Raw genomic sequence first — 53,218 nt, 5'->3', positions numbered from 1 at the left:
GGCGGGCTCCTGCGCTTCTGAACCAATCAGTGCCGGCGCGGCTGCTCGCCGTCGTGCTTGCGGCGTTCCTCCGAGCTCTGCTGGGTGTCGCGCTTGCCCTCCGCGTCGTGGGCGTGGTGGCGGTCGCGTTCGCCGCCGCCGCCGGAGACGCCGCTGAACGGCGTGTTGGTGGGTTCGCCCGGGGCTCGCGGGTCACGCTTGGCGGGCTGGGTCTCGGTGCGGTCCTCGTGGCTCGCGCCCGGGCCGCCCCAGCGTTCGGTGTTATCGTGCTTGTCGGGCATGGCTCAGCGGTCCTGGACGCGGCGCTGGACGTCGTCGACGTTCTGCTTGCGGTTGCCGAACCGGCCCTGCTCGTCGAGGTTCACGTCGCCGTCGCCGGGCTCGTTGGACTGCAGGCCGGTCTTGGAGTCGCGGCGGCCGATGCCGTCGTCATGGCCGGGACGCTGTTCCGGCGGGATGGGGGGCTGACCTGAGGCCATCTGGGTCTCCTTCTCCGTAGGGAAGGTGAACCCGGCCCGCCGAGCCCGGTTCCTACGGCTCAGATCGCGTCCAGGCCGATGTCCAGGACCCCGACCGAGTGGGTCAGGGCCCACGCTGATCACGTCGACGCCGGTTTCGGCGATGGCGCGCACGGTCTGCAGGTTCACCCCGCCCGAGGCTTCCACCGGGATCCGGCCGCCCACTCGGCGCACGGCCTCGGCCAAGTCGTCCAGGCTGAAGTTGTCCAGCATGATCACGTCGGGACCGGCCGGCAGGGCCTCGTCGAGCTGGGCGAGCGTGTCGACCTCCACCTCGACCTTCATCAGGTGGCCGGCGAAGGCCTTGGCCCGACGGACCGCCTCGCCCACCGAGCCGCAGGCGGCCACGTGGTTGTCCTTGATGAGGATGGCGTCATCGAGCCCGAAGCGGTGGTTCACCCCGCCGCCGCAGCGCACGGCGTACTTCTCCAGCGCGCGGAGGCCCGGCGTGGTCTTCCGCGTGTCGACGATGCGGGCCTTCGTCCCCGCCACCGCGTCCACATAGGCACGCGTCAGGGTGGCGACGCCCGACAGGCGGCCCAGCAGGTTCAGCCCCGTCCGTTCCGCCGAGAGCAGCGCCCGCGCATTGGCCTCGACGCGGGCCAGCACCGCGCCGGCGGCGACGCTGTCGCCGTCCGCCACCACCGCCTCGAAGCGGGCGTCCGGGTCGAGCTCGGCGATCGCGATGCGGGCGCAGGCGAGGCCCGCGATCACCCCGGGCTTCCGCGCCGCGAAGACCGCGGTCAGCCGCGCGTCCGCCGGGATGCAGGCCTGGGCGGTGACGTCGCCGGCGCGGCCGAGATCCTCCGCCAGCGCGCCCTTCACGACGGGGGCGATCAGCAGGTCGGGCAGGGGCGGGATCATTCGGCGGCGTACCTCAGGTTCGGCCGCACGTCGGCCAGGGTGACGAAGGTCCGCTCGGCCGTCTCGGCCGGGACGGCGTCGGCGCGGAAGTGGCCGCCGCGGCTCTCGGTGCGGGCCAGCGCCGCGTGGGCGGTCAGGCGCGCGGCGATCAGCGCGGCGCTGGCGCCATGCTCGGCCTCCAGGGCGTCGATCAGGGCCAGCAGCCGGCCAAGCCCGTCGGCGTCGCGGACCACGCCCGCGTCGCGGCTCATCGCCTGGCGCAGCGTCTGCAGCGCGGCGTGCGGCAGGATCGGCGGGACCTCGCCCCGGAGCGGCGCGGGCGGCAGGACCGCCTCGTACCGGGCGGCGCGGCCCGCGCGGGCGCCGAACACCGCGGCTTCCAGCAGCGAGTTGGACGCCAGCCGGTTCGCTCCGTGGACGCCCGTCGAGGCGCACTCGCCGGCGGCGTAGAGGCCGGCCAGGGGACGTGCGGCCCTGGGCGTCCGTGGCGATGCCGCCCATGTGGTAGTGGCAGGCCGGCGCCACCGGGATCAGCGCCCGGCGCGGATCGACCCCGCCGCCCAGGCAGGCGGCGAACACCGCCGGGAACTCGTCCGGGAAGTGTGCGCCCACCGCCTCGCGGGCGTCGAGGAAGGCGCCGCGGCCGGCCTCGCGCTCGGCGTGGATGGCGCGGGCCACCACGTCGCGCGGCGCGAGCTCGGCGTCGGGGTGGTAGCGGGCCATGAACCGCTCGCCGTCACGGTTGACCAGCACCGCGCCCTCGCCGCGCAGGGCCTCGGTGGCCAGCGGCGCGGGATCGCGGCCGATGTCGATGGCGGTCGGGTGGAACTGCACGAACTCCGGGTCGGCGATGGTCGCGCCGGCCAGCGCCGCCAGCCCCAGGCCGTCGCCCACCAGCTCCGCCGGCGTCGTGGTGACGGCGTAGAGCCCGCCGATGCCGCCGGTGGCCAGGATCACCGCGCGCGCCGTGATCTCCACGAGCGCGCCGTCCTGTTCCACCACGACGCCGCGCACCCGGCGTTCGGCGTCCTGCAGCAGGCCGCGCAGCGTCGCACCGGTGCGGACCTCGACGTGGCGCGCGGCGAGCACCGCCACGGTCACCGCCTCCATGATCGCCCGGCCGGCCTGATCGCCCTTCACGCGGGCGACGCGGGCCTTCGAGTGGGCGGCCTCCAGGCTCTGGGCGAAGGCGCCGTCGGCCTTGCGATCGAACGGCGCGCCGAGCGCCGCCAGCGTGCGGACGGCGGCCGGGCCCTCCTCGGCCAGCAGCCGGGCCATGTCCGGATCGACCAGGCCCGCGCCCGCCATCACCGTGTCGGCGGCGTGCAGCTCGGGGGTGTCGTCGGCGGCCAGCGCCGCGGCCATGCCGCCCTGCGCCCAGGCCGACGAGCAGCCGTGGTTCAGGGGCGCGCCGGTGATGAGCAGGACCTTGGCCGGCGCCGCGCTCAAGGCCGCGGTCAGGCCCGCCAGGCCCGCGCCCACCACGACGACGCCGTCGTGGACGAGGCGCTTCATCAGATCAGCTCCACGTCGACGTGGTGGCGGGCCTTCACGAGGTCGTAGCGGGCCGGGACCGCCGGGGGCGGCAGGTCGACCATCCGCTGCACCGCGAGCCGCGCGCGCTCGGCGATGGCGGGATCCACCGTCACCTCGTAGCGGTCGTGCAGCAGCGCCTCGTGGATGTTCTCCAGGCTGATCCGCTTCATGTGAGGGCACAGGTTGCAGGGCCGCACGAACTCCGTGCCGACCGCGTCCGCGGCGACATTGTCGGCCATGGAGCACTCGGTGATCAGCACCACCCGCTTCGGGCGCCTCTGGATCACATAGTCGTTCATGGCCGCCGTCGAGCCAGCGAAGTCCGAGACCTCCAGCACCTCGGCCGGGCATTCCGGGTGCGCCAGCACCTCGGCGCCGGGGTAGGCGGCCTTGATCTCCAGGATGTCCTCGGCCGTGAAGCGCTCGTGCACCTCGCAGCGGCCCTTCCAGGCGATGATCCCGATGTGGGTCTGGCGGGCGACGTTGCGGGCCAGGAATTCGTCCGGGATCAGGATCACCCGGTCGACGCCCCACAGGCGCGCGGCCTCCTCGACCACCTGCACGGCGTTGGCGCTGGTGCAGCAGATGTCGGTCTCCGCCTTCACGTCGGCGGTGGTGTTCACATAGGTGACCACCGGCAGGCCCGGGTAGCGCTGCTTGATCAGGCGCACGTCGGCGCCGGTGATCGAGCTCGCCAGCGAGCAGCCGGCCCGCAGGTCGGGGATCAGCACCCGCTTCTCCGGCGAGAGAATCTTCGAGGTCTCGGCCATGAAGTGCACGCCGGCCTGGACGATGACCTTGGCGTCCGAGCGCGCGGCCTCCTTCGCCAGGGCCAGGCTGTCGCCCACGAAGTCGCCCACGCCGTGGAAGATCTCCGGCGTCATGTAGTTGTGGGCCAGGATGACGGCGTCCTTCTCCCGCTTCAGCCGGTTGATCTCGGCGATCAGCGGGGCGTGCAGGCGCCACTCCATGGGCGTGACGTGCCCTTTCACCTTCTCCCATGCGGGCTGGGTGAGGGCCTCCACTTCAGGCGTGAAGTCGAGGGTGAAGCCGTCGGCCGCCATCAGAACCTCCCTTATGCTCCAATTGAGCATATGTAGGGTCCAAAAACACGCCTCGGGCTTCGGGCCTCCGGCGTCACTTTTGCTCAGATCGAGCAAAACTGGTCCAAATATAACCCGCGGAAGCGGCTGCGCAAGGCCGTTTCCCTGAACGCGGTTCGATTTTCCCTGAGGGCGGGTGGCGCCGCGGACCGCGCCCCCTAAGTACCCGGGCCGCCCGGGTGGCCCACCTTTCGCCGAATTAAGGACCCATCCGCCTGATTTCCTGCGACAACCCCGCCGCAGAACGAGAGCCCAGACCCCTGACCTCCGCCTCCGCCTTCCTTCGCTGCGCCGTCCCGCCGGCGGCCGCCGCGCTCCTGGCGCTCGGCGCCTGCGCGCCTGAGCCGAAGGTGACGCACGAGCAGAAGGCCTGGGCGGCGGCCGGCATGTCGCCCGAGGCGCTGAAGCTGCTGACCAACAGCATGGCGCCGTCGAGCCGGACGCTGGCGCTCCGCCACGATCCCTTCCTGCGCCAGGCCGACGGCTGGAACCGCCCCGAGGGGTGGGAGAGCCTCGACCTCCGCAAGGTCCCCGACCTCGGCCTGCCGCCGACCGGCCGGACGGCGCAGGAGATCAACGACCTGCAGCCCTTCGCCGACCTGCCGATCCGGCCGATGAAGGCCTTCGTCCTGAAGGCCGGCGGCCAGGACCGCGCCCGGGCGGTCGAGTGCCTGGCCCAGGCGGTCTACTACGAGGCCGCGCGTGAGCCCGGGCCCGGCCAGGGAGGCGGTGGCCCAGGTGGTGCTCAACCGCGTCCGCCACCCGGCCTATCCGAAGTCGGTCTGCGCCGTGGTCTACCAGGGCGCCGCCCGCGCCACCGGCTGCCAGTTCACCTTTACCTGCGACGGCTCGCTCCGCTGGAAGCCGGAGCCGGCGCTCTGGAGCCGCGCCCGCAAGGTCGCCGAGGCCGCGCTGGCCGGCCATGTGGCCAAACAGGTGGGATCCGCCACCCACTACCACGCCGACTACGTCGCCCCGTACTGGGCCCCGACGCTGGTCAAGATGACCAAGGTCGGCCAGCACATCTTCTACCGCTGGACCGGGCCCTGGGGCGAACCCGCCGCCTTCACCGGCCGCTACGCCGGCCGCGAGGCGGACCTGACGCCGGCCATCCTCACCGGCCTCGACGCCCGCACCCAGGGCGGCCTGCTGGCCCCCGAGGCCCAGGACATCCCGCCCGCCCGCACGGTGAACCTCGCCGTGGCCGGTGAGGTCAGGACCTACACCGTCGCCGATCCGGCGACCGCGGACGGCCTGCGGACCCGGGTGAAGGGCACGATCTACGCCGCCCGCCGCCAGCCGACGCCGGAAGAGGTGAAGCAGATCAACGCGCGCCTGGCGGCGGTGGAGCGCGACCTCGATGCGCCCAAGGCCCAGGACGTGGGGCAGGCGGCGCAGCCCGCCGCCGCCCAGTAGCTCAGCCGCCGAACGCGTCCGGGTAGGCCACCGTCATCGGCGCGTCGAACACGCCGGGCTCCAGCGCCAGCGCCATGAAGGCCGGCGAGCCGGCGTAGGGCGCCTTCACGGTCCTGGCGGTCTCCGCCGAAAATCCGAACCTGGGGTAATAGGCCGGATGGCCCAGCACGATGACGCCGTGCGCCCCGAATTCCCTGGCGCTCTCCAGCCCCGCGCGCACCAGGGCCGAGCCGAGCCCGTCGTTCTGCCGTCCGGGCTCCACCGCCACCGGCGCCAGGGCCGCGATCAGCTCGTAGCGGTCGGCCCACAGCCGGCTGAACAGGATGTGGCCGACGATCCGCTCGGCCTCTTCGGCCACCAGTTCGAACAGCACGTCCCCGTCGGCCCGCAGCCGGTCCACCAGACGGGCCTCGTCCGGCTGCCCGAACGCGGCCGCCACCACCTCGGTGATGGCGGCGTGGTCGGCGGGCTTGGCGTAGCGGATCATCCGCCGACCTTAGCCCGGAACCGGATCAGTCCCAGGCGCCGATCTTCTGGGCTTCCTTGTGGGAGATCGGATGGTGGGCGCGGGCGTGGTCTTCCTCGGCCAGGAACCGCACCGCCTCCAGCGCCGCCATGCAGCCCATGCCCGCCGCCGTCACCGCCTGGCGATAAACGTCGTCGGTGACGTCGCCGGCCGCATAGACGCCGGGGATCGCGGTGGAGGCGGTGCCGGCCTTCACCTTCAGATAGCCCGAGCTGTCCATCTCGAGCTGGCCCTGGAAGAGCTGGCTGGCCGGCGCGTGGCCGATGGCGATGAAGACGCCGTCCGCCGGGACGGTGGTGAGCTGGCCGGTCTTCACGTTCTTCAGCCGGACGCCGGTGACGCCCATGGGATCGGTCTCGCCGATGACCTCGTCGATGGCGTTGTCCCAGATCACCTCGATCTTCGGGTGGGCGAACAGCCGCTCCTGCAGGATCCGCTCGGCGCGGAACTCGTCGCGGCGGTGCACGACCGTGACCTTGGCCGCGAAGTTGGTGAGGAACAGGGCCTCCTCCACGGCGGTGTTGCCGCCGCCCACCACGACCACGTTCTTGCCGCGGTAGAAGAAGCCGTCGCAGGTGGCGCAGGCCGAGACGCCGAAGCCTTGGAATTGCTGCTCGCTCTCGAGGCCCAGCCACTTGGCCTGGGCGCCGGTGGCGATGATCAGGGTCTCGGCGAGCCAGACCTGGCCGCTATCGGTCTCCAGCCGGAACGGGCGCTTGGAGAGGTCGGCCTTCAGGACGATGTCGTTGACGATCTCCGTGCCCACGTGCTCGGCCTGGGCCTGCATCTGCTCCATCAGCCACGGGCCCTGGATGACGTCGGCGAAGCCCGGATAGTTCTCCACGTCCGTGGTGATGGTGAGCTGGCCGCCGGGCTGGATGCCCTGGATCAGCACGGGCTTCAGCAGCGCGCGGGCGGCGTAGATGGCGGCGGTGTAGCCGGCGGGGCCGGAGCCCACGATGAGGCAGCGGACGGAGCGAGGATCGGACATGGCGGCAATGTAGTGACGATTCCGGGCCGGTGCGACCTGTGACCTTCGGTCAGGGCAGGCTCAGGCCTCCGCGGCGATGGTGCGGAGCGCGCGCTCGAAGGCGTCGGCGGGTTGGCCGCCGGAGATCAGGTATTTCCCGTCGATGATGATGGCCGGCACCGAGCTGATGCCCGCCTCGTACCATTGGCGCTCCAGCGAACGGACGTGGTCGGCGAAGCGGCCCGACGCCAGCACCTCGCGGGCCTCCACGGGGTCGAGTCCGACGCGCTCGGCGGCGGCGACCAGCACCTCGTGGTCGCCGGGGTTCTCGCCGCGGGTGAAATAGGCCTCGAACAGCGCCCGCTTGAGGGGCAGCTGGCGGCCCTCCAGGCCTGCCCAATGCAGCAGGCGGTGAGCGTCGAAGGTGTTGTAGATGCGGCTGTCAGCCGTGGTCGCGATGGTGAAGCCCACCTCGGCGGCGCGGGCGCGGATGTGCTCGCGGTTGGCGGCCGACTGCTCCGGGGTCGCGCCGTACTTCTGGAAGACGTGCTCGCCCAGGTTCTGCCCTTCGGGCGGCATGTCCGGATTGAGTTCGAACGGCTGCAGAGTGATCGTCGCGTCGACCAGGTCGCCGACCCGCGACAGGGCTTCTTCCAGCCCGCCGAGGCCGATGATGCACCAGGGGCAGGAGACGTCGGAGACGAAGTCGATCTTCATGGGCTTGGTCACGCGGTCGTCTCCGTGGAGGGCTGGTGGGGTCTCGGCGTAGAGATAGCGCTCCCGAGGCGAATTCCAATTCGCCGTCTCCCGTGGACGTTCGGTGGGTTGGCGCCCCGTGGTTCGAGTGGCTAGGCTCCCGCCAATCGGGGAGGCATCCATGAACCGGCTTTGGGGCGCGGCGCTCGCCGTGGGGTGGGCGCTCGGCGCCGGGGCCGCCCTGGCGCAGGGGCCGGCTCAGCCCGTCGATCCGGGCCCGCCGCTGAGCGGCTACCCCCGCAATGCGCTCAGACTTCCGACGCCCGCCGAACTGGAGACGGCCACCTACGTGCGCGACGTCGTCTACGGCCACCGCGACGGCATGGCGCTCACCTACGATGTCTTCAAGCCCGTGAAACGCGCCAACGGCGCGCTGGTGGTCAACATGGTGTCGGCCGGCTGGCGGTCGTCCTGGGGGCCGCCGGAGGAACGCCAGGCCCGCTACCAGGCGCTGCTCGACAAGGGCTTCACCGTGGTGGCGCTCTACCATTCCTCGGCGCCGCGCTTCCAGGTTCCGGACGCGGTGGCCGATGTCCGGCTGGGGATGCGCCACATCAAGCTGCATGCCCTCGACTACGGCGCCGACCCCGCGCGGATTGGCGTTTGGGGCGCCAGCGCCGGGGGTCACCTCGCGCTCGTCGCCGGCATGATGGCCGATGACGGAGACGCGGGCGCCGCCAACCCGCTGGAGCGGTACGGCAATCGCGTGGCGGCTGTCGTCGCCTACTTCCCGCCCACCGACCTGGCCGTCCTCCTGCAGGGCCGTCCGAAAGGCGGCGCCATCGCGTTTGACGACAAGCTCTATCCGTCGGTCTCGCCGATCCTGAGCGTCGATGGGCGTGACCCGCCGACGCTGATGCTGCACGGCGATGCCGATCGCGGCGTGCCGCCCGCTCAGTCGGAAGTCATGAAGGCGGCCCTGGACAGGGCCGGGGTCAGGAACGAGCTCAGGATGTTCGCCGGCGCCGACCACGACTTCTACGTCAAGGGCGACCCGGCCAGGACCGACGCCTACGCCACCGCGGCCATGAACGCGATGGTCGCCTGGTTCGAAGAGCATCTCAGAAAATAGTCACCGCCGGGCGCCCGCATGAGCCGCCCCGGCCGCCGCATGGCGCCGCCAACGGCGACCGGTCAGGGCCCCCGTGCGGCGATCAGCTTGAGGAAGGCCTCGGCCGTGCGGGCCGCACCCTGGCCGTCGCAGATCTCGGCGCTGGCCTCGGCGAGCCGGCGGCGCAGGTCGGCGTCCTTCTGCAGGCGCATCAGCGCCCGGTCGAACTGGGCGTCGAAGTCGGCGGCCCCGGGGTCGAGCACCAGGGCGGCGCCGCGCGCGGCCATGGCCTCGGCCGCCGCTCGCTGGTTCTCCGCCAGCACCAGCACGACCGACGGCAGGCCGAGCGTGCAGCGCTCCCAGGTGGCCGAGCCGGCCGCGCCCACGCCCACGTCCGCCTCGGCGGTCAGCCTGGCCATGTGCGGCGTGTCCACGTGCAGGGCGAGGCGATGGTCGCGCTTGGCGACCTTCTGCAGGCCGGGCAGGCTGGGGGCGCTGCTCCCCAGCACCACGTCGATACCGGCTTCGCCGACCCGCAACCGCAGGCGCTCGACGATCCGGGCGGTGATCCCGCCCACGTCCGTCAGGCCCAGCGAGACCAGGTAGCGCTGCACCGGCTCGCCGCGCCAGGCGAGCGCGGTCTGGCGGAGCGCCGCGAATTCCGGCCGCACCGGCGCGTAGTTGGGCCCGAGCAGCAGGCGGGCATGTTCCGGCGCCAGGCCTTCGTAGTCCTGGGCGCGGCGCTCGGGGCCGGAATCCAGCACCAGGTCGCCGCCCAGAGGGCGGTCGGCCAGGTCGTCGACCACCAGGACGGGGCGGCCCTGGCCCATAGCGCGGTGCTCGCGCTCGGTGAGCCCGTAGTGGTCGAAGACGATGGCGTCGAAGGCCTCGGCGCCGATCGCCGCGGCGAGGTCCCGCGGCGCGGTGGAGGCGGCGGCCAGTTGCCGGGCGTCCGGCGCGAAGGCCTCCAGCACCGCCGAAACCGCGGGCGGTCCCATGAAGGTGCAGCTCGCGCCCTGGGCCTCGAGCGCGCGCGCCAGCGTCAGGCAGCGCATCACATGCCCGCCGCCGACCTTCTGGCCGGCGTCGACGACGAACAGGATCCGGGGGCCGCTCATGCCTGCCGATCACCCGGGATTGGGGCGCGAACGGGGCAGGGGGCGGGGGTATGGGTCATGGCGGCGCAAGAAACCCCGGCGCGGTCGAAAAGCAAAGGGGCCCTGAAACGCAAAGGGCCGCTCCGAAGAGCGGCCCCCGCAGGTCTGGGTTGGCGGCTTCGGCTATTCGATGTTGCCGAAGTCGATGTCCGTGAGCGCCCGGCCGGTGAGGATCACCGCCGAGTCCGCGGTGCCGTCGCCGTTGGTGTCGGCGAACACCGCGACGTCGGCGCCGATGTCGACGGCCACGTAGAGGGTCGTGCCATCCATCTCGGTCGTCGCGCGCGCCAGGCCCGCGGCGAAGTCCGCCTCGGTGAACTCCTCGTAGTTGCCCGCCGTGCCGGCCGTCATGCCGAACTCCAGGGAGTCGTCGGCGCTGGTCCAGTCGGAGATCGTGTCGGCGCCCGACGAGGTCGCCGGGGAGTCCACGGCGCTGAACACGAAGGTATCCGCGCCCGAGCCGCCGTTCAGTATGTCGGCCCCCGCGCCGCCGGTGAGGGTGTCCGCCCCGGTGCCGCTGTCGGTCAGGGTGTCGTTGCCCGCGCCGCCGAACAGCGAGTCCGCGCCGAGACCGCCGATGATGCTGTCGGTCCCGTCGCCGCCGGTCAGGACGTCCGCGCCGGTGCCGCCGGTGATCGTGTCGGTCCCGGCGCCCGTGGTCAGGGTGTCGGCGCCATCGCCGCCGTCGACGACGTTGTTGCCATCGCCGCCGTCGACGCTGTCCGCGCCGTCGCCGGCCTGGATGGTGTCGTTGCCCAGGCCGCCGAACAGGGTGTCGGCCCCCAAACCGCCGAGCACGCTGTCGGCGCCTTCGCCGGCGGTGACATAGTCCGCGCCGGAGCCGCCGCTGATCGTGTCGGTGCCGGAGCTGGCGGTGATGGTGTCCGTGCCGGACCCGCCGTCGATGTTGTTGTTGCCCGCGCCGCCGTCGAGGCTGTCGGCGCCGCCGCCGGCCACGATGGTGTCGTTGCCCTCGCCGCCCCAGATGGAGTCGTCGCCGACGCCCATGGTGATCGAGTCGGCCCCGGAGTTGCCTTCCACCGCCGAGGCGATGGCGCCGCCGGTGATGGTGTCGCCGTCATCGCCGCCCTGGACGATGGCCCGGCCGGCGAAGGTGATCGAGTCCGTCCCGGCGCCGCCGACGATGATGTCGCCGCTCGACGAGCTGCTGTCGTGGTTGGCGCTGTTGATGACGTCGGCGCCGGAGCCGCCGTTCATGCTGTCGTTGCCGGAGCCCGACGAGGTCAGGGTGTCGTTGCCGTCGCCGCCGAACACGGTGTTGTTGCCCGTGCCCACGTCGACCGTGTCGGCGCCCGCGCCGACCGTCACATAGTCCGCGCCGGTGCCGGCGGTGACCGTGTTCGCGCCGCCGGTGTCGGTCAGGCTGTCGGCGCCTTCGCCCAGCGTGATCAGGTCAGCGCCGGAGCCCGAGGACACCGTGTCGGCGCCGGAGCCGCTGACGATGGTGTTCGCGCCGCCGCCGGCCGTGATCGAGCTGCCGCCCGAGCCGCCGGTGATGTTGTCGCTGCCGTCGCCCGCGGTGATGGTCGCCGCGCCGCCGCCCGTCAGGCTGATGGAGTTGTTGCCCGCGCCGGCGTCGATGGTGGCCAGCGCCGAGGTCCCGGTGATGGTGTCGTCGCCGGCCCCGCCGAAGGCGTTGTCGTCGCCGGCCCCGAGCGCGATGGAGTCGGCGCCGTCGCCGCCCGTGACGATGTCGTTGCCGTCGCCGGCCGTCAGGATGTCCGCGCCGTCGCCGCCGTTCAGGGTGTCGGCGCCCGAGCCGGTGGTCAGGGTGTCGTCGCCGGTCCCGCCGAACACCGAGTTCGAGCCGTGGCCGGCGTCCACCGAGTCGTTGTCGGCCCCCGCGTCGATGCTGTCGTTGCCGGCGCCGCTGGTGATGACGTCCGCGCCCGCGCCGGAGGAGACCGTGTTCGCGCCGATCCCGGCGTCGATGACGTCCGCGCCGCCGTCGGTGACGATCTGGTCGTTGCCCGTGCCGCCGTTGACGGTGTTCGCCCCGTCGCCGCCGGTGATCGAGTCGTTGCCGTCGCCGCCGGTCAGGCTGTCGGCGCCTTCCTGGCCGCCGATGGTGTCATTGCCCGTGCCGCCGGAGACCGTGTCGTCGCCGAGGTTGCCGAGCAGGTAGTCGCTGTCGTCGCCGCCGGAGAGGTTGTCGTTGCCCTGGCCGCCGAGGATCAGGTCGTAGGCGCTGCCGCCGGTGATCGTGTCGTCGCCCTTGTTCCCCTGCGAGGTGTTGGCGCCGCTGCCGAGGTCGATGTTGTCGTTGCCCTGGCCGCCATAGACCACGTCGCCGCCGGCGCCCGCGCTCAGGCTGTCGTCGCCCTGGTTGCCCTGGAGCAGGTCGTCGCCCCCTGCGGCCTGCAGGGTGTCGGCGCCGTCGCCGCCATAGAGGCCGTCGCGGCCCGCGGTCCCCGTGTAGCTATTGTCGCCGATCGTGCCCGCGAACAGCTTCGAGCTGTCCGGGAAGAGGATGGCGTCGGGGTCGTTGCGCAGGACGTTGTCGTCGAAAACCAGCGACTTGCCGGGGGCCTGCAGAGTGACGCTGGCCGGGCCGTTGATGCTGAACGGGGTGAAGATCACCGCCACGTCAGCCGCCACGCCTGTCGAGAAGACGATCAGGTCGCTGGTGGTGAAGGCGCTCGCTTGCGCCTGGGTCATCTCATCCCAGAAATACGTCGCCACGTGTGGGCCCCCGACTCAGAGTCAAAAAACAGACTGCAACCCCTAGGATAAGGGTATTGCGATTTCCTTGCTAACCTTGATCGGCGTTAACCCCTTTGAGCAAGCTCGCCTTCTGGGCGAGCGCCGTCAAACCTGCGCGTCATATCGGCGCAGAAGTTCGCGCGCGGAGCGTTCCGTCTCGGCGAGGGGCGCGTAGCTCCAGCTTTCCAGCGACCCCGTGAACGGCCGGCTGATCCCCCGTCCGGCCAGGTCGGCGTGGAAGCGGCGGAACTTTTCGCTGCCGGCGCCGGCCATCGGCAGGATGTGCACCGGCCTGCCGGTCGCCGCCGCGTCGGTGGCGAGGTTCGTGGAATCCTCGGTGACCAGCACGGCGTCGGCCAGGGCGAGGAAGCCGAAATAGGGGTTGTCGCCCCGGTCGTCCCAGATCAGCCCCGGCAGACCGCCCAGGACCTCGCGCATGGCCCGGCGGGCCGGCTCGGGCGTGCGCCGCGTGAAGCTGAGCAGCAGGGACCCGCCAGCCGTCTCCACGGCCCGGCGGATCCTGAGCGCCAGGTCGCGGGCGTGGGCCTCCGGCAGGTCGTGGGCCTTCGAGCGGCCGCCGATGATCGCGGCGACGCGCGGGCGAGGCAGGGGGCCCAGGCGCTCCGCCCAGACGCCGGCCGCCTCGGCGAGCCGCTCGGCGGTCAGCCGGGTCGGCGCGCCGGCGATCGGGAAGACGCTGGGCCCGGAAAGCCCGTCGTGCAGGGGCGGAACGACCAGGTCGAAGTCGGCCAGCCCGCCGCGCGGGTCCTGAGTCTGGACGACGAAGGTCCGGCCGGCGGAGCGCGTCCGCATCCGGCGGGACAGCGGCAGGGTCGCGCGGCCGGCGGCGATCCAGATGTCGGGCCAGGGCGGCGCGATCCCGCTCCCGGGCGCCAGGGTCCAGGGCAGGCCGGGGTTCAGCGCCGCCGGCAGCTGGCCGAGGCCCCACCGCCAGCCGATCCGCTTGACGGCGACCTCGGCGGGCCGCAGGCGCGCGACCGCCTCGGCGAGGCCCAGGGCCTGGGCCTCGATACCGGCGCGGCCGTCCGAGACGGCCCAGAGGGTCAGGGGTGGCTGGGAAGCCGCGCCCATGCGGGGTGGGTCAGACCCACTCCACCTTGAGGATCTCGTAGGCCTTCACGCCGCCCGGCGTGGTCACCTCGACGACGTCGCCCGTCTCCTTGCCGATCATCGCCCGCGCGATCGGCGAGGTGATCGACACCCGGCCACGCTTCACGTCGGCTTCGTGCTCGCCGACGATCTGGTAGCGGGCCTCCTCCTCGGTGTCCTCGTCGACGACCGAGACCGTGGCGCCGAACTTGACCTGCGTGCCCGAGAGCTTGGAGACGTCGATCACCTGGGCGCGGGCCATCTTGTCCTCGATCTCGGCGATCTGGCCTTCGATCCAGCCCTGCCGCTCCTTGGCGGCGTGGTACTCGGCGTTCTCGGAGAGATCGCCATGCGATCGCGCCTCGGCGATCGCGGCGATCACCGCCGGTCGCTCTAGAGTCTTCAAACGCTTCAGCTCTTCGTCGAGGGCCGTATAGCCCTCGGCGGTCATCGGAACTTTTTCCATAGAGGTGATGACTCGGGTCCGCCCTAAGTGAGTGTCCGTCCTGGTACCGGCCGCGGGCGCAGGCGTCCGGGGGGAAAGAAACTATGATTGTGCGGCGCAAAACTCAAGAGCGCCGGTATCAGGACGTCAAAAGACACTCGGCGGAGCGCCCTCAGTCCCCCCTCGATGATCACCGCGCCCTCGAGCTCGAACGGCTCGGGGCCCTCGAACACGCCCTCGACGAACTCGAACATCTCCGGCGTCACCTCGATGGCGAAGTTCTCGCCGCGGACGACGTTGCGCTCGGCGACGCGGGCCCGGCGGGCCTCGGTCGAGGCGGTGACGAAGTGCCACTGGATCGGCAGCCCCGTCGCCTCGGCGATCTCGCGGACCCGGGCCCGGTCGGCCCGGCGCATCAGGCCGATGTCGAGGATGACGGACGTCCCCGCCGCCAGGGCGCCGGCCGCCGTCGACCAGATCTGCGCCTCGCAGCGGGCGACCCGGTCGAGCATCCATTCGTACTCGATCTTCTCCGGCATGTCGGGGGCGAACAGCCGCGCCATCCACTCGTCGAGGATGAAGGCCACGGCCTTCTCCCGCCGGGCGAAGGCGTGGGCGTAGGTCGTCTTGCCGGCCCCCGAGGGGCCGAAGATCACGTGCAGGGTGGAGGACATGGCGGCCCGTCTAGCGGACGGACAGGCCCCCCGTCGATCACCAGCTCCGCGCCGGTGACGTAGCGGCTCTCCTCGGACGCCAGCCAGAGCACGCCGTTGGCGATGTCCAGCGGCACGCCCTTCACGCCCAGCGGCACGGCCAGTTCGGACATGGCGTCGAGGTCCGGCGGCGCGTTCACGCCGGGCTGGCCGCCCATCACCGTCGTCCAGATCGGCGTCTCGATGATGCCGGGGTGGACCGAGTTCACCCGGATGCCGTCCTTCGCCGCCGCGCACTCCATGGCCACCGCCTTGGTGAACAGGCGCACGCCGCCCTTGGTGGCGCAGTAGCCGGCCAGCCCCGGCGCGCCCTTCAGTCCCGCCACCGAGGACATGTTGATGATCGAGCCGCCGCCGCCCTCGCGCATCAGCGGGATCGTGTGCTTCACGCCCAGGAAGACGCCGTCCAGGTTCACCGCGGTCTGCCGCTGGAAGTCCTTGAGCGTCATCTCCAGGATCGGGCCGCCCAGGCCGATGCCGGCGTTGTTGACCAGGATGTCCAGCCGGCCGTGCTTCGCCTTCAACTGGGCGACCACGTCGACCCAGGCCTGCTCGTCGGTGACGTCGTGGTGGAGGTAGTCGGCCTGGCCGCCCGCCTGGCGGATCGCGGCCACGGTCTCGTCGCCCTTCAGGTCCTGCAGGTCGGTGACGACGACGATCGCCCCTTCCTGCGCCAGCCGCTCGGCGCAGCCGCGGCCGATCCCGCTCGCCCCGCCCGTGACCAGGGCGACCTTGCCTTGAACGCGTCCCGCCATCCGTCCCTCCCGCCGTTTTGCCGACGCTAGCGCCGAGGCCGTCGCGGGGCCAGAGCGACCCAAGGTCAACCGTGCTAAGCGGAGCCGTATGACCTTCGACGTGACCATCCGGCCCGCCGGGCCGCAGGACGCGGCGGCCCTGGCGCTGGTGGGGCAGGCGACGTTCCTGGAGAGCTATGCCGACGTGCTGCCGGCCGCCGACATCCTGGACCACTGCCGGGGCGAGAACGGCGAGGCCCGCTACGCGGGCTGGCTCGGGACGCCGGGCTACGCCTTCTGGCTGGCGCAATGCGCCCAGGGCGCGCCGGTGGGCTTCGCCATGCTGTCGCCGCCGGACCTGCCGGTGCCCACCGACGACGGCGACGTGGAGCTGAAGCGCCTCTACCTGCTGCACCGGTTCCACGGCGGCGGCCTGGGCGCACGGCTGATGGAGACGGCGATCGCGCACGGGCGCGCCGTGGGCGCGCGGCGTCTGCTGCTGGGCGTGTTCGGCCTCAACACGAACGCCATCGCCTTCTACGCCCGCCAGGGCTTCAGCCAGGCGGGCGTGCGCAAGTTCAGGGTGGGCGCGAACGAGTACGACGACCTCGTGCTCGCACGCTCCCTGCAGGCCTGAGGGGGCCGGCCGGCGCGCTCAAGCGCCGCCCCAGCCCCGGGGACGGCCCCTCCTCAGGCGGAATGTGTCCCGGCTACTTCAGGTAGCTCGGGGTGGCGCCGTTCATCAGGCCCCAGATCAGGAACACGCCGAGGATCGCGACGGCAATCAGCATCAGGACGGGGATCACCCCTTCCAGCTTCTCGGCGGTGTGGCGATTCTTGTGGTGGCGAACGTCGCCGTGGTGCTCAGTCATGCCGGTTTCCTCACAGTCTGCCGGGACCTTCCCCTCTCGGAACGAGGTCCCTGTTGGCCGAACTGCGGCAGACGCCATGGCGCCCGTTCCGGCTAGTCATAAGGGGCCGCCGGAGCGCGCCCATGCCGCCTGTGTCAGTCAGGCGATGCGGGAAGTCTGCGCCCCGGAAGAACAACGGTCAATTAACGCCGACGCCGCGCTCACGGGCTCGTGAGCGCGTCAGGCGGCGACGCCGAACAGGGCGCCCACCCCGGCCGTGGCCGCCAGCGCCAGGGCGCCCCACACCGTCACCCGGGCGACGGACTTCCAGATGCTGGCCCCGCCGGTGCGCCCGCCGAGCGCCCCCAGCACGGCGAGGAACAGGATCGAGGCGGCCGAGACGATGGGCACGATGCGCCCGGGCGGGGACAGGGCCACCGCGGCCAGCGGCAGGCCCGCGCCGACCGAGAACGTCACGGCCGAGGTGATCGCCGCCTGGATCGGCCGCGCGGTGGTGATCTCGGAGATGCCGAGTTCGTCGCGGGCATGGGCCCTAGGGCGTCCCTGGCCATCAGTTGATCGGCGACCTGCAGGGCAAGGGCATGGTCGAGGCCCCGCGCCACATAGATGCTGGCCAGTTCCTCGCGCTCGAAGGCCGGCTGGGTGTCGAGCTCGGCGCGCTCGCGTGCGAGGTCGGCCTTCTCCGTGTCCGCCTGGGAGCTGACCGAGACATATTCCCCGGCCGCCATGGAGAAGGCCCCCGCCACCAGCCCTGCGGCGCCGGCGAGCATGACCTCCGAGCGGCCCGCGGAGGCGGCCGCCACGCCGACGATCAGGGCGGCCGTCGACACGATCCCGTCGTTGGCCCCGAGGACGGCGGCGCGGAGCCAGCCGATCCGCTGGACCGCGTGACGCTCCAGGTGACGTGGCGCCATGGGCATGACCTCGCTACGGGCGGCGCTCGGAGGTGAGCGTCGGACACGACCCTCCTACGAGCCTCCGGACCGCGCCTTGATCGTTGTCAGGCCAGGCGCGGCCGCAGGTCAGGCGTAGCTCTGCAGCGGCCGCACTTCCAGCGGCGCCCCCGCGGTCTCCACGATCGCCTGGGCCGCCGCGAGCGCGCCGGCCGTCGTCGTGAAGTAGGGGATCTTCATCATCAGGGCCGAGCGGCGGATCTCGAAGCTGTCGACCAGCGACTGCTTGCCCTCGGTGGTGTTGAAGACGAGCTGCACCTCGCCGTTCTTCATGGCGTCGACGATGTGCGGCCGGCCTTCCAGCACCTTCTTCACGACCTCGACCTGCAGGCCCTGTTCCTCGAGGAACTTCGCCGTGCCCGAGGTGGCCAGCACCCGGAAGCCGTGGCCCAGCATCAGCCGGGTCGGCTCGACGATCCATTCCTTGTCGCTGTCCTTCACCGACACGAACACGCAGCCGGCCTGCGGCAGGGTCACCCCGCCGCCGAGCTGGCTCTTGGCGAAGGCGCGGGCGAAGGCGGGGCCGAGGCCCTCGCCGGGCCGCACCCAGTCGAGGCCCATGACCTCGCCGGTCGAGCGCATCTCGGGGCCGAGGATCGTGTCCACCCCGGCGAAGCGGGCGAACGGGAAGACCGCCTCCTTCACCGCGATGTGGTCGTAGGGCGTCTCGGTCAGGTCGAACTCGGCGAGCCTCTTGCCGGCCATCACCTTGGCGGCGATGGAGGCCAGCGGCCGGCCGATGGTCTTGGCCACGAACGGCACCGTGCGGCTGGCCCGCGGGTTCACTTCCAGGACGTAGATCCGCGGGCTCTCCGAGTGCGGCTCCTCGATGGCGAACTGCACGTTCATCAGGCCGCGCACCTGCAGCGCGCGCGCCATCGCCTCGGTCTGGCGCTTCAGCTCCTCGATGGTCTCGGGCTTCAGCGAGAAGGGCGGCAGCGAACACGCCGAGTCCCCGGAGTGCACCCCGGCCTCCTCGATGTGCTCCATGACGCCGGCCACGAACACCTGGCCGTCGGCGTCGCAGAGCGCGTCCACGTCCACCTCGGTGGCGCGGGAGAGGTACTGGTCGATCAGCACCGGGCTGTCGCCCGACACCTGCACGGCGGTGCGGATGTAACGGTCGAGCTGTTCGTCGTCGCGGACGATCTCCATGGCCCGGCCGCCCAGCACGTAGGAGGGCCGGATGACGATCGGGTAGCCGACCTTGTGGGCGGCGGCGAAGGCCTCATCGCGGCTGCGCGCGATGCCGTTCACCGGCTGCTGGATCTCCAGCCGGTGCAGGAGCTGCTGGAAGCGCTCGCGGTCCTCGGCCAGGTCGATGGCGTCCGGCGAGGTCCCGAGGATCGGGATGCCGGCGTCCTCCAGCGGCTGGGCGAGCTTCAGCGGCGTCTGGCCGCCGAACTGCACGATCACGCCGAGCAGGGTCCCCTTGGACTGCTCCACGTGGATCAGCTCCAGCACGTCCTCGGCGGTCAGCGGCTCGAAGTAGAGACGGTCGGAGGTGTCGTAGTCGGTCGACACGGTCTCCGGGTTGCAGTTGACCATGATCGACTCCACGCCGATCTCGTCGAGCGCGAAGGCCGCGTGGCAGCAGCAGTAGTCGAACTCGATGCCCTGGCCGATCCGGTTCGGCCCGCCGCCCAGGATGATCGCCTTCTTCCGGTCCGACGGGTCGCTCTCGCAGTCCGGGGCCTGGCCGAGCGCGCCGGTCTCGTAGGTCGAGTACATGTACGGCGTATCGGCGCGGAACTCGCCGGCGCAGGTGTCGATGCGCTTGAACACCGGGCGCACGCCGAGCGCGCGGCGCGCCTCGCGGACGGCGGTCTCGGTCGTGCCGGTCAGCTTCGCCAGCCGGGCGTCAGAGAACCCTTGAGCCTTCAGCTTGCGGAAGCCGTGCGCGTCGGTGGGCAGGCCCTCCGCCGCGACCTTGGCCTCGACGGCCATCAGATCCTGGAGCTGGCGCAGGAACCAGGGCTCGTAGGAGCAGGCGGCGTTGACCTCCTCGACGGTCAGGCCCTCGCGGAACGCCTGGGCGATGACCCGCAGCCGGTCGGGCGTCGGGATGCCCAGCGCCCGGATCACGGCGGCATGGCCGGTTTCCGGATCGTCGGCGCCCTCGATGGCGATCTCGTCCAGGCCGGTGAGGCCGGTTTCAAGCCCGCGCAAAGCCTTCTGCAGGCTCTCGGCGAAGGTCCGGCCGATGGCCATGACCTCGCCCACCGACTTCATGGAGGTGGTCAGGTACGGCTCCGAGCCCGGGTACTTCTCGAAGGCGAAGCGCGGGATCTTGGTGACCACATAGTCGATCGAGGGTTCGAACGAGGCGGGCGTCGCGCCCGTGATGTCGTTCATCAGCTCGTCGAGGGTGTAGCCCACGGCCAGGCGGGCGGCGACCTTGGCGATCGGGAAGCCGGTGGCCTTGGACGCCAGCGCCGAAGACCGCGACACCCGCGGGTTCATCTCGATGACCACCATCCGGCCGTCGGCGGGGTTCACCGCGAACTGTACGTTGGAGCCGCCGGTCTCGACGCCGATCTCGCGCAGCACCGCGATCGAGGCGCGGCGCATCCACTGGTATTCCTTGTCGGTGAGCGTCAGCGCCGGGGCGACCGTGATCGAGGTCGCCCGTGTGCACGCCCATCGGATCGATGTTCTCGATGGAGCAGATGATGATGCAGTTGTCCGCCTTGTCGCGGACGACCTCCATCTCGTACTCCTTCCAGCCCAGCACGCTCTCCTCGATGAGGACCTCGGTGGTGGGGGAGAGGTCGAGGCCGCGCTCGACGATCTCGCGGAACTCCTCGACGTTGTAGGCGATGCCGCCGCCGGTGCCGGCGAGCGTGAACGACGGGCGGATGATCGCCGGCAGGCCGACGAACTCCAGGCCCTCCAGCGCCTCGTCCATGGTGTGCGCGGCCTTGGACTTCGGGCTCTCCAGGCCGATCGCGTCCATGGCGTCGCGGAATTTCTGGCGGTCCTCGGCCTTGTCGATGACGTCGGCCCGCGCGCCGATCATCTCCACGCCGTACTTCTCCAGCACGCCCATGGATTCCAGGGCCAGCGCGGTGTTCAGCGCGGTCTGGCCGCCCATGGTCGGCAGCAGCGCGTCCGGGCGCTCCTTGGCGATGATCTTCTCGACCATCTCCGGCGTGATCGGCTCGATGTAGGTGGCGTCGGCGACGTCCGGATCGGTCATGATCGTCGCCGGGTTCGAATTGACCAGGATGATCCGGTAGCCCTCGGCGCGGAGCGCCTTGCAGGCCTGCACCCCCGAGTAGTCGAACTCGCACGCCTGGCCGATGACGATCGGGCCGGCGCCGATGATGAGGATCGAGGAGATGTCGGTGCGTTTGGGCATCTTCGTTTCGCGCGCGAGGGCGGCCGCGCCGCGAAAGCGCGCCGATCCCGATCAGGACTGCAGGTTAAAGGCGCCCACATAGAGGGGAGGGACCCCATACGCAAGCGGGGAGACTCCCTGCCTCGCCGGAGGGGGGGCCATGACCCTCCCCGGAAGACGGCCGCCCACCAAAAGCATCTTGATTCGGCGCAACTTTTTCCCGGCTGAGCCGTATTGGATGGGACGGCGGGCCCTCCCCGGCCCGCCCTCCAGTTGGAGAGCCAGCGTCCGATGTCCCTGATTGAAAAGCTTCCCCCTCCTCAGCGACGAGGAGGTCATGAACCTTCTTGCCAATGCGCGCCGCCTGCAGTCGGTGGGCGACGAGAAGCAGCAGGCCGCCGCGGCCGAACTCCTCCCGCGCCTGGAAGAGGTCGCCGAGGAACGCCGTACGGCCCGCCAGCAGGCCATCCAGGCCAAGCGCGCCGCCTCCCGCAAGCCCCGCGTCAAGGCCGCGGCTTAAGACTCACCGCTCATCCCCGCGAGAGCGGGGACCCAGGCTCTTTTTGTTCGGGCCGACCGGACAGGGCTGGGCAGCGGGACGTCCACAACGAAAACCCCTCGGTCCCCGCTTTCGCGGGGATGAGCGGGTGTCGGATAGGATGACGCCTCGCCCAAGCTGGGCCATCGTCCCGGCATGAAGCCCGCCCTGATCCTCGTCGCCGCGCTCGCCGCCGGCCCCACGCTCGCCCAGCCCGCGGCCACCTCGCGTCCGATCTCGGTGATCGACCGGACGTTGTCGGGCCAGCCGATCGCCCTGCCGCAGGGCCAGGTCGTAGTGACCTTCTCCGAGACGGTCGTACCGGCCGGCGGGGCGATCCCGCCGCACAAACATCCCTATCCCCGCTACGCCTATGTGGTCTCCGGCCGGCTGAAGGTGACCAACCTGGTCACCGGCACGGTCTCCGAGGTCAGCGCCGGCCAGCTCGCCGTCGACGCCATCGACCAGTGGCACGAGGCGGCCGTCGTCGGCGCCGAGCCCGTGCGCATGCTGGTCATCGACCAGGCGCCTCCAGGGGTACAGAACAGCGTTCGCAAGCCTTGATCCCGAGTAATAGGCAAGCCTGACTGTAAATCTGTAGTCGAGCGTGACGGGAAAGCTACAGCCTTGCGTAGCAATTGCTGCAGATATGTAACGTCCGCGTACCTCGCGGCCCTTCTGCCATTTGATGGGGCTGTTCCATGTTCTGCCGTTCCCGGCTTCTTTGCTCGACCCTCCTGACCACTGCCGCCCTTGCGGCCTCCATTTCGGCCGCGCCCGGCCTCGCGCATGCCCAGGAAGGGGCCGTGGACGTCGACGAACTGGTCGTCACCGGCAGCCGTCTTCGGGTCGAGGACTATGTGGCGGTGAACCCCGTCACCACCCTGGGGGCGGACAACCTGGAGCGCTCCGGCGTCACCAATGTCACCGAGTACCTGACCGACATCCCGGCCCTGACCGCCTCGCAGGACCTCTCCGACGGCGCCGACACCAGCACGCCGTCGCAGGCGGGCCTCAGCCTGCTGAACCTGCGCAACCTCGGCACAGACCGGACCCTCGTCCTGGTCGACGGCCGCCGCCACGTCTCCAGCGATCCCGGCACGGCCGGCGTCGACATCAACGCCATCCCCGTGGCCCTGATCGAGCGGGTTGAGATCCTCACCGGCGGCGCCTCGGCGGTCTATGGCGCCGACGGCGTCTCGGGCGTGGTCAACTTCATCCTCAAGAAGAAGTTCGAGGGCGTCGACTTCCGCGCCCAGGGCGGCGTCTCCGACGCCGGCGGCGGCGAGAGCCAGTTCGTCAGCGCCCTGGTCGGCCAGAACTTCTCCGGCGGCCGCGGCAACATCACGCTGGGCGTCGAATGGGCGAACGACGAGGCCCTGAAGATCAACGACCGCAAATATACCCGCGTCGGCCAGCGCCGGATCGTCATCAGCAACCCGGACGACCCCGGCACCTTCGACGCCGACCTCGACGATCCGAACATCCCGGACAACATCCTGGCCAGCAATGTCCGCTACATCGACACGTCGCGGGCGGGCTCGATCTACACCAACTTCTACACCGCCGAGTCCATCGCCGGCGTCAGCTTCCTCGGCAACGGCCAGCCGTTCGTGAACGGCGAATACGCCGGCGGCTTCTTCATGATCGGCGGTTCGGGCACCCTGCTCGACGAGTACAACGACGACCTGCTGCCGGGGCTCGAGCGGATGACCGCCAGCCTTAACCTCGGCTACGACCTGGCCGACAATCACCGCCTGTTCGGCGAGCTGAAGTACAACAAGAGCGAGACCGGCTTCTCGGCCCAGCCGAGCTACGACTACGGCCTGTTCGTCTCCGACGAGAACCCGTTCATCCCGGCCAACGTCCTGGCCGACGCCCGCACCGAAGGCGGGCTGGCGACCCCGGAAGGCGCCGCCGACTTCGGCCTGCCGACCGGCGTGCTGGTGGCGCGCGACAACTTCGACCTCGGCACCCAGAGCTACGACATCGAGCGCGAGGTGTTCCGCATCGTCGGCGGCATCGAGGGCGATCTCTCGCCCAACCTGCACTACGAGGCCTCCTATGTGTACGGCGAGGCCCGGCAGGACCTGTTCGCCTACAACGTCCGCCTGAACGACCGCTACTACGCGGCCACCGACGTGGTCGTCGACCCGGCCACCGGCCGTCCGGTCTGCCGCTCGAACCTCGACGCCGGCGCGGTGCCGATCGGCGACGTGTTCGGCCAGTTCGGCTTCCCCGAGGAGGCCTTTGGGGCGACCTTCACGCCGGGCGCCAACTCCGGCTGCGTGCCGCTGAACATCTTCGGCGAGGGTGCCGCCAGCCCCGAGGCCATCGCCTGGGTGAACGGCTCCGGGACCCAGCGCTCGAAGATCGACCAGCACGTGGTCAACGCCTTCATCAGCGGCGACACGACCGACTGGTTCTCCCTGCCGGCCGGGCCGATCGCCTTCGTGGTCGGCGCCGAGTACCGGCGCGAGGGCAGCGACTTCAAGCCGTCGGACCTCGAAGTCCTCGGCGAGGACCTGGAGTACCCGATCTCCGGCCTCGGCCGCGGCGTGCGCACCAAGGGCCACTTCGACGTGAAGGAGGCCTTCACCGAGGTCTCCGTCCCGCTGCTCAGGGACATGCCGTTCGCCCAGGAGCTGACCGCGCGCGGCGCCTTCCGCTATTCGGACTATTCCACCAGCGGCGGGACCAGCACCTGGAACCTCGGCGGCCAGTGGCGGCCGGTGCAGGACCTGATGTTCCGCGCCACCAAGGCCCGCGCCGTGCGCGCGCCCAACATCGTCAACCTGTTCCAGGCCAATGTGCAGACCTTCGGGACCTTCGCCGACCCCTGCTCGGCGGAGAACCTGGGCCTGGGCGAGAACCCTTCGCTGCGCCGCCAGAACTGCGCCGCCGCGCTCACCGCGCTCGGCGTCACCGACCCTAGCAGCTTCATCAACAACAGCTCGGAGGCGGTGGCCGGCTTCATCTCGGGCAATCCCGACCTGAAGCCCGAGAAGGCCGACACCTGGACCATCGGCGGCGTCCTCACGCCCCGGTTCATCCCCGGCCTGTCGATCTCGGTGGACTACTACGACATCGAGATCAACGACGCGATCCAGAGCTACACGTCCCAGACCATCGTCAACAACTGCTACGACCTGCCCCAGCCGAACACCTTCTGCGACCTGGTCACCCGGACCGCCGGCGGCTTCAACCCGGGCCGGATCACCTCCTTCCAGCAGGTGCCGGGCAACATCGCCCGCTACGAGACCGCGGGCTACGACTTCACCGTGCGCTACCTGCTCGACCCCGCCGACTTCGGGGTGCAGCGCGACGTCGGCACGCTGCAGTTCAACCTGATCGGCAACCGGCTCGAGAAGCTGGTCTTCGTGGAGACCTCCGGGGCCGAGCCGGACGACGACCTGGGCGAGCGCGAGGCGCCGAAGTGGCAGGTGAACCTCGACGTCACCTGGCAGTGGAAGCAGCTCTCGGTGAACTACGGCCTCAACTACTTCGACGAGACCCTGCGCTATCCGCAGCGCACCCTCGACAACGAGCCCGACTACATCGATCCGGCCTACTTCAAGTACGACGCCCGCATGACCCACGACGTGCAGGTCCGCTACGAGGTCCGCGACGGCTTCAACGTCTATGGCGGGATCAACAACGTTGGCGACCAGAAGCCGGAACCCAGCGACTACATCTATCCGGTGAGCCCGCTCGGCCGGTTCTTCTACCTGGGCGTCCGGGCGAGCCTGGACTCGCTCTAGCTAAGGAGGCCGCCGGTGTCGGGACATAAGCACCTCGCACCGGCGGTCGCCGCTCTGGTTCTTGCCGCCTGCGGCCCTCCGACCAGCCTCCCGCCCGTGGAGCTGTTCGGGAGCCTGCAGGGCGTTCCGGACAGCGGAGCGGTCATCCGCCAGCGCATCCTGCAGCGCTTTCCGTATCGGGTGGCCCCGAGGCCGGCCTGGGCGGGAACAGCTAAGCCAGGGCTTAAGGACGGAGCGCCGCATCACCCCCGACGCGCCCTATGCGATCAATGGCAGCGCCGGGCTGGAATACGGGACGGCCTTCCGGACCAATCTCGTGCATGTCGGGTGGCTCGGCGACAGTGAGGGGCGGCTCGTCCGTCTGGATGTCTCTCACGAGGCGGCAAGCTCTAGGCTCCGCGCTTGCCGCCATCCTCGTCCGTGTGGTTCGTGGACGGTGTTATTCGCCCAGCGAAGCGATCCAGCCCGGCAGCTCGCGGATCGAGGCCAGCCTCCCGGGACCCGGGGGTCCGGTCCCGCCGGCGCAGTCTCGTGGGCCCAGGTGAGCAGGTAGGGGCGTGGGCGGCGAAGGCCCCGCCCTCCAGCGCCGGCAGGATGTCGGAGCGCATGGATTTGCCGCACATCACCGCCTCCCCGGCGCCCGTGCCGTGGCGGGCGAACACCCGCTCGTAGGTCCGGGCGCGTCCTTCTCGAGACGATCTCCACCGCCGCGAACAGGTCGCCCAGCCCCGAGGCCGCCAGCTTCTGCTCCTGGTGCAGCAGGTCGCCCTTGGTACGCGCCATCCGCAGCCCAGCCTCCGAAGCCGGCCAGAGCCTCCGTAGAGGCCGGGCCCGACTCCGGGCCGCTCATCACTTTGCCGCCGGCAGCAGGATGCACGGCGCTCGCCGCCACGGCCGCGGTCGTGTCATCCGTGGCGTAGTCGGCGAGATCCTCCCGCGGCTCGTTGTTGGCTCTCCATCACCGTCTCCAGGCAGGAGAGGGTGAAGCCCTTCACCCCCATAGCCGTAGAGCCTGAGGTTCCGCTTCTCGATCTCGGCCAGCCGGGCCTCCAGCACCTCGGGATCGGCGTGGTCGGCCATCAGCGCCTTGAACCGGTCCTGGGTCAGGCGGAAGATCGTCTCGTTGTGCCATAAGGTGTCATCGGCGTCAAGTCCAACTGTGGTAACAACTTTTCGCAACTCGATAGTCTCCGCTTGCGCCTACTTGCGCCGTACTGCGTCGAGAACACGCGCCAAATCCTCCGGCTGGTGCTTGGCGTATCGCTCGGTTGTGGACGCCACGGTCTGTCCCAGCGCCTTCCCGAGAAGCCAAATCGGCACGCCCTTCCGCGCGCCCCAGGTCGCGAAGGTGTGGCGCAGGACGTGGGGGCTGACGTCCTCCAGCCCTGCCTTCTCGGCGTGCGCGATGACCGCCTTCGCCACGCGATCGACCCCCTTGCCTGCCCAGCTCACCACAAAGTCCGACCGCCTGTGCTTGTGGGCGTGCATCAGCATCCGCCGTATCTGCGGGGTCATGGGCGTGACCGTCCGGCGCTTCCTGGTCAGCTTTCGGCCCGGCTTGTGGAAGTCGATCCGCCCGGCTTCGAAGTCCACCCGGTCCCACGTCAGGTCCAGGATCGCGCCGGTTCGGGCGCTGGTGTAGAGCGCCAGCCGGGTGAACAGCAGGACGTGGGCGTGCCGCTTGCCGCGGTGGCGCTTACGCATCTGGCGGAACAGCTTGGCGACCTCGGCCCGCGTCAGCCAGCGCTCGCGCGGCGGGGCGGGGCTCAGGGATAGCGCAGGCGGCGCGCGGTCGATCCGATTGAACTTCTCGGCTCGGCGAAGCGCGGCGGAGAGGACGGACAGGTCCCGGCGGATCGACTCCTCGCCCGCGCCGTCTTTGCGCCGGGCCTCCACGAAGGCTTGTTGCTTGGCGAGGGTGAGTTCAGAGACGAGGAGCGCGCCGAGGTAGGGGCGCAGATACCGGATGCCGAGTTCGGCGTTCGACGGTCGCATGGTGTTCTTGGCGTGGCTGTCCCAGTACCAGTCCAGCGCCTGCCCAACGGTCAGATCCGATAGGGGCTTGTCGGCGCGGACTAGGCGGAACGCCGCAAGGACTTGTTCTGCCGCGCCGCGATCTGCCGTGCGAGTTGAAGCGCGTCGCGAATGTCCGTCCTCGAACCACTGGATGTACCAGTTGGGCGAGTTTCCGATCTTGGTGAGGCTGTAGTCCGGCATTCGATCAGGTAGGTATCCAGGTCTTCGCGCCGGTACTTGACCAGCCGAGGGCTCACCTGGCTAGCCGGGATGGCGCCACAGGCCCGCAGGCGATCAAGCGTCGCCAGCGACACGCCGAGATAGCGGGACGCCTCCAGGCGCGAAAGGGTGGCGACCCCACTCATGTGCGGCCTCGATGGAGGCAAGGCGTCGCCGCGCGGGAGGCTGTAGGTCCCTCCCGCCGCATCGGTGGCGCCCGGTGTTCCGGGATACGGCAATCCTCCCTTCTCCGAAGGCAATGCGTCGGAGGTTGTCTCATCCTCCACCCCCATTCGTGCTGGGGGGCGGGGAGGAGGGGACGCGCGTGACGGGAAGGCCGGGCGCTGGCGGATAGCCGAAGTCGCGAGGCTCGGTGACAGGGACGCCTTCGGCCCCGCACCAGCCGCACTCGCCTTCGTGGTAGGTCGCAAGCTTCGGGATGCGCGAACCGCACTGTTCGCCGCAATCGCAGCAAATCCAAGCTGGGTAGGTCTCCACCATCTCAGCCCTCCCCACCTTCTCTCTGGGCGGTAAAGGCGGAGCGGGCGGCCCTGATCGCGGCGATCGTGCCTTCTCGGCTCCTGATGCTGGCCGCGTAACCGGCGTGGTCGGCCGCGACGCAGTAGTTCCAGCCCCGCTTCAGCCCGGCGAGATAGTTGCTGTCGCACAACGCCTCTTGGACCCCGACTTGGCCTCTCAGCCTTCCTATCTCTGCTTCTTGCTCCTTGAGGAGGGAGATCAGACGAAGGACGGTGGGCGGGTCGAAGGTGGCGATGTGGCGAAGATTCGCCATGACGTCTTCGCCGCGGCCAGCCCCCAGGTCCGGGTGCCGGTCGTAGGGGTGGTTCGTCGGGCACAGCACGTTGCCGCTGTGTCCTTGCGTCCCGATCCGACGCCACGAACAGCCGTCCTGAACTTCCCAAGGCCCCGGAGTAGCCGCCCGAGCGATCTCCTCCAGCCTTTCCAGATCAAGGGGCTAGTCATTGGGGGAGGCCTTGAGTTCATCTTGAGCAAAATTGCCGGCACTCGCTTCGCTCGGACTGCTGGCGCTGCCCTCCGCTGGAGGGGCGGCGGCTTCAACGCGCGTTGAAACCCACGCCTCCTGAGCGGCCTTGATGTAGTTCTTCGCCATCTGACGGAAGCTAATCGCCAAGGGGCCGTCAGCGTTGAACGAGACGTTTTGCCCGTCGGGCGACCAGTTCACATACGCGCAGAAGCGCTCCGCCCACGCATCGTCAGGCTCGGATAGAAACCCCGCAACGTTCCGCGAGGACAACTCCCGCAAATAGCCTTCGCAGTGCGGTGAGCAAGGATAGTCGAGCTGAGCGACCCGCGCCCGGAGACACTCCAATTCGTGCTTTTCCGCGATGTTCATGGGAGCCTCGCCCAGTGATCAATAATGGTGTCGGAGACGTCGGCGAACTCGCGGATGAGTTCGCGCTCGGCCCCGTCGAGCCGCTCAACAGAGACGATGACGTGAGCGCCACCGCCGCTCGCCGTCGGCTGCGTGAAGAGCCGGACGGCCGACCACGCGCCCCCTTCCGACTTGCAGAGCCCATCGGACTTGACCGGCTCTTGAGCCGGGCTACCGCCTATCTGGGCAACGGATGAACCACCTTCTCTCTGGGCGGTAAGGGCGGAGCGTTCCTTTGCCCAGTCAGGCAATTCAGCGTCACCGCGGCACGTCGGGCACAGGGCCTCGAACGCTGCGATGCTGCCTTCGCGATAGCGGTCCAGCGCGCGGCGAAGCCTCTCATTCTCTCCCTCTACCTCTGAGAGGCGGGAGGAGAGCGAGCGGACAAGCTTGGCGATGTCGCGGTCTAGTTGCGCGTCGTGGCTGTTGTAGGTGATGCCGCCGACCAAATCGGCGTGAACCTTCGGGCGAGCTTCAAGCCGCTCGACCAACTTCGCCACATCCACCTCTACGGGTTTGTTGGGGGTTGCTTCGCTCACGTCCGCTTCCTCCGGTTGTCTCGTGGGAAATCCCGAGCGCTCTCGAACCCTCGGCTCTGGAGGGGGCGCTTGGCCCGTGGGAACACGCCCAGGTGCTTCGCGCGGATGCGGTCGGCCTTGGCCTTGGCGCTCACGTCGGCCTTGGTCTTCTCGCGGTGGGCGTCTCGTAGGACCGGCTGCAGGTTGTCCTCAGCGTGACGGCCTCCGAGAATGAGCGGCACGCGGTGGTCAAGATCCCACGCGTCTCCCGGCATGATCTTACGGCCGGAGAGGGCGCAGACCCCGCCATGGCGCTCGAACACCCGCAAGCGAACCCGCGTGGGGATCGCGGCATCGTCGGTGGAGCCGACCCAGATTTCGACGGTACGGCTCAAGCGACCTTCCCCATTGCCCGCATGTCGGATTGCTGGGTGCGCCACGCGTCGATGACGGCCGACGCCGCGTCCCGGCGGTCGCGTTCGAGGTAGTAGGCCTCGGCGATCATGCGGAAGGTCTTGGTGGCGGCCTCGTATTCGTCGGAGGTGAGGGCGGTGGCCTCCCGCTCGCCCACGGTCTTGCCGTTGGCGGTGAGCTGAGCCTTCGCCAGAACCACCTTCAGCCGCTTCTCCGCGTACTCGTAGGCCGCGCGAGCCTTGGCGTGCGCCTGGTCGTGGAGGACGTCGAAGGCCTCCTGCACTTGGCGGTCGCTGATGAACATTATCGGGGTTGCGGGCGCTTGTTGGGCTGACCCCGCTCCTCTCCCGGTGGATTGCGTAGGGTGATGACGGTCCCCGGCCAGACGCGGAGGACGGCGCGGCAGCACTCGCGCAGCTCGCCCTCTCGCCAGATCGGGGCGGGGCGCATTAGACGCGGGTCTCCTCGACCACGTTGAAGCCGGGGATCTGGCGCTTGCCCTCGCGCACATCGACGTCGGCGAGGCGGCAGAGCAGACCCACGATGTCGTCGGGGCGCGTCTGGGCGTAGTGGAGGAGGGCGGCCTTCCGATCCACCAGCTCGGCCCGGTAGAACTTCCGCAGGCCGATGGCGCGGCCTTCGCCCTTCGCGTGGGCCTTGTCCTTGGCGAGCGCGTTGGCGGCGGCCTCGGCGGCTTCCGCATCGGCGACCAGGAGTTCGGCGGCTTCGGTGTCCTCCAGGTTGGAAGCGTCCCGCGCCCGCATGGCTTCGGCGGCGGCCCGCGCCTTCTCCTCGGCTTCCCGCCGGGCGGCTTCCTCGGCCTCGCGGCGCTCCCGCTCCAGCTTCTGGAGCCAGGGCGTCAGGGTCGCCTTCAGCGCCTCCAGTGCCTTCACGATGGCGCCCTTGGCGGTCTTTGTGTCGGCGATCAGAACCGCGTACTTCTCCTGCACCGCCGCCTTGCCCTCATCGAAGGGGCGGGCCTCTTCCTTGCGGGCCTCGTCCGCGGCCTTCTGGGCGGCGCGGAAGTCATCGATCAGCTTGGCGACCATATCGGCCTGCTTCTGGTTCTCGATGGACGAGCCGTCGCACCAGTTCTTGGCCTCAGTCATCAGGTCATCGACGTGGACCTTGATCGCGAGGAAGGGGTCTGGGGGGTTGTTGTGGCCCAGCGGGGCCGTTGCGCCGTCCGGCATGGTCAGCTCCTCAGAAGGGGATTTCGTCGTCGGCCAGGCCGAAGTCGTCGGCCGCCGGTTCTTCTTTCGGCGGTTCGGGCTCAGCGGGGAGGGTGGCGGCCAGCCGCTTCATCTCCGCGACCACGCGGGCATAGGCGGCGCGATCCAGCGCGGCCTCCCAGCCGGCCTTGTTCTTCTCCCAGCCATCCTTGAAGGTCGCCCGGTCGATGGCGCACGCCTTCAGGTGCGCGACGGCGCGCTCCTCCAGGCTCGGCGTGGGCTCTTCCTCGTGGGCGTGCAGATCGCCCTTGTGCCAGAGGTCCAGGGCGGCCCCGAAGCGCATGGCGGCATTGCGGAGCGCGTCGCCGATGACCTCCTTTTCGCGGGCGCCCGGGTCCATGTTCGGCTTCCCGGCGGCGTGGCCGTAGCCGAGCCGGGTCACGCCGCACACGGTCAGCTTGATCCAGAGACCCCCGGTCTGATCGAAGGCGGGGAGGCCGTCGCGGAACGCCACCGGCTCCCACGACCACAGCGGATCCACGTCCAGCAGCCGATCCGTCAGCGCGGCGTGGCCCACGTAGTCGAGATGGATGGTGTTCTTGTGGTGCCAGCCGCCGCAGATGTTGCAGTTGATGCCCTTGGATCGGTCCTTCTCGCGCTCCTCCTTCTGGGCCTTCGTCTCCTTCGGGAGCTTGCTGACCTGGTTGGGGGGGAACGGATCGCGGAGCTTGGCGAGCGGATCGAGCGAGACTTCGCTTTCCGGCTCCAGCTTTGCGACAGGCTTGTTCATTGGCAGACGCGAGCGGTCAGCTCGTCCTCAATGCATTGGGTGCAGGTGAGAAGGCCGTCGATCCGGCCCTCGGCGAGGCAGTGTTCGGGGACGCTCATCACCCCGTCGCAGAGGTCGCATTGGACCCGGTGCGCGACCGGAGCATATGGCTGGGCGGTCGGTGGGAGCGCGGCTTCGCGTCCCCGCACGACTGGCACGGGAGGAACCATTTCCTTCATGCCACCCTCCTGATCCCAGCCCGGATAGCCCTTAGCTCTCTCCTGAGAGCCGGGGCTTCATCCTGAAGGCGGGTAAGAGCAGCCAGGGCCTGTTCAATCCCACCGGCTGTCGTGAAGCCTCCGCTCAGTGTGGAAGCGACAGACCTCATATCCGCCTGCATGGCGTCGAAGAGGGTGGAGGCGTTGGGGGGTGATGGGGAGGCGGGTCACTTGGTGGTCACCGCGACCTTGACGCCCTCAACTGCCTGGGCGAGTGAGACCTTCACCGCGCCGGCGAGACCGCTCGCGATGCTGGAGTTGAGGTTTCCGATCGCATCCTTAAGGGCGACCGAGATTTCGTACTGGATGTGTTTGTCGACCTCGTAGGCGATCCGCGTGGTGTTGGGCCGCCAGTTGTACGAGTCCTGCGATTTGGCCTTGCCGTCGTAGCTGACGGGCTCCTCGATGTAGGCTTGGGCGCGCTCGATCACCATTTCGCGGAACGTCAGCGTTTTGCCGACCTTCTCGCCCCAGCGGTTGGTCTCTTCAAAGACGAGCTTCTCGATCTCCGAGGAGAAGTAGGGCTCCACGTGCTTGGCGATGGCCGCGTCGATAAGCGGCGTGATCGCTTCGTCGATGTGGGCCTTGATCTTGCGGTCTACTGCCGACAGGGCTTCCTCAGCGTAGTCGGCCGTGTCAGCGCCCAGCACCTCGGCGCAGAGCTTGTCGGCGGCGCGCTCGATGACGAGCGTGCGGAGTTCGTCGGCCGTGAAGCCGAGGTCGGTGACATTCATCAGGATCTCTCCCTGTGCAGAAGGCTTTGAGGAAGGGGTTCATCCCGGGGCTGTTGAGACACCGGTGCGCCCTCGGGTGCCGTTGCCCCTCGGGTCTCCAAGGTTCGTGAGATCTCCCGCGTGGGCTCCCAGCAGCGGTTATGCTCGCTCCAGGTCGGCAGGATCGCCGTGCCCATTTCCCAGCTCCGAGGGCTGGGCACGAGCGGCAGCGCCGGCCCGGTCAAGCAACGGCACGCGTTGTACTCGGCGACCCAACCGCAGCGTGGACAGGCGGCGTAGGGGTCCCACTGGCGGTAAGGATCGGTCAGGGGCGAATACGTCATGCTGCCAGGTCCTGTCCGTTGATGTGGCAGAGGAAGTCGCAAGCGGGTGCGACCGGGTTGAGCGTCGGCCAGTCGGCGGGGATGTCGTCGATGAACCCGCGGATGTTGTGGACTCGCCCGTCTGGAAGCGTCTCGCGGTCCATGATGACCAACCGGACGTTCAGCTCGCGTGCGAGCGCCGCGGTCTTCGCGAAGCGATCCGGGAAGACTTTGCGGAACAGCGCCCAGTAGTCGGGACTGGTCGCCTTCACGCAGCCGGTCTGTAGGCAGTTAGCGTTCGGGAAACCCATCGCGTACGTGCGCGGCGGCTCAATACCGGTGTCCTGCATCATCGCCAGGCAGTTCGCCTTGGTGATCTCTCGCTCGATCAGCGGCGCGCGGGCGATAAGGTCGGGGTAGTTCTTCTGGAAAGCCTCGAAGCGCGCGACGTCCAGCTTGTCCCAGGTGTAGCCGAAGACATGCACGTCGCCCGGCTGCTGGAAGGCGAGCCTCGGCGTAACCTTCTGCTCCATGGTGCACGGCGCACCGGCTATGCCACTCATGTACCGCCGCTTGGTCCAAACGGCGTAGTTGTCCTCGAACTCCGGGTTCTTAAGGATTAGGATTTCGCGGTTGAACCAGCGCGCACACTCTGCCCGAAACCGTGCGTTATCTTCGTCCTCGGAGCCCGTGTCGCACTTAACGATCAGGGCTTCGGGTTCCTCCCTGAGGAGGTACTTGCAAGCAATGGCGCTGGCGATGCCATCCGAGTACCAGCCGATATGCCTGGTCATCCGTGCGCGTCCTCTTGCTGGCGAACCCAGGCCGCCTCGTCTTCGTCGGCGAAGAGTTCGTCCACGCGCGCCCATGCCGCCGCATTGCGCGCTGCCCACCCCGGGCCGCCGCCCGTCAGGCACTCGTATTCGTGGCGGAGCGCGCGTAGGTCAGCGAGTGCTTCCTTGAACTCAAGGAATTCCTCTCCTGCCGCAGAAGGCTCGGCGTCGCCGCGCGAACGGGCTACGGCACCGTTCGCTTCTGGGCTGGCTCCGGGATGAACCATCTCTATTTCTCCTCAGAGGATTTGGAGAGGGCGGGGGGAGAGGCTTTGGCGATGGCGGCTCGAGACAGGCGTTCCGGCCCAGCCTCGTTGATCATGGTCGCGAGGATCGCGGCGCGCGCCTTGCTCAGCCCGCAGTCGAGAAGATGTCCGTCCGACAGCAGGACCATCCAGACGGTCGCGTTACCTTGCTCCGAGTTGATCTCTCGCCGGCAGACCAGCGCCATGTCGCTCGAAAGCTCAGCCCATGTATGCTTGACCTCTTCCATCAAGCTCTCTCCCTCTCGATCAAGGCCTCGATCTCTTCCTCAGAGGCCTGGGTGATTTGCTTTGCGAGTTCCCGAAACGACGGCCTCTCCCAGATGGAAGGGGAAGCTTCGGGCTCGTTCTGGTTGGCGGGGGTGGGGAGCATCAGGACGGCTCCCGGAGGCTCAGCCAGTCTTCAAGCGCCGACTTGCCGTCCGCGTTGACCCGGTACGTGACCATCCGCGCCTCGGAGCCGGTGATGAGGTCCCAGAGGCCGCTAGCCTCCGCGCGCTTGGCCCACTCGGAGCCGCGCTCGGTGGCGTAGAAGTTCCGGTAGCACTCACCTTCGCGGAGCGTGCTGAGGTCCGGCCGCCCGAGGGCGTGGTGGAGGTCGTCGAAGTCGGCGTCGGTGATCTCGATGCAGGGCATCACTGGCCCTCCGCGCGGGCAAGCTCAGCGGCTTGGCGAAGGGCGGCGACGACCTCGGCCTGGGTGCGGTTGGGGCGGTCGTTCCAGTAGCCGACCTCGTCCAAGCGGATGACGCGGCGGACCCAGCGCAGCGCTGGGTGTGCATACGGCGTGTAGGCGTATTGGGGCGAGACCCGCTCAACGGCGCCCACCGCACACCAGCACACCGCGTCTTGCTCGACGGGTTCGATTGGAAGGCCGGTCGCCGTCCTCGCGCGAATGCCCGTCGTCCAAGCCCCTTCCGGCTCGATCAGCGCAGCAGCGGCTTCGAGCACTTCGCTCGGCTTCTTGGGGGCTTCCATCACGCGCCCTCACGCAGGTAGATCAACCCGTCGTCGCCGAGCGTGACGGTGAGGGGAGGCCAGTCGGCGTAGATGCCGTTCTGACGGTCGGCCCAGAAGTAGCGCCCCCAGGTCGCGTCGCTGCCGGTGAGCTGCATCGCGAGGTAGCGGCCTTGATACGCCTCGCAGTCCTTCAGGATGCGCGCCAGCGTCTCGGGGGCGAGGTGGTGGAAGCCATACGGCACATCCCGCCAGCCGGCTTCGCGGGTCGCCCTCGCAGCAATGCTCGCAAACAGCGCCTCCACGTACCCTTGCTGGAAGGGGGTGAGGTCGGACCACGAGAAGGTGAAAGGTCCGCCGCTCGTGGCCCGCTGGGCCGTCACGTAGCCGCTCGTATCGAGCGTGAAGGCTTCCATCTCAGCGATCCTCATTCCGAAGCCGATGAGCCAGGGCCGCGCCCATGCTGTCGGCGAGCCCGTCCAGCGGGCCGGTGTAGGTGGCGGAGCGGGGGTGCTTCCCGAACGCCGCGTTGATCTCGGCGAAGGCGGCCGGCAGATCGTCCAGCGCGCTCTTGAGCACGAAGGGCTTCTTCGGCGAGGCGGCCTCTACGCCCTGGTCTTCCACGAGGACGCGGAAGGCCCGGATGCAGGCCAGCTCGGCGGGGGTGTGGGCGTGGGCCATGGGTCAGGCCTCGGCCTTGGAAAGGGCGGCGCGGATTTCGCCAGCCGTGATGATTTCGCTGACCGAGCGCGACCAGTGATGGTTGTCCGCGGGGTTCTGCGCCTTCACCAGAAGGCGCGCGCTGTCGGGCAGGCCGTCCAGGCGAACGCGCCGCAGCAGGCTTTCCGGGGTGATCTGCGCCAGACGCAGCGCCTCGCGAAGATCGGCCGCCTCTTGGCGCGCGCTATCGCGTTCCTGCCGGGCTTCTCTGAGAAGCGCCGCGGCTTCATCCATCAGGAGGCTGGTAATTGCGCCCATCTCTCGCTCCTATCCAGAGGAGCTAGCCAGCGGCTGGCGTCCTCGTTCGATGGGAGGACTATGACAGAACCTCATAGCTAGTCAATGACAAATTATCCAAGGACGTCATATGCCGTTCGCGGACACACTGAAGCTTCCCCAGACAGCGGAGGCTTTAATGAAAGCTATGATTGTGGGGGGCGGCATTCCTCGCCTCAGTGGCGACCGCGGCGGTCGCGCAGGGCTACAAGCCCTATCAGCCGTACAAGCCATACTCTCCGCCGGCGCCCGCGCAGCCTAAGACCAGCTACGACTGGCAGTCCGGCAACCGCATCACGGCGACCCCCAACCAGGACGGCTCGACGTCTATCCGGGGCAGCAACATGAACACCGGGGCAATGTGGCGCTCGACCATCGAGGCGAACGGCGACCAGCGCGGCGTCGATAGCCGCGGCAACATGTGGCGCTACAACGAGAGCACCGGATCATACATGAGTTCCGATGGCACGACCTGCATCGGCAAGGGCGCGCTTCGGACCTGCAACTAGTCCGGCTGGAAAGAGTACATCACCGTGCCAACGATCCGCACGGTCACGCCGTCGAGATCCTTGTGGGGGATCGGCGTCTGATGGGCGGGGTGCGTGGACCGGGGCCATAGTTCCAGGTCGCCCCGTCCATTCACCACAAGCTCTTTGACCGTCGTCTCTACGAGGCCGTCGGGGCGCGCCCTCTCAACCACGACACGCTTGCCGATGGGCAGCGGGCCGCCGTGCCAGGGCTGGACGATCACATAGGAGCCGTCCGGGTAGCGCTGGTCCATGCTGGGGCCAGACACGCGCAGGGCAAAAGCACCAGAGTCCACGACTGATTTTGGCGCAGGTAGCGTTTCCGGCTCGTGTTCCAGATCGGTAAACGCCACTTCCCGCCAGCTCCCCGCCTCTACGGTGCCTTTGATCGGTAACCCTACGGCGGCCTGCGGCTTAGGCGATATGTGCGGTATCGTCGCGCCGCCTGGGGAGGTGGCGGCCAGGTAAGCGCGGATCTTGTCGGCCTCATCGGCTTGTATCCGGCGCGAGCCCGCGCACATGCGGTTCACCTGCTCGGCCGCCAGACCCATAAACCGCGCCAAGGCGCTCTGAGAGCGCCCCGGCTTCGCCAGTTCCGCCTTCAGCCAAGCCGGATCGATACCCAAGGGCTGTGTCCCATCCATGGGTAGGACAGAAACTATGTCCGGCATGGAGTCGCCTATAGCGGATGCATCATAGTTTCCTGCGCCTTTGTCATTGACGGAACTATGAGGAAGCGTCATAGTTCGACCATGACACCGGCTTCGGAGATCGTGGAACGGCTCGGCGGCTTCAAGGCCGTGGCCGACCAGCTCGGCATCACTCGCAACGCTGTCCAGCGGTGGACGTACGACGCGCCGCGCGGACACAACAACCGCGTCCCCCAGAAACACTGGGCGACGTTGGTCGAGAAGTCGGGCGGAAAGGTCGCGCTCTCCGAGCTGATGACCGACGAGGTCGCGCAGATCGTCGCGGTCGCTACGGCCAAGCCGAAGCGGCGGAAGGCCGCCTGATGGCGCGCGAAATCCCACTCACCAAGGGCTTCGTCGCCATCGTGGGCGATGAGGACTTCGACTGGCTGAACAAGTGGAAGTGGCACGCGGTCGTGCCGAAGGCGGGCTTTGTCTATGCCCGTCGCCGCGCGGATTGTGCCTACGTGCTGATGCACCGCCTCATCCTGAATGCCGATCTCGGCTTGGTGGTCGATCATATCAGCGGCGACACCCTCGATAATCGGCGCAGCAATCTCCGACTAGCAACGCGCCGCCAGAACAACGCCAACAAGCATCGGGTTTGGTCCGCGGCCGGCTTCCGCGGCGTCTGCCACACGCCGCTGTCGCGAGTGCGGCCCTTCAAGGCGCAAATCAACTCGCAGTACCTCGGACAGTTCGAAACCGCCGAGGCGGCGGCGCGCGCATACGACAAGGCTGCGCGCGAGCTGTACGGGGAGTTCGCCAGCCTCAACTTCCCGGAGGCTGCATGACCTCCGCATCACTGAACACGTTCGCGCGTCTCCTCCCCCCAAAACGCGCGGGAGCGGGCTGGCCTGGATCTCCAGCCGGGCCGCCCGCTCCAACCTATCGCGCTGATGGTACCGGAGCGCCGCTCGCCAAAGCGCCACTCGGGTTTCCACATCCTCGCCTTCCATCGCGGCCAAGCACCGGAAAGCCTGGGTAAGTCCGTCCGTCCGTCCAACCTCCGTCATGTCCATCCGTCCGATTGCCCCAGCGGCCCCGCGCCGCAAGCGAGGCAACGATGGACGTAACGATGGACGAGATCACCTCCCTCGGAGGGACCATTTTACCCCTCAACCGCCGGCGCCGTGATGCGCTGATGGTGTTCGCGAGCCGGTCTGCGGCGAAGGCTGACAAGGCCCCCCAGGCTTGGGTTCGCGAGACGTGGGATCTCGAAACGTACGAGGCGAAAGACCTTCTGAAAGGCAACGCCTCGGAGGCTGTCTGGGAAAAGATCATCCGTCACCGCAACGGCGGCTGGCGTGTGGTCCTGCCGATCATGGGGAGCGTGATCGGCCACAGCCTCGAAGACTTCATCGAAGCTGAGAGAAGGGAGCTTGAGCATGAAGCTCAGGCACGAGAGCGGCGAGCGCGTGAACTCGCCGATGCCGAGGCGTTTCTACGCCGCCGCCCTGTGGCTGCTGTGGGGGCTGGGTCTCGCCCTCCAAATCCTCGGGTTCACCTATAAGCCCGGGTTCGCCGCGCGCCTGACGGCTGCAAAGCGCCTCGCTGATCTGCGGGGAGGGCGATGATGGAAGCCTTCCTCGGCGGCGTCCTTATCGGGCTCGCAACGCTCGACATCAACCGGCTCTGGCTAAGCGCTTGCCGCGGCGTGGCGCTTGGCGGTGGCATCTATCTGGCCGTGCGGGTGTTCGCATGACCGACCTCACCAACCTCAAACCCTATGACGCCATAGGCCTTGGCATTGCCTCTGCCCTGGTGGTGATCTTCTGCACCCCGTTCGGATGGATCGGGGTGGCGGTTGCGTTCGCTTGCTGGAGCTTCCTCCGGTGACCCGCCCGTTCAGCCCCCTCAAGACGCTTGGCGAGCTGGCGGATCACGACGCCCGGCGGAAGACCAAGTACGGCAACCGCAAGACCACGGTCGGCGGGATCGAGTTCGATAGCGCCAAGGAAGCCAAGCGCTGGGGCGAACTTCAGCTCCTGGAGCGCGCCGGCCAGATCACCAACCTCCGCCGCCAGGTGCCCTATCCGCTGACCGTGGACGGCGTGCGCGTCGCCAAGCTCATCGTGGACTTCGAGTACCGCGAGAAGGGCGAAGTCGTGGTGGAGGACGTGAAGTCCGCCTACACCCGCACTCTACCTGTTTGGCGGCTAAAGTCCAAGCTTTTCAAGGCCATCTACGGCTTCCCGGTGAGGGAGGTCTGAGATGATCGACGTCCAAGATCTCCACGACCGCTCCAGCGAGGAGCTGCGCGAGATGGCCGCGCACATCGCCGGCATCCTCGCGCACCGCGACGGCGACGGCGGCGCGCAGACCGCCTCTGCCTATCAGCGCATCGCCGACCGCCTCACCGGCAAGCCCAGGAGGGCCGCATGAAGACCGTAAGCGTTCCCTCGCGCCCTCGTAACGGCTGGACCGCGGAGCGCGTCATCGCGCTGAACGCGATGATCGAAGCTGGCGCGACCGTAGAGGAGATGGCGGCTGCGCTCGGCCGAACCACGAACTCTATCCGGGCAAAGCTCGGCGCAGAGCACATCCCGGCCCGCGCGACCGCCGCCGCTGCCGCCCTGAGCAGTCGGCCCGACCCGGTGCGGTCCAGCGACGACGTTCACCTCATGCAGGTGGCGCGCGCTAACAACGGCAAGGGGTTTCCCTTCTACGACCTGCGCGCGGCCTATCGGGTGGCGGCATGAGCCGGATCACCGCCGAGGTCGTCAACCTCAAGCGCACCGACGGCTGGTACGCGGGAACCGTTCGGTTCTCGCACGGCGTCGAGCTGGAGTTCTTCGTGAGCCCGAGTGGGCGCGAGGTGCGGTTCTACAAGGCCGATGGCGTCGGTGGCGGCATTGGCGGCGATCGAGCGTATCCGCATCGCCGGGCCCTCCTGGTGGCTCTGGGCCTGCCTGCCAACGCGGCCGGCGACGAGCCCAAAAGGAGGCGGGCCGCCCCGCTTCACCTTTCCGCCATCGAGGCGCGAATGCCGGACAGGCGGATGGAGGACATCGCCGATCTTGTGGCTGAGCGGTACGAGATCAGCGTCAAGGAGATGAGGTCTCCCGGGCGCCAGCCTTACCTCGTCGTTCCGCGCCAAGAGGCCATGTCCCTGATGCGTCAGGTCGGCTGGAGCACGCTCCAGATCGGCAAATTCTTCAACCGTGACCACAGCACGGTCTCATGGGCCGACGCGGCGCACCGCAGACGCCTGGACGCATATCGGGCCCAGGCGTCCGTCACGTTGGAGGCGGCGGAGTAGTGTTCCTTTCCGACCGCACCATGCGCCTCCTCATGGAGATGGATGCGCCGACCGAGGCCAAGGTTGCGCTGTTGAACTCCATGCGCGCCGACGAAGAGGCCGCCGCCGCCACGCAGCGCCGCCGCGCCGTCGACCGCGATCGACAGGCGAGGCACCGCGAGCGGACGACTGCCGACGTCACGCCCGAGGACGTGACAAAGCGTGACAATGCCGACAATGCCGTGACGAAGCGTGAGGAAGCGGACGTCGCCCCTCGTACGTACGCGCAGGTAGTTAACCCTATCTCTTCTTCACTTCGTTCAGAAGAGGTTGGTGGTGGTGATGGTGGTGAAACGCGCGAGCGTGCTCAGAAACCCGCCGATGACTGGCCCAAGGGCAACGGTCCCCACCTCGCCAAGCTGCTGGTCGAAGCCGCCGCAAGCCCGCACCTCGACCTGAACCGCTCGCCGGACCTGCACACCACGGTCGGCCGGCTGATCGCCTGGAAGCGGGAGGGCGCAAGCTGGGAGCACGACGTCCTGCCGGTCGTGACCGGCGTGTGCGCCAAGCAACGCTCCCGGATCAGCACCTGGAAGTTCTTCGACGCGGCCATTGCCCGCTCCATCGCCGAGAACCGCGCCGCGCTGGAGATCCCCGAAGCCCGGGTTGCGCCGAGGGGGCAGGGGCCTCCGGGCATGGTCGCCCAGATCGCCGCCGACCACGCCGAAGCCCGCCGCAGAGCCCTCGAAAGCTAGACCCCAATGGCCGAAAAGACCGAAGTTTACGACGCCATCGAAGCCCTCGCCGTCCACTGCCGCCCGCCGCTGATGAGCGTGGAGCAGCGGACGCTCTGGCTGCGGGACTGGGCGAACGACCTGGCCGAGTTCCCGCTGGATTCGATCAACACGGCCTGCCGGAAGTGGCGGCACTCGGGGACGGCGAAGTTTCCGACCGCCGGCCAGCTCCTGCCGCTGATCCGCGAAAGCCTGCCGGTGCAGGGCGAGCGGGTTCAGATCTGGCGCCCGGCGACGGCGAGCGAGTACGCCGCCATGAGCCTCCGCGAGAAGATCCGGGAGCACACGATCCTCGCCCACGAGGCGGGGTCCAAGGCCGGGCCGATGTTCCGCAACACCTCGCAAGGCAAGCGGATGATGGGCGTTCACTTGGATGCCGAGGAGATGCCCGACAACTGGCGCATCTGGAAGGCCGAGGAGAAGCGCCACCTGGAGGAGGCCTCACGCCTCCGGTCGAAGCTGTTCGAGGCGCAGCGCGCGCCCATGGCGGCCGAGTGATGCTGCGGGTCGCTGATCTCTACTGCTGTTCGGGCGGAGCGACGCGGGGCATCCAGCGCGCCGCGTCCCGGGCCGGTGTCCGCATCCACGTCACCGGCTTCGATATCAAGCCGCAGCGCCGCTATTGCGGCGACGCCTTCGAGCAGCGGGACGTGCTGGCGATCACCGCTGAAGAGCTGCGCGAGCGGTTCGACTTCGTCCATGCCTCGCCGAAGTGTCAGAAGTTCACGAAGCTGAAGCACGCGCCGGGCGCCAAGGGTGACGAGCACCCGAACCAGATCCCCGATACGCTGGCTATCCTGAAGGCCAGCGGCTGCGACTGGACCCTGGAGAACGTCGAAGACGCCGCCCCGTGGATGCCCGGCGCGATCACGCTTTGCGGCACGATGTTTGGCCTGGGGGCGCAGGGCTGCGAACTCCACCGCCACCGCCTCTTCATGGCGAGCTTTCCGATCAGCGCCCCCTGCCAGTGCGCTCACTCCGGCGGCCCCGTCATCGGAGTCTATGGCGGCCACGGCCGGAAGCGCTCGGCCAAGTTCGGAGGCCGGGGCACTCGCGACGTCTGGGAGGGCGGACACCGCGCCGCGTGCTCAGAAGCCATGGGTATGGATTGGGCGACGCTCAACGAACTGAGTGAAGCGATCCCGCCGGCCTACATGGAGCACCTGTGGCTGCAATACCTGGCCTACCGGGTGGGCGAGCTCGCCGCATGACCCGCCACGCCCCCGACGCCCTCGGATCGGCCGCGAAGGCTGTTGCTGTGATCGCTGGGAAGCTCTCGTTCCACGGCCACGGGGCTGCGTCTGGTGATCTCTCCCGGGAAGACCGGGCCTACAACATCGAACGCGCCTCCTCCTGCTTCCGGGCTCTGTGTGAAGCCTGGAAGGCTGTTGAGGAAGCGGCTCCGAACAGAACTCAGGCCGGATACGAACACCATGCCGCGATGGCTGTGCGAGCCGAAGAGCTTCGATCTGGATCTGGTCACGACCTTACAGCAGCTCTGGTTCTTGGAGATCAAAGACCAGATGGAGAAGGAGAGGGGTGAATGATGCCTGATGTTGGGCCGCTGATTAGGGCGCTTTGCGTCCTGTCCGTCATCGGTGTGGTGGCTAGCCTCGGCTGCCTGCTTGCCGGGGTGTTGTGGCTCGCCGAGCACGTGGTGATCCGGTGAGGATGCTCACCTACTTGGCGCTCGGCTTCGCCATGCCCCAGACGGCGCTTGCCGGGGAGTGGCCAGCCTTTGTCGCCGTGCTCGTAGCATCGCTGGCATTGCTGGCGGAAGCCAGCTCTGCAGCGCGTTCAGAATAGCAGAAACACTAGACAAAACAACCCACTTAGCGCATTATCGAGGAACAGATGGACGACGCAGCCGAACAGCCGAAATGGTACGCCGTCCGAACGGCGACCCGGCAGGAGCAGAAGACCGTTGCCAGCCTCCGCGAACTCTATCGCGAGCGCGGCTGGGGATCGGGCGACTTCGACGTGTATCTCCCCTGCGAACGCCGCTGGGGGCCTTACAAGCGGGACGGCAAGACCCGCGAGGTGAAGGAGCGCCCGCTGCTGGTCGGCTACCTCTTCACCCGCGTAGAGCCCCGCGAGCTGTGGCGCGTCGAGGACGTGTTCGGCGTGTACAAAGTTCTGGATCACGCCCGCGAGGACGGCCGGCGAATCCCGACGCCGATCCCCGACGCCTTCGTGGACAAGCTCCGCACCGCAGAGGACGCAGGCAAGTTCGACCGCACGCTCAGCCGGACCCGAGCCAAGGGCGCAGAGCGAAGCACCTGGCAGAAGCTGGAAGACTTCAAGGCCATGAGCGAGGAAGAGAAGCTTCGGGCCTTGGGCGCGTTCCTCGGGGTGAAGGTCGAGCCCGAGCCGGACGAAGAGCCCGACTACAGCGGCGCCATGGACGAGAAGAGGGCGGCATGAGCTACGTTCCCAAGCCCGGCACCGGCACGCTGTTCAAGAACGATCGCAAGGAGAAGGATCACCAGCCCGACTATAAGGGCACGCTGACCCTGCCCGACGGCTCCACCATGCAGCTCGGCGGCTGGATACAGTCCAACGCGAAGGGCAAGTACCTGTCGCTCCGGGTGAGCGCCTTCCTGCCGCCGAAGGGCGACGCCGAATAGCACATCTAGCGGACTCACGCACACGTGACCGCTATTAGTTGTTGCAAAGCTCGCGCGCCCGCGTTATAAGCGCAGTTGGCCACTGTCCGCGTTCCGTGCCGTGCCGGCCGGGCAACCCAGGCGCTGAGTTCGACTCGCGCCACGTTGGGAAGGCCATGCCCACTTCGCCGCTTGCCTGCGGCAACCCAACGCCCGCCCAGACACACCCGCCAACATTGTCTGTACGCAAGAGGTCTGCGAGCGGGCTCCTTATTCGCAAACCCGCATAACCAAGCGGTATGCGCTCTACCGCATAAGCGGCTCACCCTCACGCGAGGTCACGATGACCGGGAGGCGGAAGCCCTACACCGCGCGCGGCATCCATCGGGTGCCCTGTTCTCGTTGTGGCTCGCCGTCCCTCCACCAGTGGCAGGTCTGCGCCAACGGAAACCGCTGGCTCGGCGTGTGCCTGGACTGCGACATCGCTCTCAACCGGCTCTCCTTGGAGTTCATGGCCGTCCCCAACGCCGATGGCTTGATGGCGGCGTACGAGGCCCGGGCGCGGGGGAGGGCCTGAGGCCGTGTCGGAGCAAGTCCTTCACGGCCTGATCCAGCAAGCCCTCAAGGCCCACGAACAGTCCCGCGCCTGGGTGGTGGTCGGAGACGACGGCGCCATCTGGAAGCACATGGGCGGCGGGTCCTACATCAAGGTCGGCTGGATCAAGGACGAAGAACTCGCCAACGCCCTGCGCTTCAGCCAGGTGCCGCAAGAGCAGATCTAACCAACCGACGCCGCAACAGAAACCGAGCGGCAGAGGAGGGGATATGGCCCAGGTCGGGCGCCCAACGAAGTACGACCCCTCCTACTGCGAGGGCGTGAAAGAGTTCATGGGGCAGGGCTACAGCCTCACCGCCTATGCCGGCGAGATCGGCGTGGCGCGCTCTTCCATCAACGAGTGGATGGCTGCGCACCCCGACTTTTCGGAAGCGGTAAAAGTCGGCCAGGCCAAACGCACGGCGATCCTGGAGCGCGGGCTTCTGGACGGCGACAGCGGGCCCAAGGTGACGGCGCGCATCTTCGCGCTGAAGAACGCCGCGCCCGAGGAGTGGAAAGACAAGATCGCGCACGTTGGCGGCGACGACGCCGATGCGCCGATCAAGTCGGAACTGACGGTCAAGTTTGTCTGAGGTGAAGATCCCGGGCGCGTTCCGGGAGCTGTTCGACCCGCAGCACCGGGACTACGCCTACTACGGCGGCCGGGGCGGGGCGAAGTCGCACAGCATCGCTGGGGCGCTCGTGATCCAGGCCGCGGCAAGCCCGCTGCGGATCGTCTGCGCCCGCGAGATCCAGGAGAGCCTGCGGGACTCGGTCAAGCAGCTCATCGAGGACAAGATTGCCGACTATGGGCTCGAGGATCACTTCGAGAGCCTGAGGGACGAGACCCGCGCCAAGAACGGCGGCCGGTTCGTCTACAAGGGCATGTGGCGAAACCCCGACGCGCTGAAGTCGCTCGAGGGCGCCGATGTGTTCTGGGGCGAAGAGGCGAACCGCTTCTCCGGCCGCTCCATCCGCCTGATCCGCCCGACGATGCGGAAGCCCGGATCGCGGATGATCTGGTCGTGGAACCCGGAGTTCGACCACGACCCGGTTGACATGCTGTTCCGGGGTCCAGCGGGGCCACCGCCCAACAGCATCGTGCGCGAGGTGTCCTGGAAGGACAATCCGTGGTTCGCCGATACGCCGTTGCTGGCGGAGATGGAGAACGATTACCGCGTTGACCCGGCGATGGCCGCCCATGTGTGGGGTGGCGAGTACGTCTCCGCGGTCGATGGCGCCTACTACGCCGCCCAGCTTGCCGCGGTGCGGAGCGAGGGCCGGATAACGGCGCTGGCCCGCGATCCGCTGATGCGGGTTCGGGCATTCTGGGATCTGGGCTGGCGCGACGCGACGGCCATCTGGGTTGCGCAGTTCGTCGGGCGTGAAATCCGCGTGCTCGACTACATCGAGGGCCGCGGGCAGGAGCTGGGTTACTACGTCAGCGCGCTCCGGGCCGGCGGATGGGACCAGGCCCTGATGGAGCTTCCCCACGACGGCCAGAACGTGACGGTCACGTCGTCGGGTTCGGCGCAGCAGCAACTGCGAGCGGCGGGCTTTGAGGTCAACGTCACGCCCAACCAGGGCAAGGGCGCGGCGCTCGAGCGTGTGGCTGCGGCGCGGCGTCTGTTCCCGCGCATCTGGTTCAACGACACGCCCACGGTGGCGATCGGCATCAAGGCGCTGGCGGCCTACCACGAGCGGCGTGACGACCGGCGCAAGGCTGGGCTGGGGCCGGAGCACGACTGGGCCTCGGACCCGGCGGACGCCTTCGGGCTGATGTGCATCGCCTACCAAGAGCCGGGCGGCACCTACGACGACGAAGAGGAGTGGCGCGACGATGCAGGACGCAACAGCGCCACGGGGTACTAGACGGTGAGCGAAGCCTTCGACACCGAAGCCGAATTGCCCGAAGAGGAGATGGCCGAGGAGCAGCCGCGCGGCTTCGACCTCGCCGCGGCGATCAACAGCCCGAACCTCGCCTTCGACCTGGATGAGAACACGCTCGCCCGCATCGGCGCCAAGGTCTGCGAAGAGTACCGGATCGACGTCGATAGCCGTAAGCGCGAAGGCTGGGACGAACGATACGAAGAGGCCATGAAGCTCGCCCTCCAGACGAAGGAGGAGAAGAGCTATCCCTGGCCGAAGGCGTCGAACATCAAGTTCCCGCTGATCTCGACGGCGGCGATCCAGTTCAACGCCCGCGCCTACCCGGCGATGATCGACGGCCCGAACATCGTCAAGGGCGCCATCAAGGGCCGCCCGACGCCTGAGAAGCAGGACCGCGCCGACCGCATCGGCAAGCACATGTCCTGGCAACTCTTGGAGGAGATGGACGACTGGGAGGAGGACACCGACCGCCTTCTGATCCAGCTTCCGATTGTGGGCTGTGCGTTCCGCAAGACGTGGTTCGACCCGCTGAAGGGCTACAACTGCTCGCATCTCGTCTCGGCCGGCGACTTCGTGGTCAACTACTGGACCCGCGACCTGGAGACCTGCCCGCGGGCGACGCACGTCCTGCCGCCGATGTACCCGTACGAGGCCGAGGAGAAGATGCGCTCGGGCCTGTGGCTGCGGGTGGATCTGGGCCGGGCTCCGGACGCGGCGAACGACGACGACGCGCCGCACGTGTTCCTGGAACAGCATCGGCTGTGGGACCTGGACGAGGACGGCTATCCCGAGCCGTACATCGTCACGGTGCACAAGGAGACCGAGCGGGTCGTTCGGATCGTCGCGCGCTACGACGAAACAGGCGTCGAGATGAGCGAGGAAGGCGAGATCGTCCGGATCACGCCGACGCGCGCCTTTACGAAGTACGGTTTCATCCCGGCGCCGGATGGCAGCTTCTACGACATCGGGTTCGGGACCCTGCTGGAGCCGCTGTCCGCCACCATCAACTCGACCATCAACCAGCTCATGGACGCGGGCCACCTGGCCAACGTGCAGGGCGGGTTCATCGGCGACGGCGTGTCGATCAAGTCCGGCAACCTGCGCTTCAAGCCGGGCGAATGGAAGCGGGTCACGTCAGCGGGGGCCAACCTCCAGCAGAGCATCGTGCCCTTGCCGGTCAAGGAGCCGTCCGCGGTCCTCTTCCAACTCCTCGGAATGCTGATCGAGGCGGCGAAGGACGTCACGGCGACGCAGGACATTCTGGGCGGGGACGCGGGTCGCGGCACGATGCCGGTGGGCACGGTCTCGGCGCTGATCGAACAGGGCCTGAAGACCTTCACCGCCATCGTGAAGCGCCTGCACCGAGCGCTGAAGAAGGAGTTGGCGATCCTCTACCGGCTGAATGGCCGGTTCCTGCAACCCGAAGCGTACTTCACGTTCCAGGACGTGGAAGGCGTGGTGGCGCAGGCCGACTACCAGGCGCGGGATATGGACGTCGTGCCGGTGTCGGACCCGAACATGGCGACGGACATGCAGCGCATGGCGCAGGCGCAGTTCACCATGCAGTTCATGGGTGCGCCGGGGGCGGATAGCCGGGCCATTGCCCTGAGGGCGCTGGAAGCGGCCCGCGTGCCGGAGCCCGAGGAGCTGTTCCCGGCTCCGCAAGGCCCGCCGCCGCCCGATCCGAAGCTCCTCGTCGAGAAGGCCAAGGCGGACGCCAAGGACCGCGAACTGAGCATCAAGGCGGCGGAGGCCGCGGCGAACATCGCCCAGACCAACGCCCAGACCGAGAAGACCGAACTCGAAACCCTGATGATGGCGCCGCAGTTCAAGGCGGCCATCGACGCCGCTGTGCAGCAGGGCGTGCGTCAGGCCATGGAGATGATGGCGAATGGCGGAGCCCCGGAGGTTCGACCGCAAGACGTTCGAGGCATGGGCCAACCACCCGCTGACCCCGCTCCTCCTCCAGTTCTTCAAGGACCGGCAGGAGGCGGCGGCCCGCCTATGGGCGAAGGGAACCCCGATGTCGGAGGCGGAGCAATGCTCGGCCCGCCTGATGGGGGAACTGGCGTCCCTGGAATGGGCTGACGTCAGAGACTTCTACGAGATCCCGCCCGAGGCGGACGAGACAGAATCTGGCGCGCAGTAGCGCCCGATAGCCCGCAGGAAACCGGGCTCAGCACCAGCACATAGGCAAGCATGGATAACGCCAGCGGGCATGTCCCCGTTGACCAGCGGATTCTGGTCAAGCCGGACCCGGTGGAGGAAGTGTCGAAGGGCGGGATCATCCTCGCCGACACGACCCGCGACCGCTCCAAGTACGCAGCCACCAAGGCCACCCTTGTCGCCGTTGGCTGCAATGCGTTCCGAGATTGGGGCGACCACGCCCGCAAGCCGATGCCCGGGGAGAGGGTGCTGTTCGCGCAGTACACCGGCGCCCGGGAGAAGGGGGCGGACGGCGAGGACTACATCATCATGAACGATGAAGACCTCCTCACCGTGATCGAGGGGGCGTCCGAATGAGCGAAGCCCCGGAGCACATCGAAGGCGAGGAGTCGCAGGTCGTCGGCGCGGAAGCGCAGGGCGGCGAACAGGATCAGGGCCCATCCGTCGAGGACCGCGCCCTTGCGATGGGCTGGACCCCGCAGGGCCAGTTCAAGGGCGACCCGGCCAAGTGGGTCGATGCGGAAACCTTCGTCAAGCGCGGCGAGGAGTTCCTGCCGTTCCTGAAGGCCAACAACGCCCGGCTGGAAAAGGCGCTGGATCGCACCCGTGCGGACCTCGCCAAGCTCGCCGAGCACCACTCGAAGACGGCGGAGCGCGAATACCAGCGCGCCCTGCGGGACATCGAGGCGCGCATTGCGGAGGCGACCGCGGCGGGCGACGCCCAAGGCGTCATGGATGCGGCGGACGAGCTTGCGGACCTCCGCGCCGACGCCAAGGCGGGCGCCAAGCCCGCCGAACAGGGTCCGAACGAGGAGTTCAAAGCCTGGCAGGCCGAGAACGAGTGGTACGGAACCGACAGGGCGCTCTCCGCCGCGTTCGACGCCCTGTGCAAGGACGTTCTGGAGGAGGGTTACACCAAGCCCAAGGCTGGGCTGAAGGAGGCGACGAGCCGTCTGAAGGCCGCCTTCCCCGAGAAGTTCGCCAAGCCCGCCAACCCGAACCGGCAGCAGGCCGCAGCGGTGGAGGGCGGCGGAGCGCCGGCCCGACGCGGCAGCAAGTCCCGCGCCGACCTCCCTGCCGATGCGCGCTCCTTCATGGACCGCATGGTGAAACAGGGCCTCATGACCGAGGCCCAATATCTGAAAGATTTCTTCGGACAATGAGCACGCAGGAAAACCCCGCTCAAACGACCGCCGCCACCCAACCGGAAGGTGGGGCCGTCCCGAAGTCGCAGCGCCGGCGCAGGGCCTCCACGGGAGGCTTCAAGCAGAAACTGGATGCGCCGCAGCGCAAGGGCTACGTCCGCCGCTGGGTGGACAACGACCCCTCCCGCATCATGGCGATGGAGGAACTGGGCTACGCCCTGGCCGCCGAGAAGGCCGGCAGTGATGAGGCCCGCACGGACGGGATGGGCACGCGGATCGCCCGCCACGGAGGAAAGCGTGGCGACGGGCAACCGCAGCAACTCGTCCTGATGGAATGCCGGGCCGAAGACTACGCCCTCGGCGTGAAAGAGAAGGAAGACGCCCTCAAGCCGTTCGAGGAAGCCCTTCGGGCAGGGACGGATACGACCGGGCGCATGACCGACACATACGAGCCGCGCGACCGCAGCTCGATCTCCCACCAAACCGGCTGACGCCCTGACGGGGCGCCGCCGAGAGGATTTTCAACATGGCAAACGCTGATACGCCGTTCGGGCTCAAGCCCGTCCGGCATCGGAACGGTGCGCCCTACAACGGGGCGTTCCGCGTCTATTCGGTGGCCGCCGGCAACGCGACCGCCATCTTCGTCGGCGACCTCGTGACCGGCGCCGGCACCGCCCAGACCATCGACGGGGTCGTGTACTCCGACGTGGTGCAGTCCGCCACCGGCGACATCTTCCAAGGTGTGGTCGTGGGCGTCCTGCCCGTCACCCAGGACTCGCTGAAGTACCGGGCCGCCTCGACCCAGCGCCTGCTGGCCGTCGCCGACGATCCGGACCTTCTGTTCGAGATCCAGGAGGTGTCCGGCGGCACCCCGCTCGCCGCGAACGACATCGGCTTCAACGCCAACGTCGTCGTGGGCTCTGGCAGCACCGTGACCGGCCTGTCCGGCATGGAGCTGAACAACGCCACCGAGGCCACCACCAACACCCTCGACGTCAAGATCGTGGGTCTCGTCAACCGCGCTGACAATGAGGTCGGCGAGCACGCAAAGTGGCTCGTCGCGCTCAACCGTCACCGCTTCGCCAACCAAGTCGCGGGGGTCTGATCCATGAGCACGATCAACACCGGCTCCATCGCGAAGCTTCTCTGGCCCGGGCTGAACGCCGTCTGGGGCAAGGAGTACATGGAGCACCCGCAAGAGTGGCGGGACATCTTCGCTTCCGAGTCGTCCACCAAGGGCCGCGAGGAAGAGGTGCTGATGCCTGGGTTCGGCCTTGCGCCGATCAAGAACGAGGGCGGCGGCGTCTCCTACGACACGACCAGCCAGGGCTACACCTCGACGTACACCCACGTCGAATACGGCCTGGGCTTCATCGTGACCCGCAAGGCGATCGACGACAATCAGTACGAGAAGAAGGCCCTGGGCTCGACCCGCGACCTCGCTTTCTCCTTCCGTCAGACGAAGGAGAACGTGGCTGCGAACATCCTGAACCGCGGCTTCAACTCGTCCTACACCGGCGGCGACGCGAAGGAACTGCTGGCGACGGATCACCCGATCCAGGCCGGCACGTTCCAGAACGAGCTGACCACCCCGGCCGACCTCTCCGAGGCCGCGCTGGAGGACATCTCCGTTCTGATCATGAACGCCGTCAACGACCGCGGCCTGCGCATCTCCCTGATGCCCCGGGCGCTGGTCGTGCCGCCGGCGCTCATCTTCGAAGCCACCCGCATCCTGAAGTCGCAGCTTCAGAACGACACCGCGAACAACGCCGTCAACGCTCTGCGGACGATGGGCATGTTCCCGGAAGGCCCGAAGGTGAACCACTACCTCACGGACACCGACGCGTGGTTCGTGAAGACGAATGCCCCGAACGGCCTGAAGCACTTCGAGCGGATCTCTCCGGAGTTCGCGCAGGATAACGACTTCGACACGTCGAACCTGAAGTACAAGGGCTACGAGCGGTACAGCTTCGGCTGGACCGACCCTCGCGGCATCTACGGCTCGGCCGGCGCCTGATCCGGCATCGACTAGGGGCGGGCCTTCGGGCTCGCCCCACCTCCTTTTCCAGCCCGTCAGACGCCTAAGGCGACGCCTAGAGAGACGGACGGGCGCACCCTCTAGGGGACACCCCACATGGCCACCACGAAATTCCGCGGGTACGTGCAATCGACCCTCGGCTTCATCGGCAACATCGTCGGCGACGTGACCGGCGCCCCTGGCCGGCCTTCAGGTCAAGTCCGTTGCGACGGTCGTCGCCGCGGGCTCCAACAGCCAGGCGAACGCCACGGCGCTCACCGCCTTCCACAACATCGTGACGACCGTCTCGGCCACGACCCGCGCCGTGAAGCTGCCTACCGCGGCGACCGGCAAGGTGGTGTCGATCCATAACGACGCGGCGACCGCCGTGAAGGTCTATCCGCAGACCGGCGGCCGGATCAACGCGGCCTCGACCAACGCGGTCGGCACGCAGACCATCGCCCAGAACAAGGGCAACATCTACATCGCGCAGGACGCCACCCGCTGGCGCGTGGTCGCCGGCGCCTGATGCTCGGCATCATCGACTTCGACGTTCGGGTTCCCTATCCGGACGATGTGTTGGCGAAGCGCGTCGTGGAGAACACGGCGCGCGGCCTTCCCGAAGCGAAACCCGAGGCCGACAAGCCCGGCGTCCTGACGATCATCGCCAACGGCCCCAGCGCCGTCGAGGCGATCAACCGCTGTCAGCACCAGACCACTCTCGCGCTCAACGGAGCGCTGAAGCTTGGGACGCCGACCTACTGGGCGGGCTGCGATCCGCAACCGCTCGTGGCGAGCTTCCTGAAGGGCGCTCCGGCGTCCACCACCTACTTCGTCGCCAGCAAGTGCCACAGCGACGTCTTCGCCGCGCTGGAGGGCCGGGACGCCCGCCTCTGGCACATCGGCGACAGCCACCCGGCCGGCGTGCCCACGGCGTGCAGCATCACGCTGACGGCGATGAGCCTCTTCCGGATGATGGGCTGGAGGCGCTTCCGCACCTTCGGCTGGGACGGTTGCTACATGGATGGCCGCGACCACGCCGTCAGCCAGCCCCACAGCGGGCAGGACGTGACCGTCGAGGTCGGCGACCAGGAGTTCCGCACCACCACGACGTGGGCCTGCGAGGCGCAGGACGCGGTGAACCAGCTCAGCTTCGCCGACTACGAGGTGGAGGTCATGGGGGGCGGCATGATCGGCGCAATTCTTGCCATGAAGGGCCTCGCGCATGTCGGATGAACAGCGCATCGGCGACTGGAGAGTAATCTGCCAGCGGAGCGGTTTTAAGGCGTGGGCCTCGGACTGCGTGAAGCAGTGGGACGGGGCCTATGTGCTGCGCCGGTTCGCTGACCAGCGCCACCCGCAGGACTTCGTGCGCGGCATCCCCGACAACCAGCGGGTTCCGTGGGCGAGCCCTGAACCGACCGACACCTTCCTGTCGCCCGGCGACGTGACCCAGAGCGACCTCTGATGGCCACGTCAGGTTCGGTCGATTTCACCCGCACGGTTCGCCAGATCGCCACGGCGGCGTTGATCCTGATCGGCGCGCGTGCACTGGGTGAGGACCCCGACGCCGAGGA

66 protein-coding genes and 4 pseudogenes (1 of these 70 cut by a window edge) are annotated in these 53,218 nt (G+C 68.6%); 34 read left to right on the top strand and 36 right to left on the bottom strand.

All coding sequences use genetic code 11. From position 1 onward, the window contains the following. Positions 1-26 precede the first annotated feature (26 nt). The 5 genes and pseudogenes from LRS04_RS00740 to nadA form a co-directional block, all read right to left on the bottom strand. Entirely contained in the window at positions 27-281 is a 255-nt protein-coding gene (locus LRS04_RS00740) for a hypothetical protein (RefSeq protein WP_257814706.1), read from the bottom strand. Positions 282-284: 3 nt separating this feature from the next. After that, positions 285-479 (bottom strand): hypothetical protein, encoded by a 195-nt coding sequence (locus LRS04_RS00735; RefSeq protein WP_257814705.1) that lies wholly within the window; start codon positions 477-479, stop codon positions 285-287. Positions 480-538: 59 nt separating this feature from the next. Continuing rightward, positions 539-1,382 (bottom strand): annotated as a pseudogene (nadC, locus tag LRS04_RS00730) (carboxylating nicotinate-nucleotide diphosphorylase). Next, positions 1,379-2,897, bottom strand: a pseudogene (locus LRS04_RS00725) (L-aspartate oxidase). Before LRS04_RS00725 ends, nadC begins: the two co-directional pseudogenes overlap by 4 nt. Continuing rightward, a complete protein-coding gene (gene nadA, locus LRS04_RS00720; protein WP_257814704.1) occupies positions 2,897-4,012 on the bottom strand; it encodes a quinolinate synthase NadA in 1,116 nt (371 codons plus the stop codon). Before nadA ends, LRS04_RS00725 begins: the two are co-directional and overlap by 1 nt. 711 nt (positions 4,013-4,723) lie before the next feature. Here nadA and LRS04_RS00715 point away from each other — a divergent pair. Continuing rightward, positions 4,724-5,437, top strand: coding sequence for a cell wall hydrolase (locus LRS04_RS00715; RefSeq protein ID WP_257814703.1), 714 nt, complete (start codon positions 4,724-4,726; stop codon positions 5,435-5,437). Between the two features lies 1 nt (position 5,438). Here the strand turns inward: LRS04_RS00715 and LRS04_RS00710 are convergent, their stop codons facing one another. Genes LRS04_RS00710 through LRS04_RS00700 form a run of 3 tightly spaced genes read right to left on the bottom strand, consistent with a single transcriptional unit; the run spans position 5,439 to position 7,662 of the window. Then, the gene (locus LRS04_RS00710; RefSeq protein ID WP_257814702.1) at positions 5,439-5,924 is read right to left on the bottom strand and encodes a GNAT family N-acetyltransferase; all 486 of its coding nucleotides are present in this window, start codon (positions 5,922-5,924) and stop codon (positions 5,439-5,441) included. Between the two features lie 25 nt (positions 5,925-5,949). After that, a complete protein-coding gene (gene trxB, locus LRS04_RS00705; RefSeq protein ID WP_257814701.1) occupies positions 5,950-6,954 on the bottom strand; it encodes a thioredoxin-disulfide reductase in 1,005 nt (334 codons plus the stop codon). Positions 6,955-7,014: 60 nt separating this feature from the next. Then, a complete protein-coding gene (locus LRS04_RS00700; protein ID WP_257814700.1) occupies positions 7,015-7,662 on the bottom strand; it encodes a DsbA family oxidoreductase in 648 nt (215 codons plus the stop codon). Between the two features lie 148 nt (positions 7,663-7,810). Here LRS04_RS00700 and LRS04_RS00695 point away from each other — a divergent pair, with 148 nt between their 5' ends. Continuing rightward, positions 7,811-8,761 carry an alpha/beta hydrolase gene (locus LRS04_RS00695; protein WP_257814699.1) on the top strand — a complete coding sequence of 317 codons (951 nt, stop codon included), beginning with the start codon at positions 7,811-7,813 and terminating at the stop codon, positions 8,759-8,761. A gap of 62 nt (positions 8,762-8,823) precedes the next feature. Here LRS04_RS00695 and pseG read toward each other — a convergent pair whose 3' ends face one another. The 6 genes from pseG to LRS04_RS00665 all read right to left on the bottom strand — a co-directional run bounded on the left by pseG (position 8,824) and on the right by LRS04_RS00665 (position 15,644). Next, positions 8,824-9,858, bottom strand: coding sequence for a UDP-2,4-diacetamido-2,4,6-trideoxy-beta-L-altropyranose hydrolase (gene pseG / locus LRS04_RS00690; RefSeq protein ID WP_257814698.1), 1,035 nt, complete (start codon positions 9,856-9,858; stop codon positions 8,824-8,826). A gap of 162 nt (positions 9,859-10,020) precedes the next feature. After that, positions 10,021-12,576, bottom strand: a complete 2,556-nt coding sequence (locus tag LRS04_RS00685; RefSeq protein WP_257814697.1) for an S-layer family protein — start codon at positions 12,574-12,576, stop codon at positions 10,021-10,023. Positions 12,577-12,726: 150 nt separating this feature from the next. Then, positions 12,727-13,713 carry a mitochondrial fission ELM1 family protein gene (locus LRS04_RS00680; protein ID WP_257814696.1) on the bottom strand — a complete coding sequence of 329 codons (987 nt, stop codon included), beginning with the start codon at positions 13,711-13,713 and terminating at the stop codon, positions 12,727-12,729. 10 nt (positions 13,714-13,723) lie between these two features. After that, complete coding sequence (gene greA, locus LRS04_RS00675) at positions 13,724-14,197, bottom strand: transcription elongation factor GreA (protein ID WP_257814695.1); 474 nt, start codon at positions 14,195-14,197, stop codon at positions 13,724-13,726. A 23-nt stretch (positions 14,198-14,220) separates the two neighbouring features. Beyond that, entirely contained in the window at positions 14,221-14,850 is a 630-nt protein-coding gene (locus LRS04_RS00670; RefSeq protein ID WP_257814694.1) for an ATP-binding protein, read from the bottom strand. Beyond that, on the bottom strand, positions 14,829-15,644 hold the full coding sequence (locus LRS04_RS00665) for an SDR family NAD(P)-dependent oxidoreductase (protein ID WP_257814693.1): 816 nt from the start codon (positions 15,642-15,644) through the stop codon (positions 14,829-14,831). Before LRS04_RS00665 ends, LRS04_RS00670 begins: the two co-directional genes overlap by 22 nt. Positions 15,645-15,732: 88 nt before the next feature. Here LRS04_RS00665 and LRS04_RS00660 point away from each other — a divergent pair, with 88 nt between their 5' ends. Next, on the top strand, positions 15,733-16,260 hold the full coding sequence (locus LRS04_RS00660; RefSeq protein ID WP_257814692.1) for a GNAT family N-acetyltransferase: 528 nt from the start codon (positions 15,733-15,735) through the stop codon (positions 16,258-16,260). Between the two features lie 73 nt (positions 16,261-16,333). Here LRS04_RS00660 and LRS04_RS00655 read toward each other — a convergent pair whose 3' ends face one another. From LRS04_RS00655 to carB, 3 genes and pseudogenes are all read right to left on the bottom strand, one after another. Further along, positions 16,334-16,495, bottom strand: coding sequence for a hypothetical protein (locus tag LRS04_RS00655; protein ID WP_257814690.1), 162 nt, complete (start codon positions 16,493-16,495; stop codon positions 16,334-16,336). A 219-nt stretch (positions 16,496-16,714) separates the two neighbouring features. Next, positions 16,715-17,409 (bottom strand): annotated as a pseudogene (locus tag LRS04_RS00650) (VIT family protein). A gap of 108 nt (positions 17,410-17,517) precedes the next feature. Then, positions 17,518-20,809, bottom strand: a pseudogene (carB, locus tag LRS04_RS00645) (carbamoyl-phosphate synthase large subunit). Positions 20,810-21,125: 316 nt separating this feature from the next. On the opposite strand from carB, the gene LRS04_RS00640 reads away from it, so the two are divergent. The 3 genes from LRS04_RS00640 to LRS04_RS00630 all read left to right on the top strand — a co-directional run bounded on the left by LRS04_RS00640 (position 21,126) and on the right by LRS04_RS00630 (position 25,087). After that, complete coding sequence (locus LRS04_RS00640) at positions 21,126-21,308, top strand: hypothetical protein (RefSeq protein ID WP_257814689.1); 183 nt, start codon at positions 21,126-21,128, stop codon at positions 21,306-21,308. A gap of 174 nt (positions 21,309-21,482) precedes the next feature. Then, positions 21,483-21,890 (top strand): cupin domain-containing protein, encoded by a 408-nt coding sequence (locus LRS04_RS00635; protein ID WP_257814688.1) that lies wholly within the window; start codon positions 21,483-21,485, stop codon positions 21,888-21,890. A 242-nt stretch (positions 21,891-22,132) separates the two neighbouring features. Further along, complete coding sequence (locus tag LRS04_RS00630; RefSeq protein WP_257814687.1) at positions 22,133-25,087, top strand: TonB-dependent receptor domain-containing protein; 2,955 nt, start codon at positions 22,133-22,135, stop codon at positions 25,085-25,087. Positions 25,088-25,936: 849 nt separating this feature from the next. On the opposite strand, the gene LRS04_RS00625 is transcribed toward LRS04_RS00630, so the two are convergent. The 18 genes from LRS04_RS00625 to LRS04_RS00540 all read right to left on the bottom strand — a co-directional run bounded on the left by LRS04_RS00625 (position 25,937) and on the right by LRS04_RS00540 (position 35,953). Continuing rightward, a complete protein-coding gene (locus LRS04_RS00625; RefSeq protein ID WP_257814686.1) occupies positions 25,937-26,266 on the bottom strand; it encodes a hypothetical protein in 330 nt (109 codons plus the stop codon). A gap of 21 nt (positions 26,267-26,287) precedes the next feature. Further along, on the bottom strand, positions 26,288-27,304 hold the full coding sequence (locus tag LRS04_RS00620; RefSeq protein ID WP_257814655.1) for a site-specific integrase: 1,017 nt from the start codon (positions 27,302-27,304) through the stop codon (positions 26,288-26,290). A gap of 520 nt (positions 27,305-27,824) precedes the next feature. Then, positions 27,825-28,115 (bottom strand): hypothetical protein, encoded by a 291-nt coding sequence (locus LRS04_RS00615; protein WP_257814654.1) that lies wholly within the window; start codon positions 28,113-28,115, stop codon positions 27,825-27,827. Positions 28,116-28,298: 183 nt separating this feature from the next. Then, entirely contained in the window at positions 28,299-28,697 is a 399-nt protein-coding gene (locus tag LRS04_RS00610) for a hypothetical protein (protein WP_257814653.1), read from the bottom strand. Further along, the gene (locus tag LRS04_RS00605; protein ID WP_257814652.1) at positions 28,694-29,275 is read right to left on the bottom strand and encodes a hypothetical protein; all 582 of its coding nucleotides are present in this window, start codon (positions 29,273-29,275) and stop codon (positions 28,694-28,696) included. Before LRS04_RS00605 ends, LRS04_RS00610 begins: the two co-directional genes overlap by 4 nt. Beyond that, positions 29,272-29,649: an HNH endonuclease gene (locus tag LRS04_RS00600; protein WP_257814651.1), complete on the bottom strand. Its 378-nt coding sequence runs from the start codon at positions 29,647-29,649 to the stop codon at positions 29,272-29,274. The genes LRS04_RS00605 and LRS04_RS00600 overlap by 4 nt, the downstream gene beginning before the upstream one ends. Then, a complete protein-coding gene (locus LRS04_RS00595) occupies positions 29,646-29,972 on the bottom strand; it encodes a hypothetical protein (protein WP_257814650.1) in 327 nt (108 codons plus the stop codon). Before LRS04_RS00595 ends, LRS04_RS00600 begins: the two co-directional genes overlap by 4 nt. A gap of 145 nt (positions 29,973-30,117) precedes the next feature. Beyond that, on the bottom strand, positions 30,118-30,861 hold the full coding sequence (locus LRS04_RS00590) for a hypothetical protein (RefSeq protein ID WP_257814649.1): 744 nt from the start codon (positions 30,859-30,861) through the stop codon (positions 30,118-30,120). 10 nt (positions 30,862-30,871) lie between these two features. Continuing rightward, a complete protein-coding gene (locus LRS04_RS00585) occupies positions 30,872-31,630 on the bottom strand; it encodes a hypothetical protein (protein ID WP_257814648.1) in 759 nt (252 codons plus the stop codon). Positions 31,631-32,054: 424 nt separating this feature from the next. Next, entirely contained in the window at positions 32,055-32,621 is a 567-nt protein-coding gene (locus LRS04_RS00580; RefSeq protein ID WP_257814647.1) for a hypothetical protein, read from the bottom strand. Positions 32,622-32,940: 319 nt separating this feature from the next. After that, positions 32,941-33,717: a hypothetical protein gene (locus LRS04_RS00575; RefSeq protein ID WP_257814646.1), complete on the bottom strand. Its 777-nt coding sequence runs from the start codon at positions 33,715-33,717 to the stop codon at positions 32,941-32,943. Continuing rightward, the gene (locus tag LRS04_RS00570) at positions 33,714-33,983 is read right to left on the bottom strand and encodes a hypothetical protein (protein WP_257814645.1); all 270 of its coding nucleotides are present in this window, start codon (positions 33,981-33,983) and stop codon (positions 33,714-33,716) included. The genes LRS04_RS00575 and LRS04_RS00570 overlap by 4 nt, the downstream gene beginning before the upstream one ends. Before the next feature lie 2 nt (positions 33,984-33,985). Then, complete coding sequence (locus tag LRS04_RS00565; RefSeq protein ID WP_257814644.1) at positions 33,986-34,249, bottom strand: hypothetical protein; 264 nt, start codon at positions 34,247-34,249, stop codon at positions 33,986-33,988. A 142-nt stretch (positions 34,250-34,391) separates the two neighbouring features. After that, positions 34,392-34,655, bottom strand: a complete 264-nt coding sequence (locus LRS04_RS00560) for a hypothetical protein (RefSeq protein WP_257814643.1) — start codon at positions 34,653-34,655, stop codon at positions 34,392-34,394. Next, on the bottom strand, positions 34,655-34,996 hold the full coding sequence (locus tag LRS04_RS00555; protein ID WP_257814642.1) for a hypothetical protein: 342 nt from the start codon (positions 34,994-34,996) through the stop codon (positions 34,655-34,657). Before LRS04_RS00555 ends, LRS04_RS00560 begins: the two co-directional genes overlap by 1 nt. Further along, positions 34,996-35,391 carry a hypothetical protein gene (locus tag LRS04_RS00550; RefSeq protein ID WP_257814641.1) on the bottom strand — a complete coding sequence of 132 codons (396 nt, stop codon included), beginning with the start codon at positions 35,389-35,391 and terminating at the stop codon, positions 34,996-34,998. Before LRS04_RS00550 ends, LRS04_RS00555 begins: the two co-directional genes overlap by 1 nt. Position 35,392: 1 nt before the next feature. Continuing rightward, positions 35,393-35,656, bottom strand: a complete 264-nt coding sequence (locus tag LRS04_RS00545) for a hypothetical protein (RefSeq protein ID WP_257814640.1) — start codon at positions 35,654-35,656, stop codon at positions 35,393-35,395. 3 nt (positions 35,657-35,659) lie between these two features. Beyond that, positions 35,660-35,953: a hypothetical protein gene (locus LRS04_RS00540; RefSeq protein ID WP_257814639.1), complete on the bottom strand. Its 294-nt coding sequence runs from the start codon at positions 35,951-35,953 to the stop codon at positions 35,660-35,662. Positions 35,954-36,123: 170 nt separating this feature from the next. On the opposite strand from LRS04_RS00540, the gene LRS04_RS00535 reads away from it, so the two are divergent. Further along, on the top strand, positions 36,124-36,480 hold the full coding sequence (locus LRS04_RS00535; RefSeq protein WP_257814638.1) for a hypothetical protein: 357 nt from the start codon (positions 36,124-36,126) through the stop codon (positions 36,478-36,480). Here LRS04_RS00535 and LRS04_RS00530 read toward each other — a convergent pair. Further along, the gene (locus LRS04_RS00530) at positions 36,477-37,124 is read right to left on the bottom strand and encodes a LexA family transcriptional regulator (RefSeq protein WP_257814637.1); all 648 of its coding nucleotides are present in this window, start codon (positions 37,122-37,124) and stop codon (positions 36,477-36,479) included. The two genes, LRS04_RS00535 and LRS04_RS00530, sit on opposite strands and share 4 nt — an antisense overlap. 147 nt (positions 37,125-37,271) lie before the next feature. Between LRS04_RS00530 and LRS04_RS00525 the strand changes: the two genes are divergently transcribed. From LRS04_RS00525 to LRS04_RS00395, 27 genes are all read left to right on the top strand, one after another. Next, positions 37,272-37,511 carry a helix-turn-helix domain-containing protein gene (locus LRS04_RS00525; protein WP_257814636.1) on the top strand — a complete coding sequence of 80 codons (240 nt, stop codon included), beginning with the start codon at positions 37,272-37,274 and terminating at the stop codon, positions 37,509-37,511. After that, positions 37,511-37,981 carry an HNH endonuclease signature motif containing protein gene (locus LRS04_RS00520; protein WP_257814635.1) on the top strand — a complete coding sequence of 157 codons (471 nt, stop codon included), beginning with the start codon at positions 37,511-37,513 and terminating at the stop codon, positions 37,979-37,981. Before LRS04_RS00525 ends, LRS04_RS00520 begins: the two co-directional genes overlap by 1 nt. 284 nt (positions 37,982-38,265) lie before the next feature. Beyond that, on the top strand, positions 38,266-38,700 hold the full coding sequence (locus tag LRS04_RS00515) for a hypothetical protein (protein ID WP_257814634.1): 435 nt from the start codon (positions 38,266-38,268) through the stop codon (positions 38,698-38,700). Between the two features lie 63 nt (positions 38,701-38,763). After that, positions 38,764-38,892: a hypothetical protein gene (locus LRS04_RS00510; RefSeq protein WP_257814633.1), complete on the top strand. Its 129-nt coding sequence runs from the start codon at positions 38,764-38,766 to the stop codon at positions 38,890-38,892. Continuing rightward, positions 38,889-39,026 carry a hypothetical protein gene (locus LRS04_RS00505; RefSeq protein ID WP_257814632.1) on the top strand — a complete coding sequence of 46 codons (138 nt, stop codon included), beginning with the start codon at positions 38,889-38,891 and terminating at the stop codon, positions 39,024-39,026. The genes LRS04_RS00510 and LRS04_RS00505 overlap by 4 nt, the downstream gene beginning before the upstream one ends. Then, complete coding sequence (locus LRS04_RS00500) at positions 39,023-39,400, top strand: DUF1064 domain-containing protein (protein WP_257814631.1); 378 nt, start codon at positions 39,023-39,025, stop codon at positions 39,398-39,400. The genes LRS04_RS00505 and LRS04_RS00500 overlap by 4 nt, the downstream gene beginning before the upstream one ends. 1 nt (position 39,401) lies before the next feature. Continuing rightward, positions 39,402-39,572, top strand: a complete 171-nt coding sequence (locus LRS04_RS00495; protein WP_257814630.1) for a hypothetical protein — start codon at positions 39,402-39,404, stop codon at positions 39,570-39,572. Continuing rightward, a complete protein-coding gene (locus tag LRS04_RS00490; protein WP_257814629.1) occupies positions 39,569-39,889 on the top strand; it encodes a hypothetical protein in 321 nt (106 codons plus the stop codon). The genes LRS04_RS00495 and LRS04_RS00490 overlap by 4 nt, the downstream gene beginning before the upstream one ends. Beyond that, entirely contained in the window at positions 39,886-40,449 is a 564-nt protein-coding gene (locus LRS04_RS00485) for a helix-turn-helix domain-containing protein (RefSeq protein ID WP_257814628.1), read from the top strand. The genes LRS04_RS00490 and LRS04_RS00485 overlap by 4 nt, the downstream gene beginning before the upstream one ends. After that, complete coding sequence (locus tag LRS04_RS00480) at positions 40,449-41,183, top strand: hypothetical protein (RefSeq protein ID WP_257814627.1); 735 nt, start codon at positions 40,449-40,451, stop codon at positions 41,181-41,183. The genes LRS04_RS00485 and LRS04_RS00480 overlap by 1 nt, the downstream gene beginning before the upstream one ends. A 6-nt stretch (positions 41,184-41,189) precedes the next feature. Then, positions 41,190-41,720: a hypothetical protein gene (locus LRS04_RS00475; RefSeq protein WP_257814626.1), complete on the top strand. Its 531-nt coding sequence runs from the start codon at positions 41,190-41,192 to the stop codon at positions 41,718-41,720. After that, the gene (locus LRS04_RS00470) at positions 41,720-42,433 is read left to right on the top strand and encodes a hypothetical protein (RefSeq protein ID WP_257814625.1); all 714 of its coding nucleotides are present in this window, start codon (positions 41,720-41,722) and stop codon (positions 42,431-42,433) included. The genes LRS04_RS00475 and LRS04_RS00470 overlap by 1 nt, the downstream gene beginning before the upstream one ends. Before the next feature lie 643 nt (positions 42,434-43,076). Then, positions 43,077-43,646, top strand: a complete 570-nt coding sequence (locus LRS04_RS00465) for a transcription termination/antitermination protein NusG (RefSeq protein WP_257814685.1) — start codon at positions 43,077-43,079, stop codon at positions 43,644-43,646. After that, positions 43,643-43,849, top strand: coding sequence for a hypothetical protein (locus tag LRS04_RS00460; RefSeq protein WP_257814684.1), 207 nt, complete (start codon positions 43,643-43,645; stop codon positions 43,847-43,849). The genes LRS04_RS00465 and LRS04_RS00460 overlap by 4 nt, the downstream gene beginning before the upstream one ends. Positions 43,850-44,409: 560 nt before the next feature. Beyond that, positions 44,410-44,610, top strand: a complete 201-nt coding sequence (locus LRS04_RS00455) for a hypothetical protein (protein WP_257814623.1) — start codon at positions 44,410-44,412, stop codon at positions 44,608-44,610. 43 nt (positions 44,611-44,653) lie between these two features. Beyond that, positions 44,654-45,016, top strand: a complete 363-nt coding sequence (locus LRS04_RS00450; RefSeq protein ID WP_257814622.1) for a DNA-packaging protein — start codon at positions 44,654-44,656, stop codon at positions 45,014-45,016. 1 nt (position 45,017) lies between these two features. Then, positions 45,018-46,295, top strand: coding sequence for a PBSX family phage terminase large subunit (locus LRS04_RS00445; RefSeq protein WP_257818900.1), 1,278 nt, complete (start codon positions 45,018-45,020; stop codon positions 46,293-46,295). Positions 46,296-46,298: 3 nt separating this feature from the next. Continuing rightward, positions 46,299-48,401, top strand: coding sequence for a hypothetical protein (locus LRS04_RS00440; RefSeq protein ID WP_257814683.1), 2,103 nt, complete (start codon positions 46,299-46,301; stop codon positions 48,399-48,401). A gap of 111 nt (positions 48,402-48,512) precedes the next feature. Then, positions 48,513-48,836 carry a co-chaperone GroES gene (locus LRS04_RS00435; RefSeq protein ID WP_257814682.1) on the top strand — a complete coding sequence of 108 codons (324 nt, stop codon included), beginning with the start codon at positions 48,513-48,515 and terminating at the stop codon, positions 48,834-48,836. Continuing rightward, entirely contained in the window at positions 48,833-49,642 is an 810-nt protein-coding gene (locus LRS04_RS00430; RefSeq protein ID WP_257814617.1) for a hypothetical protein, read from the top strand. Before LRS04_RS00435 ends, LRS04_RS00430 begins: the two co-directional genes overlap by 4 nt. After that, positions 49,639-50,115, top strand: coding sequence for a hypothetical protein (locus tag LRS04_RS00425; protein WP_257814616.1), 477 nt, complete (start codon positions 49,639-49,641; stop codon positions 50,113-50,115). Before LRS04_RS00430 ends, LRS04_RS00425 begins: the two co-directional genes overlap by 4 nt. A 35-nt stretch (positions 50,116-50,150) precedes the next feature. Then, the gene (locus tag LRS04_RS00420) at positions 50,151-50,729 is read left to right on the top strand and encodes a hypothetical protein (RefSeq protein ID WP_257814615.1); all 579 of its coding nucleotides are present in this window, start codon (positions 50,151-50,153) and stop codon (positions 50,727-50,729) included. 3 nt (positions 50,730-50,732) lie between these two features. Next, positions 50,733-51,641: a Mu-like prophage major head subunit gpT family protein gene (locus tag LRS04_RS00415; RefSeq protein ID WP_257814681.1), complete on the top strand. Its 909-nt coding sequence runs from the start codon at positions 50,733-50,735 to the stop codon at positions 51,639-51,641. Positions 51,642-51,966: 325 nt separating this feature from the next. Beyond that, positions 51,967-52,170, top strand: coding sequence for a hypothetical protein (locus tag LRS04_RS00410; RefSeq protein ID WP_257814680.1), 204 nt, complete (start codon positions 51,967-51,969; stop codon positions 52,168-52,170). Further along, entirely contained in the window at positions 52,170-52,877 is a 708-nt protein-coding gene (locus LRS04_RS00405) for a hypothetical protein (protein WP_257814679.1), read from the top strand. The genes LRS04_RS00410 and LRS04_RS00405 overlap by 1 nt, the downstream gene beginning before the upstream one ends. A 67-nt stretch (positions 52,878-52,944) precedes the next feature. Beyond that, positions 52,945-53,109 carry a hypothetical protein gene (locus tag LRS04_RS00400; protein ID WP_257814610.1) on the top strand — a complete coding sequence of 55 codons (165 nt, stop codon included), beginning with the start codon at positions 52,945-52,947 and terminating at the stop codon, positions 53,107-53,109. Next, on the top strand, positions 53,109-53,218 hold the start of the coding sequence (locus LRS04_RS00395) for a hypothetical protein (RefSeq protein WP_257814609.1). It continues 601 nt past the right edge of the window; only the first 110 of its 711 coding nucleotides appear in the window; its start codon is at positions 53,109-53,111; its stop codon lies beyond the right edge, outside the window. Before LRS04_RS00400 ends, LRS04_RS00395 begins: the two co-directional genes overlap by 1 nt.

The sequence above is a fragment of the Phenylobacterium sp. J367 genome, assembly GCF_024699985.1.
Lineage (GTDB): Bacteria > Pseudomonadota > Alphaproteobacteria > Caulobacterales > Caulobacteraceae > Phenylobacterium.
This window is presented reverse-complemented; position numbering and strand designations above follow the sequence as displayed.

Coding starts and splice junctions, on each gene's coding strand:
- LRS04_RS00520 (WP_257814635.1), top strand. CDS start 37,511: ATGGCGCGCGAAATCCCACTCACCAAGGGCTTCGTCGCCATCGTGGGC.
- LRS04_RS00450 (WP_257814622.1), top strand. CDS start 44,654: ATGGCCCAGGTCGGGCGCCCAACGAAGTACGACCCCTCCTACTGCGAG.
- LRS04_RS00615 (WP_257814654.1), bottom strand. CDS start 28,115: ATGGCGAATCTTCGCCACATCGCCACCTTCGACCCGCCCACCGTCCTT.
- LRS04_RS00570 (WP_257814645.1), bottom strand. CDS start 33,983: ATGGTTCATCCCGGAGCCAGCCCAGAAGCGAACGGTGCCGTAGCCCGT.
- LRS04_RS00695 (WP_257814699.1), top strand. CDS start 7,811: ATGAACCGGCTTTGGGGCGCGGCGCTCGCCGTGGGGTGGGCGCTCGGC.
- LRS04_RS00665 (WP_257814693.1), bottom strand. CDS start 15,644: ATGGCGGGACGCGTTCAAGGCAAGGTCGCCCTGGTCACGGGCGGGGCG.
- LRS04_RS00585 (WP_257814648.1), bottom strand. CDS start 31,630: ATGAACAAGCCTGTCGCAAAGCTGGAGCCGGAAAGCGAAGTCTCGCTC.
- LRS04_RS00640 (WP_257814689.1), top strand. CDS start 21,126: ATGAACCTTCTTGCCAATGCGCGCCGCCTGCAGTCGGTGGGCGACGAG.
- LRS04_RS00495 (WP_257814630.1), top strand. CDS start 39,402: ATGATCGACGTCCAAGATCTCCACGACCGCTCCAGCGAGGAGCTGCGC.
- pseG (WP_257814698.1), bottom strand. CDS start 9,858: ATGAGCGGCCCCCGGATCCTGTTCGTCGTCGACGCCGGCCAGAAGGTC.
- LRS04_RS00540 (WP_257814639.1), bottom strand. CDS start 35,953: ATGGGCGCAATTACCAGCCTCCTGATGGATGAAGCCGCGGCGCTTCTC.
- LRS04_RS00710 (WP_257814702.1), bottom strand. CDS start 5,924: ATGATCCGCTACGCCAAGCCCGCCGACCACGCCGCCATCACCGAGGTG.
- LRS04_RS00595 (WP_257814650.1), bottom strand. CDS start 29,972: ATGTTCATCAGCGACCGCCAAGTGCAGGAGGCCTTCGACGTCCTCCAC.
- LRS04_RS00460 (WP_257814684.1), top strand. CDS start 43,643: ATGAGCTACGTTCCCAAGCCCGGCACCGGCACGCTGTTCAAGAACGAT.
- LRS04_RS00560 (WP_257814643.1), bottom strand. CDS start 34,655: ATGCCCTGCATCGAGATCACCGACGCCGACTTCGACGACCTCCACCAC.
- LRS04_RS00555 (WP_257814642.1), bottom strand. CDS start 34,996: ATGGAAGCCCCCAAGAAGCCGAGCGAAGTGCTCGAAGCCGCTGCTGCG.
- LRS04_RS00575 (WP_257814646.1), bottom strand. CDS start 33,717: ATGACCAGGCATATCGGCTGGTACTCGGATGGCATCGCCAGCGCCATT.
- LRS04_RS00510 (WP_257814633.1), top strand. CDS start 38,764: ATGGAAGCCTTCCTCGGCGGCGTCCTTATCGGGCTCGCAACGCTCGAC.
- LRS04_RS00505 (WP_257814632.1), top strand. CDS start 38,889: ATGACCGACCTCACCAACCTCAAACCCTATGACGCCATAGGCCTTGGC.
- LRS04_RS00545 (WP_257814640.1), bottom strand. CDS start 35,656: ATGGCCCACGCCCACACCCCCGCCGAGCTGGCCTGCATCCGGGCCTTC.
- greA (WP_257814695.1), bottom strand. CDS start 14,197: ATGGAAAAAGTTCCGATGACCGCCGAGGGCTATACGGCCCTCGACGAA.
- LRS04_RS00420 (WP_257814615.1), top strand. CDS start 50,151: ATGGCAAACGCTGATACGCCGTTCGGGCTCAAGCCCGTCCGGCATCGG.
- LRS04_RS00515 (WP_257814634.1), top strand. CDS start 38,266: ATGGACGAGATCACCTCCCTCGGAGGGACCATTTTACCCCTCAACCGC.
- LRS04_RS00430 (WP_257814617.1), top strand. CDS start 48,833: ATGAGCGAAGCCCCGGAGCACATCGAAGGCGAGGAGTCGCAGGTCGTC.
- LRS04_RS00415 (WP_257814681.1), top strand. CDS start 50,733: ATGAGCACGATCAACACCGGCTCCATCGCGAAGCTTCTCTGGCCCGGG.
- LRS04_RS00470 (WP_257814625.1), top strand. CDS start 41,720: ATGCTGCGGGTCGCTGATCTCTACTGCTGTTCGGGCGGAGCGACGCGG.
- trxB (WP_257814701.1), bottom strand. CDS start 6,954: ATGTCCGATCCTCGCTCCGTCCGCTGCCTCATCGTGGGCTCCGGCCCC.
- LRS04_RS00685 (WP_257814697.1), bottom strand. CDS start 12,576: ATGACCCAGGCGCAAGCGAGCGCCTTCACCACCAGCGACCTGATCGTC.
- LRS04_RS00655 (WP_257814690.1), bottom strand. CDS start 16,495: ATGACTGAGCACCACGGCGACGTTCGCCACCACAAGAATCGCCACACC.
- LRS04_RS00490 (WP_257814629.1), top strand. CDS start 39,569: ATGAAGACCGTAAGCGTTCCCTCGCGCCCTCGTAACGGCTGGACCGCG.
- LRS04_RS00610 (WP_257814653.1), bottom strand. CDS start 28,697: ATGAACATCGCGGAAAAGCACGAATTGGAGTGTCTCCGGGCGCGGGTC.
- LRS04_RS00405 (WP_257814679.1), top strand. CDS start 52,170: ATGCTCGGCATCATCGACTTCGACGTTCGGGTTCCCTATCCGGACGAT.
- LRS04_RS00735 (WP_257814705.1), bottom strand. CDS start 479: ATGGCCTCAGGTCAGCCCCCCATCCCGCCGGAACAGCGTCCCGGCCAT.
- LRS04_RS00670 (WP_257814694.1), bottom strand. CDS start 14,850: ATGTCCTCCACCCTGCACGTGATCTTCGGCCCCTCGGGGGCCGGCAAG.
- LRS04_RS00740 (WP_257814706.1), bottom strand. CDS start 281: ATGCCCGACAAGCACGATAACACCGAACGCTGGGGCGGCCCGGGCGCG.
- LRS04_RS00550 (WP_257814641.1), bottom strand. CDS start 35,391: ATGGAAGCCTTCACGCTCGATACGAGCGGCTACGTGACGGCCCAGCGG.
- LRS04_RS00475 (WP_257814626.1), top strand. CDS start 41,190: ATGGCCGAAAAGACCGAAGTTTACGACGCCATCGAAGCCCTCGCCGTC.
- LRS04_RS00620 (WP_257814655.1), bottom strand. CDS start 27,304: ATGCCGGACTACAGCCTCACCAAGATCGGAAACTCGCCCAACTGGTAC.
- LRS04_RS00425 (WP_257814616.1), top strand. CDS start 49,639: ATGAGCACGCAGGAAAACCCCGCTCAAACGACCGCCGCCACCCAACCG.
- LRS04_RS00590 (WP_257814649.1), bottom strand. CDS start 30,861: ATGCCGGACGGCGCAACGGCCCCGCTGGGCCACAACAACCCCCCAGAC.
- LRS04_RS00580 (WP_257814647.1), bottom strand. CDS start 32,621: ATGAATGTCACCGACCTCGGCTTCACGGCCGACGAACTCCGCACGCTC.
- LRS04_RS00660 (WP_257814692.1), top strand. CDS start 15,733: ATGACCTTCGACGTGACCATCCGGCCCGCCGGGCCGCAGGACGCGGCG.
- nadA (WP_257814704.1), bottom strand. CDS start 4,012: ATGCTCAATTGGAGCATAAGGGAGGTTCTGATGGCGGCCGACGGCTTC.
- LRS04_RS00565 (WP_257814644.1), bottom strand. CDS start 34,249: ATGGAAGAGGTCAAGCATACATGGGCTGAGCTTTCGAGCGACATGGCG.
- LRS04_RS00465 (WP_257814685.1), top strand. CDS start 43,077: ATGGACGACGCAGCCGAACAGCCGAAATGGTACGCCGTCCGAACGGCG.
- LRS04_RS00680 (WP_257814696.1), bottom strand. CDS start 13,713: ATGGGCGCGGCTTCCCAGCCACCCCTGACCCTCTGGGCCGTCTCGGAC.
- LRS04_RS00485 (WP_257814628.1), top strand. CDS start 39,886: ATGAGCCGGATCACCGCCGAGGTCGTCAACCTCAAGCGCACCGACGGC.
- LRS04_RS00435 (WP_257814682.1), top strand. CDS start 48,513: ATGGATAACGCCAGCGGGCATGTCCCCGTTGACCAGCGGATTCTGGTC.
- LRS04_RS00635 (WP_257814688.1), top strand. CDS start 21,483: ATGAAGCCCGCCCTGATCCTCGTCGCCGCGCTCGCCGCCGGCCCCACG.